The 55,998-nt window shown below is 59.3% G+C and carries 55 protein-coding genes and 4 pseudogenes (1 of these 59 cut by a window edge); 37 read left to right on the top strand and 22 right to left on the bottom strand.

The window, feature by feature from the left end:
- The 8 genes from QF039_RS13480 to QF039_RS13445 form a co-directional block, all read left to right on the top strand.
- A protein-coding gene (locus QF039_RS13480; protein ID WP_307518791.1) for an MFS transporter crosses the window boundary here: on the top strand, positions 1-469 show its end. The gene continues 716 nt to the left of window position 1, outside the view; 469 of the gene's 1,185 nt are visible here — the last part of the coding sequence; the start codon falls outside the window, past its left edge; its stop codon occupies positions 467-469.
- Between the two features lie 30 nt (positions 470-499).
- Positions 500-1,516: a polysaccharide deacetylase family protein gene (locus QF039_RS13475; protein ID WP_177021733.1), complete on the top strand. Its 1,017-nt coding sequence runs from the start codon at positions 500-502 to the stop codon at positions 1,514-1,516.
- A gap of 34 nt (positions 1,517-1,550) precedes the next feature.
- Complete coding sequence (locus QF039_RS13470; RefSeq protein WP_177036680.1) at positions 1,551-2,081, top strand: ester cyclase; 531 nt, start codon at positions 1,551-1,553, stop codon at positions 2,079-2,081.
- Between the two features lie 16 nt (positions 2,082-2,097).
- Positions 2,098-2,508 carry a VOC family protein gene (locus QF039_RS13465; protein ID WP_177021731.1) on the top strand — a complete coding sequence of 137 codons (411 nt, stop codon included), beginning with the start codon at positions 2,098-2,100 and terminating at the stop codon, positions 2,506-2,508.
- Positions 2,509-2,696: 188 nt separating this feature from the next.
- The gene (locus QF039_RS13460) at positions 2,697-3,683 is read left to right on the top strand and encodes a sugar ABC transporter substrate-binding protein (RefSeq protein ID WP_003210861.1); all 987 of its coding nucleotides are present in this window, start codon (positions 2,697-2,699) and stop codon (positions 3,681-3,683) included.
- Positions 3,683-5,218 carry a sugar ABC transporter ATP-binding protein gene (locus QF039_RS13455; RefSeq protein WP_307518786.1) on the top strand — a complete coding sequence of 512 codons (1,536 nt, stop codon included), beginning with the start codon at positions 3,683-3,685 and terminating at the stop codon, positions 5,216-5,218. Before QF039_RS13460 ends, QF039_RS13455 begins: the two co-directional genes overlap by 1 nt.
- On the top strand, positions 5,205-6,197 hold the full coding sequence (locus tag QF039_RS13450) for an ABC transporter permease (RefSeq protein ID WP_307518784.1): 993 nt from the start codon (positions 5,205-5,207) through the stop codon (positions 6,195-6,197). Before QF039_RS13455 ends, QF039_RS13450 begins: the two co-directional genes overlap by 14 nt.
- Complete coding sequence (locus tag QF039_RS13445) at positions 6,194-7,168, top strand: ABC transporter permease (protein ID WP_307518782.1); 975 nt, start codon at positions 6,194-6,196, stop codon at positions 7,166-7,168. The genes QF039_RS13450 and QF039_RS13445 overlap by 4 nt, the downstream gene beginning before the upstream one ends.
- 30 nt (positions 7,169-7,198) lie before the next feature.
- Here the strand turns inward: QF039_RS13445 and QF039_RS13440 are convergent, their stop codons facing one another.
- From QF039_RS13440 to QF039_RS13425, 4 genes are read right to left on the bottom strand one after another with little or no spacing between them, the layout of a single operon-like run.
- Positions 7,199-8,050: a DUF1989 domain-containing protein gene (locus QF039_RS13440; protein ID WP_307518779.1), complete on the bottom strand. Its 852-nt coding sequence runs from the start codon at positions 8,048-8,050 to the stop codon at positions 7,199-7,201.
- Between the two features lie 14 nt (positions 8,051-8,064).
- Positions 8,065-8,730, bottom strand: coding sequence for a GntR family transcriptional regulator (locus QF039_RS13435; protein ID WP_003210850.1), 666 nt, complete (start codon positions 8,728-8,730; stop codon positions 8,065-8,067).
- 17 nt (positions 8,731-8,747) lie between these two features.
- Complete coding sequence (locus QF039_RS13430; RefSeq protein WP_102369136.1) at positions 8,748-10,256, bottom strand: amino acid ABC transporter permease/ATP-binding protein; 1,509 nt, start codon at positions 10,254-10,256, stop codon at positions 8,748-8,750.
- Positions 10,257-10,272: 16 nt separating this feature from the next.
- Positions 10,273-11,118 (bottom strand): ABC transporter substrate-binding protein, encoded by an 846-nt coding sequence (locus QF039_RS13425; protein WP_177047988.1) that lies wholly within the window; start codon positions 11,116-11,118, stop codon positions 10,273-10,275.
- A gap of 263 nt (positions 11,119-11,381) precedes the next feature.
- Between QF039_RS13425 and QF039_RS13420 the strand changes: the two genes are divergently transcribed.
- The 8 genes from QF039_RS13420 to QF039_RS13385 all read left to right on the top strand — a co-directional run bounded on the left by QF039_RS13420 (position 11,382) and on the right by QF039_RS13385 (position 20,280).
- Positions 11,382-12,782: a DHA2 family efflux MFS transporter permease subunit gene (locus QF039_RS13420; protein WP_307518774.1), complete on the top strand. Its 1,401-nt coding sequence runs from the start codon at positions 11,382-11,384 to the stop codon at positions 12,780-12,782.
- Positions 12,783-12,900: 118 nt separating this feature from the next.
- Positions 12,901-13,860: an AraC family transcriptional regulator gene (locus tag QF039_RS13415; protein ID WP_008433834.1), complete on the top strand. Its 960-nt coding sequence runs from the start codon at positions 12,901-12,903 to the stop codon at positions 13,858-13,860.
- Between the two features lie 85 nt (positions 13,861-13,945).
- Positions 13,946-15,322 (top strand): Rieske 2Fe-2S domain-containing protein, encoded by a 1,377-nt coding sequence (locus QF039_RS13410; protein ID WP_003210841.1) that lies wholly within the window; start codon positions 13,946-13,948, stop codon positions 15,320-15,322.
- Entirely contained in the window at positions 15,319-15,807 is a 489-nt protein-coding gene (gene benB, locus QF039_RS13405) for a benzoate 1,2-dioxygenase small subunit (protein WP_307518771.1), read from the top strand. Before QF039_RS13410 ends, benB begins: the two co-directional genes overlap by 4 nt.
- Positions 15,808-15,817: 10 nt before the next feature.
- Complete coding sequence (benC, locus tag QF039_RS13400) at positions 15,818-16,840, top strand: benzoate 1,2-dioxygenase electron transfer component BenC (protein ID WP_008433832.1); 1,023 nt, start codon at positions 15,818-15,820, stop codon at positions 16,838-16,840.
- A 10-nt stretch (positions 16,841-16,850) separates the two neighbouring features.
- Complete coding sequence (locus QF039_RS13395) at positions 16,851-17,612, top strand: 1,6-dihydroxycyclohexa-2,4-diene-1-carboxylate dehydrogenase (protein ID WP_307518768.1); 762 nt, start codon at positions 16,851-16,853, stop codon at positions 17,610-17,612.
- A gap of 55 nt (positions 17,613-17,667) precedes the next feature.
- Complete coding sequence (locus tag QF039_RS13390) at positions 17,668-19,002, top strand: MFS transporter (protein WP_008433830.1); 1,335 nt, start codon at positions 17,668-17,670, stop codon at positions 19,000-19,002.
- A 30-nt stretch (positions 19,003-19,032) separates the two neighbouring features.
- Positions 19,033-20,280 (top strand): OprD family porin, encoded by a 1,248-nt coding sequence (locus tag QF039_RS13385; protein ID WP_177122972.1) that lies wholly within the window; start codon positions 19,033-19,035, stop codon positions 20,278-20,280.
- Here the strand turns inward: QF039_RS13385 and QF039_RS13380 are convergent.
- Positions 20,277-20,495 carry a DUF2790 domain-containing protein gene (locus tag QF039_RS13380; protein ID WP_003210829.1) on the bottom strand — a complete coding sequence of 73 codons (219 nt, stop codon included), beginning with the start codon at positions 20,493-20,495 and terminating at the stop codon, positions 20,277-20,279. The two genes, QF039_RS13385 and QF039_RS13380, sit on opposite strands and share 4 nt — an antisense overlap.
- Positions 20,496-20,605: 110 nt before the next feature.
- Here QF039_RS13380 and QF039_RS13375 point away from each other — a divergent pair, with 110 nt between their 5' ends.
- Entirely contained in the window at positions 20,606-21,523 is a 918-nt protein-coding gene (locus QF039_RS13375; protein WP_307518763.1) for a LysR family transcriptional regulator, read from the top strand.
- Positions 21,524-21,525: 2 nt separating this feature from the next.
- Here the strand turns inward: QF039_RS13375 and QF039_RS13370 are convergent, their stop codons facing one another.
- A complete protein-coding gene (locus tag QF039_RS13370) occupies positions 21,526-22,320 on the bottom strand; it encodes a helix-turn-helix domain-containing protein (RefSeq protein ID WP_003217152.1) in 795 nt (264 codons plus the stop codon).
- Between the two features lie 127 nt (positions 22,321-22,447).
- On the opposite strand from QF039_RS13370, the gene QF039_RS33735 reads away from it, so the two are divergent.
- Genes QF039_RS33735 through QF039_RS13350 form a run of 4 tightly spaced genes read left to right on the top strand, consistent with a single transcriptional unit; the run spans position 22,448 to position 25,629 of the window.
- Positions 22,448-22,636, top strand: coding sequence for a DUF1656 domain-containing protein (locus QF039_RS33735; protein WP_032899212.1), 189 nt, complete (start codon positions 22,448-22,450; stop codon positions 22,634-22,636).
- Positions 22,637-22,646: 10 nt separating this feature from the next.
- On the top strand, positions 22,647-23,555 hold the full coding sequence (locus QF039_RS13360; RefSeq protein WP_177020820.1) for an HlyD family secretion protein: 909 nt from the start codon (positions 22,647-22,649) through the stop codon (positions 23,553-23,555).
- Positions 23,555-25,423, top strand: a complete 1,869-nt coding sequence (locus QF039_RS13355; RefSeq protein WP_307518758.1) for an FUSC family protein — start codon at positions 23,555-23,557, stop codon at positions 25,421-25,423. Before QF039_RS13360 ends, QF039_RS13355 begins: the two co-directional genes overlap by 1 nt.
- A gap of 20 nt (positions 25,424-25,443) precedes the next feature.
- Positions 25,444-25,629 (top strand): hypothetical protein, encoded by a 186-nt coding sequence (locus QF039_RS13350; RefSeq protein WP_102369127.1) that lies wholly within the window; start codon positions 25,444-25,446, stop codon positions 25,627-25,629.
- Positions 25,630-26,250: 621 nt separating this feature from the next.
- On the opposite strand, the pseudogene QF039_RS13345 reads toward QF039_RS13350, so the two are convergent.
- The 3 genes and pseudogenes from QF039_RS13345 to QF039_RS13335 all read right to left on the bottom strand — a co-directional run bounded on the left by QF039_RS13345 (position 26,251) and on the right by QF039_RS13335 (position 29,402).
- A pseudogene (locus tag QF039_RS13345) lies at positions 26,251-26,646 on the bottom strand (type II toxin-antitoxin system RelE/ParE family toxin).
- 2 nt (positions 26,647-26,648) lie between these two features.
- Complete coding sequence (locus tag QF039_RS13340; RefSeq protein WP_307522969.1) at positions 26,649-26,939, bottom strand: type II toxin-antitoxin system ParD family antitoxin; 291 nt, start codon at positions 26,937-26,939, stop codon at positions 26,649-26,651.
- A gap of 2,160 nt (positions 26,940-29,099) precedes the next feature.
- On the bottom strand, positions 29,100-29,402 hold the full coding sequence (locus tag QF039_RS13335; protein WP_307518755.1) for a DUF6555 family protein: 303 nt from the start codon (positions 29,400-29,402) through the stop codon (positions 29,100-29,102).
- Positions 29,403-30,180: 778 nt separating this feature from the next.
- Between QF039_RS13335 and QF039_RS13330 the strand changes: the two genes are divergently transcribed.
- Positions 30,181-30,864 (top strand): SOS response-associated peptidase family protein, encoded by a 684-nt coding sequence (locus QF039_RS13330; RefSeq protein ID WP_307518753.1) that lies wholly within the window; start codon positions 30,181-30,183, stop codon positions 30,862-30,864.
- Between the two features lie 44 nt (positions 30,865-30,908).
- Positions 30,909-31,118 (top strand): hypothetical protein, encoded by a 210-nt coding sequence (locus tag QF039_RS13325; protein WP_307518751.1) that lies wholly within the window; start codon positions 30,909-30,911, stop codon positions 31,116-31,118.
- Positions 31,119-31,309: 191 nt separating this feature from the next.
- Here QF039_RS13325 and QF039_RS13320 read toward each other — a convergent pair whose 3' ends face one another.
- Together QF039_RS13320 and QF039_RS13315 are read right to left on the bottom strand one after the other, a co-directional pair.
- Positions 31,310-31,861, bottom strand: coding sequence for a DUF4142 domain-containing protein (locus QF039_RS13320; RefSeq protein WP_307518749.1), 552 nt, complete (start codon positions 31,859-31,861; stop codon positions 31,310-31,312).
- A 33-nt stretch (positions 31,862-31,894) separates the two neighbouring features.
- Positions 31,895-32,260, bottom strand: a complete 366-nt coding sequence (locus QF039_RS13315) for a hypothetical protein (protein WP_307518746.1) — start codon at positions 32,258-32,260, stop codon at positions 31,895-31,897.
- A gap of 71 nt (positions 32,261-32,331) precedes the next feature.
- Here QF039_RS13315 and QF039_RS13310 point away from each other — a divergent pair, with 71 nt between their 5' ends.
- Positions 32,332-32,574, top strand: coding sequence for a hypothetical protein (locus tag QF039_RS13310; RefSeq protein WP_307518744.1), 243 nt, complete (start codon positions 32,332-32,334; stop codon positions 32,572-32,574).
- Positions 32,575-32,732: 158 nt separating this feature from the next.
- Complete coding sequence (locus tag QF039_RS13305; RefSeq protein WP_307518741.1) at positions 32,733-33,662, top strand: ZIP family metal transporter; 930 nt, start codon at positions 32,733-32,735, stop codon at positions 33,660-33,662.
- A gap of 186 nt (positions 33,663-33,848) precedes the next feature.
- Here QF039_RS13305 and galE read toward each other — a convergent pair whose 3' ends face one another.
- Complete coding sequence (gene galE, locus QF039_RS13300; protein WP_307518739.1) at positions 33,849-34,874, bottom strand: UDP-glucose 4-epimerase GalE; 1,026 nt, start codon at positions 34,872-34,874, stop codon at positions 33,849-33,851.
- A 307-nt stretch (positions 34,875-35,181) separates the two neighbouring features.
- Between galE and QF039_RS13295 the strand changes: the two genes are divergently transcribed.
- The 8 genes from QF039_RS13295 (at position 35,182) to mqo (ending at position 44,208) form a co-directional block, all read left to right on the top strand.
- Positions 35,182-36,348: a glycosyltransferase family 1 protein gene (locus tag QF039_RS13295; RefSeq protein ID WP_307518737.1), complete on the top strand. Its 1,167-nt coding sequence runs from the start codon at positions 35,182-35,184 to the stop codon at positions 36,346-36,348.
- The gene (glf, locus tag QF039_RS13290; protein ID WP_307518735.1) at positions 36,336-37,529 is read left to right on the top strand and encodes a UDP-galactopyranose mutase; all 1,194 of its coding nucleotides are present in this window, start codon (positions 36,336-36,338) and stop codon (positions 37,527-37,529) included. Before QF039_RS13295 ends, glf begins: the two co-directional genes overlap by 13 nt.
- Positions 37,526-38,728: a beta-glucosidase gene (locus QF039_RS13285; RefSeq protein WP_307518732.1), complete on the top strand. Its 1,203-nt coding sequence runs from the start codon at positions 37,526-37,528 to the stop codon at positions 38,726-38,728. The genes glf and QF039_RS13285 overlap by 4 nt, the downstream gene beginning before the upstream one ends.
- A complete protein-coding gene (locus tag QF039_RS13280; RefSeq protein WP_307518730.1) occupies positions 38,725-40,485 on the top strand; it encodes an ABC transporter ATP-binding protein in 1,761 nt (586 codons plus the stop codon). Before QF039_RS13285 ends, QF039_RS13280 begins: the two co-directional genes overlap by 4 nt.
- 154 nt (positions 40,486-40,639) lie before the next feature.
- Positions 40,640-41,056, top strand: a complete 417-nt coding sequence (locus QF039_RS13275; protein WP_307518728.1) for an HPF/RaiA family ribosome-associated protein — start codon at positions 40,640-40,642, stop codon at positions 41,054-41,056.
- Positions 41,057-41,067: 11 nt separating this feature from the next.
- The gene (locus tag QF039_RS13270) at positions 41,068-42,108 is read left to right on the top strand and encodes a hypothetical protein (protein ID WP_307518726.1); all 1,041 of its coding nucleotides are present in this window, start codon (positions 41,068-41,070) and stop codon (positions 42,106-42,108) included.
- Between the two features lie 136 nt (positions 42,109-42,244).
- Complete coding sequence (locus tag QF039_RS13265) at positions 42,245-42,538, top strand: hypothetical protein (RefSeq protein WP_307518724.1); 294 nt, start codon at positions 42,245-42,247, stop codon at positions 42,536-42,538.
- A 26-nt stretch (positions 42,539-42,564) separates the two neighbouring features.
- The gene (mqo, locus tag QF039_RS13260) at positions 42,565-44,208 is read left to right on the top strand and encodes a malate dehydrogenase (quinone) (protein WP_307518722.1); all 1,644 of its coding nucleotides are present in this window, start codon (positions 42,565-42,567) and stop codon (positions 44,206-44,208) included.
- A gap of 218 nt (positions 44,209-44,426) precedes the next feature.
- On the opposite strand, the gene QF039_RS13255 is transcribed toward mqo, so the two are convergent.
- The 8 genes and pseudogenes from QF039_RS13255 to QF039_RS13220 all read right to left on the bottom strand — a co-directional run bounded on the left by QF039_RS13255 (position 44,427) and on the right by QF039_RS13220 (position 47,922).
- Complete coding sequence (locus tag QF039_RS13255; RefSeq protein ID WP_307518720.1) at positions 44,427-44,597, bottom strand: hypothetical protein; 171 nt, start codon at positions 44,595-44,597, stop codon at positions 44,427-44,429.
- 41 nt (positions 44,598-44,638) lie between these two features.
- On the bottom strand, positions 44,639-45,049 hold the full coding sequence (locus tag QF039_RS13250) for a thiol-disulfide oxidoreductase DCC family protein (protein WP_307518718.1): 411 nt from the start codon (positions 45,047-45,049) through the stop codon (positions 44,639-44,641).
- Positions 45,046-45,285, bottom strand: a complete 240-nt coding sequence (locus QF039_RS13245; protein ID WP_307518716.1) for a DUF2934 domain-containing protein — start codon at positions 45,283-45,285, stop codon at positions 45,046-45,048. The genes QF039_RS13250 and QF039_RS13245 overlap by 4 nt, the downstream gene beginning before the upstream one ends.
- A 29-nt stretch (positions 45,286-45,314) precedes the next feature.
- A complete protein-coding gene (locus QF039_RS13240; RefSeq protein WP_373461992.1) occupies positions 45,315-45,866 on the bottom strand; it encodes an ATP-dependent Clp protease proteolytic subunit in 552 nt (183 codons plus the stop codon).
- Between the two features lie 336 nt (positions 45,867-46,202).
- A pseudogene (locus tag QF039_RS13235) lies at positions 46,203-46,371 on the bottom strand (general stress protein); the annotation flags it as partial.
- Positions 46,372-46,922: 551 nt separating this feature from the next.
- Positions 46,923-47,258, bottom strand: a complete 336-nt coding sequence (locus QF039_RS13230) for a hypothetical protein (protein WP_307518715.1) — start codon at positions 47,256-47,258, stop codon at positions 46,923-46,925.
- 127 nt (positions 47,259-47,385) lie between these two features.
- Positions 47,386-47,640 (bottom strand): metallothionein family protein, encoded by a 255-nt coding sequence (locus QF039_RS13225; protein WP_307518713.1) that lies wholly within the window; start codon positions 47,638-47,640, stop codon positions 47,386-47,388.
- Positions 47,641-47,748: 108 nt separating this feature from the next.
- On the bottom strand, positions 47,749-47,922 hold the full coding sequence (locus QF039_RS13220; protein ID WP_307518711.1) for a general stress protein: 174 nt from the start codon (positions 47,920-47,922) through the stop codon (positions 47,749-47,751).
- Positions 47,923-48,362: 440 nt separating this feature from the next.
- Here QF039_RS13220 and QF039_RS13215 point away from each other — a divergent pair.
- Positions 48,363-49,116: pseudogene (locus QF039_RS13215) on the top strand (transposase); the annotation flags it as partial.
- A gap of 1,447 nt (positions 49,117-50,563) precedes the next feature.
- Here the strand turns inward: QF039_RS13215 and QF039_RS13210 are convergent.
- Entirely contained in the window at positions 50,564-51,073 is a 510-nt protein-coding gene (locus tag QF039_RS13210) for a DUF4142 domain-containing protein (RefSeq protein WP_307518709.1), read from the bottom strand.
- Positions 51,074-52,578: 1,505 nt separating this feature from the next.
- Between QF039_RS13210 and QF039_RS13205 the strand changes: the two genes are divergently transcribed.
- The 3 genes and pseudogenes from QF039_RS13205 (at position 52,579) to QF039_RS33730 (ending at position 54,479) form a co-directional block, all read left to right on the top strand.
- Positions 52,579-52,839, top strand: coding sequence for a DUF1652 domain-containing protein (locus QF039_RS13205; RefSeq protein ID WP_307518707.1), 261 nt, complete (start codon positions 52,579-52,581; stop codon positions 52,837-52,839).
- Between the two features lie 145 nt (positions 52,840-52,984).
- Positions 52,985-53,962 (top strand): annotated as a pseudogene (locus QF039_RS13200) (IS5 family transposase).
- 328 nt (positions 53,963-54,290) lie between these two features.
- On the top strand, positions 54,291-54,479 hold the full coding sequence (locus QF039_RS33730; RefSeq protein WP_373461991.1) for a DUF2188 domain-containing protein: 189 nt from the start codon (positions 54,291-54,293) through the stop codon (positions 54,477-54,479).
- Between the two features lie 92 nt (positions 54,480-54,571).
- Here QF039_RS33730 and QF039_RS13195 read toward each other — a convergent pair whose 3' ends face one another.
- Positions 54,572-54,895: a helix-turn-helix domain-containing protein gene (locus QF039_RS13195; protein ID WP_307518706.1), complete on the bottom strand. Its 324-nt coding sequence runs from the start codon at positions 54,893-54,895 to the stop codon at positions 54,572-54,574.
- Between the last annotated feature and the right edge of the window lie 1,103 nt (positions 54,896-55,998).

Raw genomic sequence — 55,998 nt, 5'->3', positions numbered from 1 at the left:
TGATTCGACGATGCTGACCGCTGTGCTGGTCGTGGTCGGCATTGGCCTGGTAGTCGGCAACAGTCTCGGGGCGCGTACCGCAGACGCCAACTTGCGCTTTTCGCTGATGTTCTGGCCGGCGGCGATGATCGTGACACTGATCGCCGCAGGCCTTGTGGCGCCCTACAAGTGGCCGTTCCTGGTGACCGTGTTCCTCTTCGGTATCGCCTCGTTCGCCAACGTGCCATCCATGCAAATGCGCGTGATGAAGCACGGCGGCAAGGCCCCGGAGCTGGCTGCCACGGCGAATATCTCGGCCTTCAACCTGGCCAACGCCCTGGGCGGCATCATCGGCGGCATCGTGGTGGACAGCCACTGGGGCGCGGCGGCGATTCCGTTTGCGGCTGCGGCGATTCCATTGCTCGGTGTGCTGTTCATTGTTTCCCAGGAAGGCGCGGGTAAAGCCACCCGGCCTGCAGCGATTGCCTGACCCCCTGAATTCAGTATGAGGTGAACCAACATGGACAAAACCGATAACCCGCATCGTCGTACTTTCCTCGCCCAGGCCGGCGCAGGTGCTGCTGTTCTGGCCGCAGGATCGCTGCTCGGCCCGGCCGCTGCCAAAGCTGCGGTGACAGGGCCGGGCAACGCTGCCCCCGCGGCGACTGCCGGCAAGGCAATCGGGCGTTTCTGGCCAGGGGACACCCGGCTGGTAGTGTCCATTTCCATGCAATTCGAGGCAGGCGGCCAACCGCTCAAGGGCACTGACAGTCCGTTTCCCCACGTGGATTTTCCCGACAGTGTTCCAGAGGATGTGGCCACCAATACCTGGTTTGCCTATGGCTACCGTGAAGGTATTCCGCGGATGCTTGATCTCTGGGACCGGCATGGGGTGAAAGTCACCTGCCACATGATCGGCGACGCCGTAAAGCGCAACCCGGCGCTGGCCCGGGAGATCGTCGCCCGTGGGCACGAAGCCTCGGGGCATGGCCCGCACTGGAGCTCGCAATTTGCCATGAGCCGCGATGAAGAGCGCACTTTCCTGCGCCAGGCCGCGAGCATGTTGCAGGACGTCACCGGCCAGCCGGTCACCGGCTACAACTGCAACTGGCTGCGGCGCGGGCCCAATACCTTGTCGTTGTTGCAGGAGCTGGGCTACGTCTATCACATTGATGATGTGAGTCGTGATGAGCCGTTTATCGAGCAGGTCAATGGCAAGGACTTTGTCGTGGTCCCGTATACCCTGCGCAACAACGACATCGTCTTGATTGAGGGGCGCAATTACTCGCCCTCGAAATTCCTTCAACAGGTCAAGCTGGAGTTCGACCAGCTCTACCTGGAAGCCGGGAGCCGACGCCGCATGATGGCGATCAGTGCCCACGACCGCATCAGCGGTACGCCGCAAATGGTCAGGGTCTGGGACGAGTTTCTGCGGTACGCCAACAGCCATCCCGGCGTGGCGTTCATGCGCAAGGACGCCATCGCTCAATACACCTTGAAAAGCCCCCTCAGCCTCAGGGAAAGCGAAACCATCTGAGTTCGTTCTCTTCGACTTTAAAGGATGTGCCCTTATGCAACGTTCCATTCCCCTTATCGCCGCCGGATTCCTGGCCCTGACCCTCTCCGGCGTGGCGTTTGCCACCACCGAACTGGTGACGCCGGGTGTCCTGGTGGTGGACAAGAGCCTGACCGCCGCGCAACTGAAGATCATGGAAACTGTCGCCCGGCGTTACGACACTTTCTGGAATACCGGTGACGAGAGCCTGGCCCGTGAAGCGCTGGCGCTCAACTTCATCGATAAAACACCGCCCGCCGGGCGCAAACAAGGGCCGGAGGGACCGCTGCTGGCCTCCCGTGCGTTTCGCGGCGCGGTGCCGGACCTGAGCTGTGAAGTAGAGCAAATGATCATTGCCGGCGACCGCGTGGTGGCACATTTGCATTTTCGCGGGCACTTCACCGGTTCCTTTGGTCAGATCAAGGGCACTGGGCAGGTCGTAGACTTTATTGCCACCGACATTTACCAGATCGGCAAGGGCAAGATCGTCGCCAACTGGCACATCGAAGACAACCTGACGCTGATGAAGCAGTTGGGTGCGCGCTGACGGGAGGGCTCTGCACATGACCGTTCACTACCTTGATCACTTCACGCTCCGCACGGAGCATGTCGACGCGACGGTGAGTTTCTATCGTGACGCCCTCGGCCTGGAGGAGGGCTGGCGCCCGGCGTTTCCTTTTCCGGGCAGTTGGCTTTATTCAGCAGGTCGCCCGCTGCTGCATATCGCCAGCCTGCAGGGCAGCGCCGCGCAGCTTGAAACGTATCTTGGGGTGCGTGCTGCCGGCGACGGCTCAAGTGCGCTCGATCACATTGCATTGCGCTGCAATGACCTTGAAACTCACCGGCAACGCCTGCACACGCTAGGGCTGCCTTTTACCGAGCGGGTGGTGCCGGAGCTGTTCGAGCACCAATTGTTTGTCGAAGACCCCAACGGGATCAGGGTCGAGCTGATCTTTGCTTACCCGGCGGCCTGAGGTGGCTGGCCGGATTTCCCGGCCAACTGTTGGCTGGGCAACAGCAGTCGGACAGTTGTGGTTTGGGCGGGACAGCGCAACGTCATCCAATGTTTTCATCTGCTTGATTTTATTCGAAATAATTTATGGCATGGGCTCTGCAATGCACACAGGTGAACCCTTTCACCCGTTGCTCAGCGGAGCCCTGTATGCCTTGCACCTTTTTCTCGCGTTCACGTTACATCTTGCTCGGCGCAGCGTTGTTGCTGGGCCACGCCGCCGTGTCCCAGGCCGCCGAGGGCGATGACGCGGTGCCGTCCCTGGCCGGCAAGCGCATTGCCGTGAGCATGACCGGCACCAGCCACTACTTCGATATCAAGGCCTTCCAGGCCCAGGTCGATGAGATCAAGCGCCTCGGCGGCACGCCGATCACCCTGGATGCAGGGCGCAACGACAAGAACCTGGTGACCCAACTGCAAACCGTGGTCACCCAGAAACCCGATGCGGTGATCCAGACCCTCGGCACCCTGAGCGTGATCGACCCGTGGCTCAAGCGCATCAGCAAGGCCGGCATCCCGCTGTTCACCATCGACGCGCCGTCGCAGTACAGCCTCAACAACACCACCTCGGATAACGTCGCCACCGGCAAGGCCCTGGCCGATCAGTTGATCAAGGATGCCGGCGGCAAGGGCAAGATCCTGGTGTTCAACGGCTTCTACGGCGTGCCGGTGTGCGCGATTCGCTACGACCAGTTGAAGCTGGCGCTCAAGGATCACCCGCAACTGGAAATCATCGAGCCGGAGCTGCGGGATGTGATCCCCAACACCGTGCAGGATGCCTATTCCCAGGTGTCCGCGTTGCTCAACAAGTACCCGGCCGGCAGTGTCTCGGCGATCTGGGCGGCGTGGGACATCCCGCAACTGGGGGCAAGCAAGGCGTTGATCGACGCCAAGCGCACCGAGATCAAGACCTACGGCGTGGACGGTACGCCGGAGGTGCTGGAGCTGCTCGGCCAGGCCAACTCGCCGGTGGGCGCGGTAGTCGCCCAGCAACCGGCGCTGATCGGCAAGACTGCCGTGCAGAACGTGGCCCGCTACCTGGCCGGGCAGCGTGACCTGCCCAAGGAAACCCATGTGCCGACGCTGCTGACCACCGCCGCCAACCTGGCGCAGGTCCAGCAACTGCGGGGTGATTGATGGCCGCGTTGCACTTGCAGCACCTGCGCAAACGCTTCGGCGCCACCCTGGCGCTGGAGGATGCGAGCCTGAAGGTCGAGCGCGGCACCATTCACGGCCTGGTGGGCGAGAACGGTGCCGGCAAGTCGACCTTGATCAAGGTCCTGGCGGGGATCCACAAAGCGGACTCGGGGCAGGTGAGCATTGACGACCAGCCGTATGCCGCACTGTCGCCGCGCCAGGTGGACGCGCTGGGCGTGCAGTTCATCCATCAGGAGCGGCTGTTGCCGGCGAGTTTTACCGTGGGCGAGGCGTTGTTTTTCGGCCATGAATTACGCCGGGGTCCGTTTGTCGACCGGCGCCGGCAGCAGCGCGAGGCAGAACGTTTGCTGGCGGAATATTTTGAGCTGCAACTGCCCGCCGACGCGTTGGTAGGCGAGCTGAACAGCGCCGAGCGCCAGGTGCTGCAAATCACCCGGGCGTTGATTCGCAAGCCGAAGATCCTGGTGTTCGACGAGCCCAGCGTGGCGCTGGTCAAGCGCGAAGTCGACCAGCTGCTGCGGATCGTCAAGCGCCTGCGGGACCAGGGTTTGTCGATTCTCTACATCTCCCATTACCTGCAGGAAATCGACAGCCTGTGCGATGAAGTGACGGTGTTGCGCAATGGTCGAGATGTGGCCGTGGTTGAGCCACGGCACACCTCCAGCGCGCAGATTGCGCGGTTGATGGTCAACCGCGAGGTCCAGGAGATGTACCCCAAGGCGCAGGTCGAGCTCGGCGAACCATTGCTGCAGGTGCGTGGGCTGAACCTGGCCCGGCGCTATCGGCAGATCGACCTGGAATTGCGTCGGGGCGAGATCGTCGGCCTCACCGGGCTGGTCGGGTCGGGCGCCAAGGACCTGCTCAAGACCCTGTTCGGTGTGGTGCGCGCCGACAGCGGCAGCATTCATCTGGAGGGGCGTTTGTTGCGCCTGCGTTCACCCGGAGAAGCCATTGCCCAAGGGATTGCACTGGTGCCGGAAGAACGCCGCAGCCAGGGGATTTCACCGCTGCTGTCGGTGCTGGAAAACCTCACGCTCGCCGGGCTTGGGCGTTTCAGTCGCTGGGGGTTACTGAGCCAGCGTAAGGAGCAGGCCGAAAGCCTGCGGCTGATCGACGAGTTGGCGATCAAGACGCCGGGCCCGCAGGCTGCCGTCAGCCAGCTCAGCGGCGGCAACCAGCAGAAAGTCGCTCTGGGCAAATGGCTGAGTCGCCGTTCGGCGGTGTACTTGTTGGACGAGCCGTGCGTAGGTGTGGACGTCGGCGCCAAGGTCGAGATTTATCGCGTGATCGGGCGGCTGGTGGAAGAGGGCGCAGCGGTGCTGGTGCTGTCTTCGGATTTGCCCGAGCTGTTGGGGATCTGCGACCGCATCCTGGTGTTGCATCGCGGCGAAATAGCCGGGGAGTTCCATGCCGGTGAGGCGGACAGTGATCAACTGTTGGCGTGTGCCACGGGTGCGGTGCAGTCCACAGTGGCTGTGCAGGTGAAACAGGAGGTGGCGCATGTCCCTGCTTGAAGCTGCTACTCCTGGCTTGTCCCAACGGTTATGGGTACTGCTGTTGCGGCGCGGCTCGGTGGGCGTATTCCTCGCGATTTTGCTGGGCTTTGCCGTCGCCGCGCCGAACTTCTTTTCAGTCGGCAATATCGCGAATGTGTTCAGCCAGTCGGCGATCCTCGGCGTACTTGCCTTCGGCCTGACCTGCGTGATTATCGGCGGCGGCTCCAACGTGGTGGCCGGCGGGCTTGATCTGTCGCTGGCAGCCAATTTGGGCTTGTGCGCGGCGGTGTTCAGTCGACTCAACAACGCAGGCCTCGACCTGTGGGCAAGCCTGCTGCTGACCTTGGGTTGCGGCCTGGCGGTGGGCCTGCTCAATGGCCTGGCCGTGGTGGTGCTGCGCTTGCCACCGTTGCTCGCAACGCTGGCAAGCATGAATGTACTGGCCGGGTTGGAGCTGGTTTTGACTGAAAATACTGTGGTGCCGACGGACTCACCGTTGCTTGACCTGCTCAGCGGCGGCGCATGGCTGGGCGTGCCGGCACTCGCCTGGGTGTTGCTGGTGACGGCCTTTGTGGTGACGCTGCTGATCCAGCACACCGCCTATGGGCTGCGCCTGCATGCCGTCGGCGAGTACCCGCACGCCGCCGAGGCCGCCGGGATTCGAGTGCCGGCCTACGTACTCTCCAGTTATTTGCTGTCTGGGCTGTGTGCCGCGGTGGCGGCGTTGTGTTCAGCGGCATTTTTCAGCGGCAGCACCACCGGCTCCGGTGACATGCTGTTGTCGGTGGTCGCCATAGCCTTTCTTGGCGTGGTGTTTTCCCGGCGACTGGTGGCAAGCATCCCCGGCACCTTGCTCGCGACGCTGTTGATCGGCTTTTTGATCAACGGGTTTCAGTTGCTCAACGTATCGAGCTTCTGGGTCAACGGTGTCCAGGGCGTGCTGATTCTGCTGGTGGTCGCCGCTTCCAGCGCATTGAACCGGGGAGAACATTCATGAGTCAGGTATCCATCCTGCAAGCCCATGGCGGCTGGCGTTCGCTGTTGCCCCTGACGTTGCCGCTGGTGTTCGTGGCCATCGTGGTGGTGTTTGCCTGGCAGGCCCCGGGGTTTCTCAGTGGCGGCAACCTGAAAAGCCTGGTGCTGAATAACTTCGTGCTGCTGGCGATTGTTGCGATCGGCATGACCTATGCGGTGGCGGCCGGTGGCATCGATCTGTCGGTAGGCACCGCGCTGGATTTCGCCAGCTTCAGCTTCGTGGTGTTGCTTAACGCCGGGCACGAGCTGGGTGTGGCGATTGCCGGTGCGTTGGCCGCCGGGCTGCTGGTAGGGCTGTTCAATGCCGGCTTGATCGCGGGGCTGCGGATCAGCCCGTTCCTGGCCACCCTCGGCACCTTGTTTATCGGCACCAGTGCCCAGCAACTGCTCTCGGACGGCGGCCAGCCAATTTATATCGCCCAGGGTTTCAAGCCGGAACTGGCGAGCTTCAGCCCGTTGGGCGTGCCCTTGCCGCTGTTGATCGTGCTGGTATTGGCCGTGGTCTACGGCCTGTTGCTGGCTCGAGGACGCCTGGGGCGCGAACTGCTGGCCCAGGGTACCCAGCCGCTGCTGGCGTATTACTCGGGGTTGTCGGTGCGGCGCATCGTCACCACCACGGTGCTGGCGGCGGCGCTGGCGTGCGCGGTGGCGGGGATCCTGCTGAGTTCGACGGTGAGCGCCTACGTGCCGCTGTCGGGCAATGCGTTCCTGCTGAATGCGATTGGTGCGGTGTTTATCGGCACCACATTGAACCGCCAGGGCCGGGCGAATATTCCGGGCACGTTGCTGGGGGTGCTGTTCATCAACGTCATCGCCAATGGCTTGCTGTTGATCGGCTGGAACTTCTACTGGCAGCAGGTGGCAACCGGCGTGCTGATTTTTATCGTGCTGGCCTTCAGTTTTGTCAGCCGCAGGATTGCGCAGAACACCTGAGGCGCGGCGCCCCAGGTGTGGGTCTGCCCTTTACTTTTCCCAGTCGGCCTTGGCAATCAACAGGCCATGGTTGCCGTTATAGGTGGCGCGCTCGGGTTGTTTCCAGCCCTCCAGCAGCGCGTCGTCGAGGCGGTAGATTTCCACCCCCAGCGGACGGCAGACCTTCAACGGGTCTTCCGCATCCGGGCCCCACATCGGCAGCGACAGGTCGCCACCGGGGCAGGTGGAGAGGGCACACAGCAGGTCGATTTCGGCGAAGAACTCCAGATAGTCGCCCTGCTTGGCCGGGCAGGCTTTCATGAAGTACATGTCGTCGTGATTGAGGCCGGTGCACTGGAAAATGTTCAGCACGTCGTGCACGTCGAACTCGGTCAGGCCATGGGGCAGCACGGCGCGGGTCAGGTTGGAGTGGCAGTGGTGGTGGAAGTCTTCGCCGGTGAGCATCTTGTTCACGTAAGGGTCGCAGCGCGTGCCCAGCAAGTCGTGCAGGCGCCCGCCGTGTTCGTCGATGCCATAGTCGGCCAGGCTGTCGTCGGTGATGGTGACCATCGGCCGCAAAAACGGCAGGTTCGACCACAGGCGGTCGTAGGTGGTGACGTGCGCGCCTTGCAGCTGGCGGGTGCGTGCCGCCCACATGCGTTCGCGGGGGTCGTTGGCGCTCCACACGTTGAAGTCGCCAACCTGCGGGCCAACCGGCGTGGTCACGCGGAACACATGGCCTGCCGGTACTTTCCAGGCGCGGCCGGTGCGGATCGGCACTTCGAATTGCTCGATCAGGGTGCGGCCGTCCCGGGACTCGCGCACGCGGTCATAGAAGGCTTTGTCGACCTGCAAGGCAGCGCCTTTGCTGACTTGGTAGGCCGCTGGGTAGTCCTTGTACATGGTGGGTCCTCGCTTCAGGGTTTTGGAATGCTGCTCAGGATGTCCAGCAGCAGCGATTCGGAGTCATTGAGGTAGCTGGCCAGGGCTTCGCCGGCGGCTTGCTTGTGGCCGTCAACCAGCAAGTCGTGAATCTGCCGGTCGCGCTCCAGCCAGGGCTTCTGGAAGGTTTCCTCGCTGGGCGCGTTGGAAAACACCAGGCGCATCTGGGCTGCAATATGGGTAAAAAACTCGTCCAGCAACGGGCTGCGCATCAGCCCGACAATATGTTGATGAAAGCGCAGGCTGTGGGTGCCGAAGGCTTGCCAGTTCTCGCGGTCCTGGGCCAGTTGCGCAGCCTCGATGGACTCCAGCATCAGGTCGGACTGGTATTCGCGCAGCGGCTTGCTGGCGGCGATGGCCTGCAGCTCCAGGGTGCGTCGCACCTTGAAGATGTCACGCACTTCCTCTACCCCCAGGCGGCGCACGATCACGCCTTTGTTGCGCACGTAGCTGGTCAGGCCTTCGCGGCCCAGGTGGTGCAAGGCTTCACGCACCGTGTTGCGCGAGGCGTTGTAGGCGTTCACCAGTTCGCTTTCCACCAGCGGCATGCCGGGCAGCAGGCGGCCACCGATGATGTCTTCGCGCAGTTCGATGGCAACCTGGTCGGCCAGCGACAGGCTGGGTTCCTTGGCTTGGCTCACGTCGGGGCTCCTTGGGCTCACGCCAGTTGGACGTCTTTGAGGAACTTGGTCATGCGTTCACTGCGTTGCTCGAGCATGTCACGCGGTGCGGCGTCCTGGATAATCTCGCCGCCTTCCATGAACACCACACGATCGGAAAGCTTGAACGCGAAGTTCATTTCATGGGTGACGATGACCATGGTCATGCCCTCGCGAGCCAATTCCTCGATTACCGCCAGTACGTCGCCCACCAGTTCCGGGTCGAGGGCTGAGGTGGGTTCATCGAACAGCATCACCGAAGGCCGCATCGCCAGGGCGCGGGCAATCGCCACCCGTTGCTGTTGGCCGCCGGATAGCTGGTGCGGGTATTTGCCGGCGTGCTCCAGCATGCCGACCTTGCGCAACAGGGCCAGGCTCAACAGGCGCAGTTCTTCGCCGCTACCATGGGCATGGTAGACCGGCGCGAGCATCACGTTCTCAAGGGCGGTTTTATGCGGGAACAGGTTGAACCCCTGGAACACCATGCCGACATGCACGATGCCGCGCATATGCACCTTGTGCCCCAGCGCGCCTTGCGGCTCCTGGCTGCCACGCAGGAACGGCTGGCCTTGCAGGGTGATTTCGCCACGGTCGAGGCTCTCGAGGCCGTTCATGGTACGAATCAGCGTAGTCTTGCCCGAGCCTGACGGGCCGATGATCGACACCACCTCGCCCCAGCGCACATTCAGTTCGACGCCCTTGAGCACTTCCAGCTCGCCATAGGCCTTGCGCACCCCGCGAGCCTGCAAGGCAAACTCACCGGGCTCGGCCTGGCCGGGGGCACGACGCGTCGCCACTTGGTCGAGCACGGCGGGGGCGATGGCCTTGGGTTTGCGCCGGGTCACGTCCAGGTGGTTCTCCAGCACCCGCAACAGCCAACTGAACACCGTCACGATGAACACGTAATAGAACGCCACGGCCAGCATGGTCTCCATCACCAGGAAGTTCTGGGTGTAGAGTTGTTGGCCCACCAGCAGGATTTCCGAAAGCGAAATCACCGACACCAGCGAGGTGAGTTTGACGATGGTGATGTATTCGTTGGCCAGTGTGGGCAACGCAACCCGCAGCGCCTGCGGCACCACAATCAAGCGCTGCACGCCGCGATAACCCACGCCCAGCGCCTTGCCGGCTTCGCGCTGCCCCTTGACCACCGCCAGCAGGCCGCCCCGATGGATCTCGGCGATGTAGGCCGCCTCACTCAGCACCAGGGCGATCAGGCCCGCGGAGTAGGGGTTGGACAACACCACGCTGGTGGACGGAAACACCTGCGGCAGGTTGTAGACGAAGATCAACAGCACCAGCAACGGCAGGCTGCGGAAGAACCAGATGTAGACGCCAGCGGAGTCCCGCAGCCAGCGGCGCTCGGACTGCCGCGCCAGGGCCAGGAAAAACCCCAGCACAATGCCCAGCAGCCAGGTTTCCAGGCTCAGTTCGACCACGGTGCCGACGGCTCGCCAGAAGTCGCCGTTCCATAACAAGCCCAGGGTGTAGTGCCAATCGAATTGCATAAAGGTGCTCCGCGTTTCAGTTACCCAGTGCCGCACTGATCTCGGCGGCGTTCGGCTCGGCCAGGTTGTAGCGCGCCAGCAGCTTGCCGTAGCTGCCGTCCTGCCTGATCTGGCTCAGGGCGCCGGTCAGCGCCTGGAGCAGTGCCGGGTTTTCCTTGCGCACGGCCAGGCCGACCACCACCGGGTAGATCAACTCGCTGGAGCTGATCACGGTTTTGCCTTGCAGTTTTTCCACGGTGATCTTGGCGACCGCCGCGTCTTCCATCTGCACGTCCACCGCCTGGGCGAGCAGGGCCTGGGCGGCTTCCGGGGACGTCGGGAACTCACGCGACTCGATCGCCGGCTTGCCCGCAGGGAGGCAGTAGTCCGCCGAAACCTTGTTCAGCTTTGGCACCCACGACGCGCCCTTGATCGACCCGACGCGCTTGCCGCACAGGTCTTCCGGGCGCTGGGGCTTGAAGTCGCCGGTGCTGAGCACCATCAGCGAAGAACCGGTCTTCAGGTAGCTGAGGAAATCCACCTGTTTGGCGCGCTCGGGGGTGACGTACAGCGCCGAGGCCACCACGTCGAAACGCCGGGCGTTGACGCCGAGGATCAGGTTGGCGAAACGGGTGTCGAGAAAACGTGGTTTGAGCCCCAGTTGCTTGCCCATCAGTTGCATGAACTCCGGGTCGAAACCGGCCGGGGTCTTTTGCTCAAGGTAGGTGTAAGGCGGGTAGGTGAGGTCGGAGCCGATGGACAGCTCGCCCGGTTTCAGGGTGCCCTTGATTTCGGCAGCCGACAGCAGCGGCGTCACGCACGCCAGGGTGATCGCTAGCGCCAATGTGCGCAGGGTGTTCTTGCCCGTCAGACCTTTTTGCATGTTCGTCGCCTCGGTTGCTGGATGCAGAGAGATTTGGATTGTTCAACAATCCTGCATTAGCTAATAAGCGGTTATCGTGCCAACTAATGACTTTTCCAGGTTTTTGATGGGTTTTGACGCGTGAGACAGCCATTTTTTGTAAGCGCGCACCCCAATTCGGGGCAATTCGTTACCGGGCGCCACGTTGTGAGGCAGGCATTTCGCGGACCATAAAGGACGCACTTATTGATAAAGTGCCGGTTCGAAACCATGAGTGAACAGCAATGACGTCGACCTCCCAACGCCGCTCAACCCTGATTGCCTTGTTGGTCGCCGTCACCTTCTTCATGGAGAACCTCGATGCCACCGTGATCGCGACCGCGTTGCCGGACATCGCCAAAACCTTCGGCGTGGGCGCGGTGGACGTGAACATCGGTATGAGCGCCTACATGCTCGCCGTCGCGGTGTTCATTCCGATCAGCGGCTGGCTGGCCGACCGCTTTGGCTCGCGGCGGGTATTCGGTTGGGCAATCGTGCTGTTCAGCCTGTCGTCACTGCTGTGCGGGTGGAGCGACAGCCTGCAGACCTTCGTCGCCGCGCGCGTGTTGCAGGGCATCAGCGGCGCGATGATGGTGCCGGTGGGGCGCCTGGCGGTGCTGCGGGCTACCGAGAAAAAAGACCTGGTGCGGGCGATTTCATTCATCACCTGGCCCGGCCTGGTGGCGCCGATACTCGGGCCGCCGGTGGGCGGGTTTATCGTTACCCACGCGTCCTGGCCGTGGATTTTCTACCTCAACCTGCCGCTGGGCCTGCTGGCGCTGATCGCCACGCTGGTACTGATCCCCAAACACGACGAGGTCACGTCCCGCTCATTCGATTTCAGCGGCTTCCTGCTGGTGGGTGTCGCCAGCGCGGCGCTGTTGTACGGCGTGGAACTGCTCGGGCAAAGCCGTGGCAGCTTGTTGCAGGGCCTGTTACTCAGCGCTGCAGGCGTGATGCTCGGTGCCTTTGCCTGGCGCCATATGCGCCGGCATGCCCAACCATTGCTGGCGCTGGGTGTGGTGAGTGTGCGCACGTTCAGTGTGTGCCTGTGCGGCGGGTCGATTTTCCGGGTGGCCATCAGCACCTTGCCGTTCCTGCTGCCGTTGATGTTTCAACTGGCGTTCGGCCTTTCTGCATTCGATGCGGGGTTGCTGGTGCTCGCGGTATTTGCCGGCAACCTGGCAATGAAGCCGTTCACCACGGCGGTGATGCAGCGCTGGGGCTTTCGCTCGGTGCTGATGATCAACGGCATCCTTGGCGTGCTCGCGATTGCGGCCTGTGCGCTGCTGGACGAGCGCATGAGCTGGACGCTGATCCTGTTCATTCTGTTCGTGGGTGGCCTGTCACGCTCCATGCAGTTCACCTTGTTCAACACCCTGGGGTTCGCCGATATACCCAAGGCGCAGATGAGCGACGCCTCAACCTTGTTCAGCATGTTCTTCCAGCTGAGCATGGCCATGGGCGTGGCGATTGGCGCGCTGTTGTTACGTTTTGCCATGAATTTTCACGGCAATACCGGGCAGGCCGCCACCGCCGATTTCCAGTTGACGTTTCTTCTAGTGGCGGTGATCGCCGGCGTGGCGCTGCTGGATAACCTGCGGCTGCCGCTCCAGGCCGGCGAGTCGGTTTTGCAGCGAAAGTGAACCCACGATACCTCCGGGGTATGAAGCAACACCTATTGAATATTGGACGGTTCAAGTCCCCCGCATCACTCTGCGGTGACGTACACACGCAGGGCCCATAACAATAAAAGGCGCAACCATGACCGTGCTATTGAGTGAGCGCAGCCAGATTTTCGACCGTGCAGATGCCTATGCCGTGTCCGACTACGTCAACCAGCATGTCGGCAGCCACTGCATTCGCCTGCCGCCCAAGGGCCGCCCGCAGGCAAGCATCAGCCACCGGACCTTTTCCAGCCTGGACCTGTGCCGCATCAGCTACGGCGCGCCGGTGCGGGTGACCTCGGTGGCGCTGGAAACCATCTACCACCTGCAGATCCTGCTGCACGGCCACTGCCGCTCGAGCTCCCGTGGCGAAGAGCAGGTGTTGGGCCCCGGCGAAGTGCTGCTGATCAACCCGGATGACCCGGTAGACCTGACCTATTCCGCCGACTGCGAAAAATTCATCGTCAAGGTGCCCGTGCGCCTGCTGGAAAACGCCTGCCTTGAGCAGCACTGGACGTTGCCGCAGCCGGGCATCCGTTTTGCGGCGCCGCGCCACGCACTTGCCGAAATGGGTGGGTTCCTGCAATTGCTGGGGCTGATCTGCCATGAGGCCGAAAACGCCGCCGAACCCGAAGTGCAGGGCCTGTACGAGCGCATTGTGGCGAACAAGCTGTTGGCGCTGCTGGCCAGCAACGTCCTGCGGGTGATTCCGCGACCGGATCAGGGTGGGGGCTTTGAAGCCGTGCGTCAGTTCATCGAGGAGCACCTGGCCGACGACATCAGCGTCGAACAACTGATGGCCATCGCCAGGGTCAGCGAGCGTTCGTTGTATACCTTGTTTGAACGCCAGGTCGGCCTGTCACCCCGTGACTACATGCGCCAGCGCAAGCTGGAGCGGGTGCACGCCATGCTGCAACTGGCCACGGCGCGCAGCGTGACGGAGGTGGCGCTGGATCATGGGTTTGTGCATTTGGGGCGGTTCTCCGAGGCCTATCGCAAACGCTTTGGCGAGCTGCCTTCGCAAACGTGGAAGCGCCGGCTCGCGCCAGGCGGATAACGAATTGCAGTCAGCGGATATTGAGGGGTAGGGCAAGCACATAAGGTGGGGGGGCCTGATACAAGAACAACCGAGGGCCTACCCCATGATCAGCACATTCGACCGACTCGCCCGACAATTGCGCGACTCCGTCCAGGAAGATCCCGCCACCGGGGTGTTCCGCTGCCGCCGCGACATCTTCACCGACCCCGACCTGTTTGCCCTGGAAATGAAGCACATTTTCGAAGGCGGTTGGGTCTACCTGGCGCACGAAAGCCAGGTGCCGGAGATCAACGACTACTTCACCACCTGGATCGGCCGCCAGCCCGTGGTCATCACCCGCGACAAACACGGCACGCTGCACGGCCTGGTCAACGCCTGCGCCCACCGTGGCGCCATGCTCTGCCGCCGTAAGCAAGGCAACAAAGGCTCGTTTACCTGCCCGTTCCACGGCTGGACCTTCAGCAACGCCGGCAAGCTGCTCAAAGTGAAGGACGCCAAGACCGGCGCCTACCCCGACAGCTTCGACTGTGACGGCTCCCACGACTTGAAACGCCTTGGCCGCTTCGAAAACTATCGCGGCTTCCTGTTCGGCAGCCTCAGCGAGACGGTGCCGGAGCTGAGCGACTACCTGGGTGAGACCCGGGTGATCATCGACCAGATGGTCGACCAGGCCCCGCTGGGGCTGGAGGTGCTGCGGGGCAGTTCGTCATATGTGTATGACGGCAACTGGAAGCTGCAGATCGAAAACGGCGCCGACGGTTATCACGTCAGCTCCGTGCACTGGAACTACTCGGCGACCATGGGCCGGCGCAATTACGAAGCCGAAGGCACGCGCACCGTGGATGCCAATGGCTGGTCGAAAAGCCTGGGCGGCGTGTACGCCTACGAGCATGGCCATATCCTGCTGTGGACGCGCCTGCTCAACCCCGAAGTGCGTCCGGTGCATGCCCATCGCGAGGCGCTGGCCGAGCGCCTGGGCCAGGAACGCGCCGATTTTATCGTCGACCAAACCCGCAACCTGTGCCTCTACCCGAATGTGTACCTGATGGACCAGTTCTCCACGCAGATCCGCGTGGTACGGCCAATCGCGGTCGACAAGACCGAAGTCACGATCTATTGCATGGCGCCCAAGGGCGAAAGTGCCGAGGAACGCACCACGCGCATCCGCCAGTACGAAGATTTCTTCAACGTCAGCGGCATGGGTACACCGGACGATCTGGAAGAATTCCGCGCCTGCCAGACCGGCTACCAGGGCGCGACCACCTTGTGGAATGACCTCAGTCGCGGCGCCAAACAGTGGGTCGAAGGCCCTGACGAAAACGCCCGGGCCATGGGCATGAATCCGCAGCTCAGTGGCGTCAAGACCGAGGACGAAGGCCTGTTCGTGCGCCAGCACGCCCACTGGGCCCAGAGCCTGCAACGCGCTATCGAACGGGAGCAGCAAGGCTTGATCGCGACGGACAAGGAGGTGCTGGCATGAGTGCTTCCCGTGACCGCCTGCTGGACTTTCTGTACCGCGAAGCCCGCCTGCTGGATGACCGCCAGTGGGATGAGTGGCTCGAATGCTATTCACCCAAGGTCGAGTACTGGATGCCGGCCTGGGACGACCACGATACGCTGACCGAAGACCCCCAGAGCGAAATCTCGCTGATCTATTACCCCAGCCGCGACGGCCTGGAAGACCGGGTGTTCCGGATCAAGACCGAGCGCTCCAGCGCCAGCACCCCGGAGCCGCGCACCGCGCACCTGATCACCAACCTCGAAGTGCTGGCCGACGACGGGCAGCACGTGGAGTTGCGTTTCAACTGGCAAACCCTCAGCCATCGCTACAAGACCACGGATACGTACTTCGGTACCTCGTTCTATCGCCTCGACATCCGCGCCGAACAGCCGCTGATCATGCGCAAGAAGGTGGTGCTGAAAAACGACTACATCCATCAGGTCATTGATATCTACCACATCTGAGGACACGCCCATGACGTACTCCATTGCCCTGAACTTCGAGGACGGGGTAACCCGCTTCATCGACTGCAAGGTGGGTGAAAAGGTCCTCGACGCGGCCTTTCGCCAACGTATCAACCTGCCCATGGACTGCTCCGACGGTGTGTGCGGCACCTGCAAATGCCGCTGTGAAACCGGCGCCTATGATTTGGGCGACGACTACATCGAAGACGCCCTGAGCGAGGATGAAGCCGCTGAGCGCCAGGTGCTCACCTGCCAGATGGTGCCGCAGTCGGACTGCGTGATTGCCGTGCCGGTGCCGTCCGGTGCCTGCAAGACCGGCACCGCGCAATTTGCCGCGACGGTGGCGAGTATTACCCGGCATGCCGATGCAGCGTTGGAAGTCAGCTTCGAACTGGATCAGGCGCCGGTGTTCCTGCCGGGGCAATACGTGAATATTGGCGTGCCCGACAGTGGGCAGACCCGCGCGTATTCCTTCAGCAGTCGCCCCGGCGACAAACGCGCGAGCTTCCTGATCAAGCATGTGCCCGGCGGGTTGATGAGTGGCTGGCTGGAGCGTGCCCAGCCGGGCGACGCGGTGCCGATGACCGGGCCGCTGGGCAGTTTCTACCTGCGCGAAGTGGCGCGGCCACTGCTGTTGCTGGCAGGTGGTACGGGGCTGGCGCCGTTCCTGTCGATGCTTGAAGTGTTGGCCGAGCGCGAGGAAACCCGGCCGGTCACGCTGATCTACGGCGTGACGCGGGACCAGGACCTGGTGATGGTCGAGGCGCTGGAGGCGTTCGCCCAACGCCTGCCCAACTTCGGTTTTGTCACCTGCGTGGCCGACCCCCAGACCGCGCACCCCCGGCAGGGGTATGTCACCCAGCACATGGCCGCTGACGTGCTGAACGATGGCGACGTGGATGTGTACCTGTGCGGGCCGCCACCGATGGTCGACGCGGTACGCCAGCACTTCAAGAACCAGGGCGTCACTCCCGCCAGCTTCCACTACGAGAAGTTCACCCCCAACGCCATCGTCACCGGCGACGCCGCCTGAGGAATCCCCCATGACTCCACGTTTCAACACCCAGGTTGCGCTGGTGACAGGCGCCGCCCAGGGCATCGGCCGGCGGGTTGCCGAGCGTTTGCTGGAAGAGGGCGCCTGGCTGGTGGCCGTCGATCGCTCGGAACTCGTGCATGAATTGCAGCATGAGCGGGCGCTGATCCTCACCGCCGACCTGGAGCAGCATGCCGAATGTGCCCGTGTGATGGCCGCTGCCAAGGCACGGTTCGGGCGTATCGACATCCTGGTCAACAACGTCGGCGGGACCATCTGGGCCAAGCCCTTCGAGCACTACGCCGATAACGAAATCGAAGCCGAGGTGCGCCGCTCGCTGTTCCCGACCCTGTGGTGCTGCCATTGCGTGTTGCCCTACATGCTGGAGCAGGGCAGCGGTGCCATCGTCAATGTCTCGTCCGTGGCCACGCGCGGAGTGAATCGCGTGCCGTATGGTGCAGCCAAGGGCGGCGTCAACGCACTGACCGCGTGCCTGGCCGTGGAGACCGCCGGCAGCGGCATTCGGGTCAACGCCACCGCACCCGGTGGCACCGAGGCGCCACCGCGGCGGATCCCGCGCAACAGCCAGCCCCAGAGCGACCAGGAGCGCGTCTGGTACCAGCAGATCGTCGACCAGACCCTCGACAGCAGCCCGATGAAGCGCTACGGCAGCATCGACGAACAAGCCGGCGCGATTCTGTTTCTGGCCTCTGATGAGGCCTCCTACATCACGGGCGTCACCTTGCCGGTAGGAGGCGGCGACCTCGGCTGACCCAGCGCCGTACCTGCAGACACTGACTCACAACAACAATAATGAGAGCACTGCCATGCGTACCCATGACGTCAATTCGATTATCGATAATGCCCATTTCAATCGTTTCCACTGGCTGGTGGTCAGCCTGTGTGCTGTGCTGTTGATCTTTGACGGTTATGACTTGTTCATCTACGGCGTGGTCTTGCCGTCGATCATGAAGGAATGGGGACTATCGCCCCTGCAGGCCGGCGCTCTGGGCAGTTATGCGCTGTTCGGGATGATGTTCGGCGCGCTGGTCTTCGGCAGCCTGGCCGACAAGTTCGGTCGCCGCAAAGGCATCGCCATCTGCTTTGCCTTGTTCAGCGTCGCCACGGTGATTAACGGTTTTGCCAGCAACCCGACTGAGTTCGGAATCTGCCGGTTTATTGCCGGGCTCGGCTGTGGCGGCCTGATGCCCAATGCGGCCGCACTGATTACCGAATACGCACCGAAGAAAATGCGCAGCATCCTGATGGCGGTGATGTTTGGCGGGTACTCGCTGGGCGGCATGCTGTCGGCCGGCGTGGGGATTTTCATGCTGCCGCGTTTTGGCTGGTCGTCCATGTTCTTCGCCGCGGCGATCCCGCTGCTGCTGATGCCGTTGATTGTGTACTGGCTGCCTGAGTCCATCGGGTTCCTGATTCGCCAGGGCCGCAAGGAACAGGCGCGTGAGCTGCTCAAGCGCCTGTCGCCGCAGACCCGGATCGACCCGCAAGACCAACTGCTCGTCAGCGCCGGTAAAGGCAAGGGCGCTTCGGTGCTGGAGTTGTTCCGCCACGGCCTGGCCTTGAGGACGGCGGCGATCTGGGTCGCGTTTTTCTGCTGCCTGTTGATGGTCTACGCCCTGAGTTCCTGGCTGCCCAAACTGATGGCGGGTGCCGGTTACAGCCTGGGATCGAGCCTGTCGTTCCTGCTGGCGCTGAATTTTGGCGGCATCGCCGGGGCGCTTGTCGGTGGCTGGCTGTGTGACCGGCTTAACCTGGTGAAGGTGGTGATCGGTTTCTTTATCGCCGCGCTGCTCTCCATCAGCCTGCTGGGTATCAAGAGCCCGATGCCGGTCCTGTACCTGCTGATCTTTTTTGCCGGCGCCACCACCATCGGCACGCAAATCCTGCTGTACGCCGGCGCCGCACAACTCTATGGCTTGAACATTCGAGCCACCGGCCTGGGCTGGGCTTCCGGTATCGGTCGTACCGGCGCCATCGTCGGCCCGCTGCTGGGCGGCGCGCTGATGGGGATTGAACTGCCGCTGCACCTGAACTTCATGGCCTTTGCCATCCCCGGGGCCATCGCCGTGCTGGCAATGACGGCGTATGCGCTGAATGAACGTCGGGGCCGGCAGGAGGTGATCGCCGCCCCGGCGCAGTAACTGTCGATAACAATAACTAAGAGCAACGACATGAACACACAACGTATCTGGCTATCCCTGTTGGGCGTGCCCCTTGCGGCGACGGCGGCCGAGGGCGGGTTTTTCGAGGACTCCACCGCCACCTTGCAGGCGCGCAACTATTACTTCAGCCGCGATTTCTCGGACATCGTCGGCGCCAACAAGCAATCAAAGGCAGAGGAGTGGGGCCAGGGTTTTATCCTGACCTATAAATCCGGCTACACGCCGGGGCCCGTGGGCTTTGGCCTGGATGCCCTGGGCACCCTCGGCCTCAAGCTCGACAGCAGCCCGGACCGCACCAATACCGGCCTGCTCCCGGTCAAGGGCGACGGCAGCGCCCCGAATGATTACAGCCGTTTGGGCCTGACCTTCAAGGCCAGGTTTTCCAGGACCGAATTGAAGGTCGGCGAACTGCAACCGAACCTGCCGGTGCTGGCCTTCAGCGATATCCGCTTGCTGCCGCCGAGCTATCAGGGCGTGAGTGTCAGCTCCGGCGAAATCGCCGGCCTTGCGCTACAGGCCGGGCACTTGACCACCACCCGCCTGCGCAACGAAGCCGGCGACGAGAAAATGATCGCCATGCTCGGCCATGTGCCGCAACGCGGCGCTGAAAGTGATGGGTTCAACTACGTCGGCGGCGACTACGCCTTCAACACCAACCGCACCAGCGTCAGCTACTGGCATGGCCAACTCAAGGACATCTACCGCCAGGACTTTGTCGGCCTCAAGCACAGCCAGCCAATGGGTGAGTGGACGCTCGGCGCCAACCTCGGCTACTACGATGCCCGGGAAGACGGCGACAAACTGCTTGGCAAGATCGACAACCAGGCTTTTTTCTCGCTGCTGTCGGCCAAGCATGGCGGCCATATCTTCTACGTCGGTTATCAAGCCATGTATGGCGACAGTGCCTTCCCGCGGGTCTTCGCCAACATCACGCCGCTGGGCAACGAAGTACCCACCTACGAGTTTGCCTACACCGACGAGCGCTCCTGGCAAGTGCGGTACGACTATGACTTCGTGGCGCTGGGCATTCCGGGGCTGACCACCACCGTGCGTTATATCACCGGTAACAACGTGACCACCGGCGCGGGCTATGAAGGCAAGGATCGCGAGCGCGACCTGGATATCGGCTATGTGGTGCAAAGCGGCACATTGAGCGGCTTGGGCATTCGGGTGCGCAATGTCATGGCCCGTTCAAACTACCGCAGCGACATCGACGAGAACCGGCTGATCCTCAGTTACACCTGGAAGCTGCTTTAAACCCCGCCCTGGCACGTGCCCATGACCTGGTAGTGGACGGTATGGCTGGCGCCCTGGCTGTCGAGATACACCATGGTCGCCGGTTCTACCTGGCAACTGCCCGGCACGGGCGTGATTGAAACAACGTGTTGGATATCCAGCGCTTCATTGCTGCCGGCCGCCATGGCGCCGGCGGCGGTGAAAAACAGGAGCAGGCTGAGCCATTTGATATTCATGATGAGTTCCTCTGTGAGTAGGGTTCATTTTAGTGATTGCCGCAGCGGGATAAAGACAGGAACAGGTGAATGACTCGTACGTATCACGTAGCAATCGAGGGGCAATTTTGATGGATTTGCTCAATGGCATGCGGGTGTTTGCCCGGGTTGTCGACACTGGCAGCTTTGCCGCAGCGGCCGAGGCGCTGGACCTGTCCGGGGCACACGTATCACGGTTGATCTGCGAGCTGGAAAAACACCTGCAGACCCGCCTGTTGCAACGCACCACCCGACGCCTGGGCCTTACCGATTCGGGCGAGCGCTTTCTGTTGCGCTGTCGCGACATTCTTGAAGACGTCAGGGAGGCCACGGCAGAAGCCAGCGGCGCGCACCTCAACCCGCGCGGGCGATTGCGGGTGCATTGCATGAGCGGGTTGGGGGTGCTGATCACGCCGCTGATTGCCCGCTACAGCGAGCAATACCCGGACGTGTCCATTGAGTTGACCCTGTCCCAGCACAACCCGGACCCGCTTGAAGAGGGTCACGACGTGGTGATCTCCATCGCCCATTCGTTGCCGGATTCGGCGCTGGTCAGTCAGACGATTGGGCAGTTGTTCAGTGTGCCCTGTGCGGCACCGGGGTATCTGGCCCGGTACGGCGTGCCCGAGCATCCGCAGCAGTTGATGCAGCATCGACGGTTGCATCTGCAGGATTTCCAGGAGGATGCGTGGTTGTTCAAGGGGCAAGAGGGCGAGATTGCGATTTCGCCGGGTGACACCTTCAGGACCAATGTCGCGGATGCGATGGTCAAGGCGACGCAGGAAGGAATGGGCATCAGCTTGTTGCCGTTCTTCAGCGCCAACCCGGCGCTGCGCGAGGGCTCGTTGGTGCGGCTGTTGCCCGGATATCGGCTACGGGAGCGGAGCATTTTCGCGGTGTATCCATCAAGGCGCTTTCTGGATGCCAAGGTGCGGACGTGGGTCGGTTTTTTGCAGGCGCGATTGCCGGGGTTGTTGGCGGAGCAGTTGGCAGTGGTTGAGGCACCTTGAGGCTAGCGCGTTGCCGTACGGCGAATGTAGCGCGCCGGCGACGAGCCCAGTGTCTTGCGAAACATGCTGATGAACGAACTGACCGACTCGTACCCCAGCGCCTCGGCGGTTCGTTGCACCGACTCGCCTTCGGCCAGGCTCTGCAAGGCCACGATGATTTGCCATTGTTTGCGCCATTGGCCAAAAGTCAGGCCTGTTTCGCTCTTGACCAGGCGGGCCAGGGAGCGCTCGCTCATGGCCACCTGGCGTGCCCACTGGGCCATGGTGCAACGGTTTGACGGGTCCTGGGCCAGGCCGCGGGCGATGAAGCGCAACTGCGTAGCAGCGGGGAGCGGCAGGTACAACTGCTCCGAAGGAGCCAGTTCCAGTTGTTCAAGGAGCACGCTCGCCACGCGCGAATTGGCAGAGGCAGGCGGATAATCCTGGGGCTGGGCGCTCAGGTGCAGGATCAACGCCAGGACCAGCGGCGAAAGCACCAGCGTGCAGCATTTCTCCGGTAGCGCGGCGGCGCCGGGCTCGACAAACAGATAGCCGATCCTGCCGTTGGCGGTCACCCGGTTGCTGTGGGCGATACCGCCCGGAATCCACACGCCGAAGCCCGACGGCACCATCCACACGCCATCCTCTACGGTACACACGATACCGCCGTGATATGCCACCACCAGTTGGCCTTTGCGGTGGCTGTGCACGGGGAATTCGGTGTCGTTGCGCTGGCTGCCGAGCATCAACGCGACGGCGGGCTGATCAAAACTGTCCAGTTCGAATTGATCAACGCCCTGGAGCTTCATCTCGCCCATGTTGCACCGCCTCGATTGTCTGAAATTGATTATATCCTGGCAGCATACTCAATATCGGCACGACCTTGCAGTCCCTACCATCTTCATCAAGGCGATCAAGGTGATTGCCGACTGCGAGATTCAACCGATGCTCAGCGAAATCACGATTGCCCACCTCTACATTCCTCCGTTCTTGCTCTACGTCGGCGTTGCAGCCCTGGTGTACGGGCTACTGGAGCGGGCCCTGCGGCGCTGGCTGGATTGGGCCTGGCACCCCAGCCTGGCGCGTTTCTTTGTGTCGCTGATCGTGCTCTCGACCTTGGTTCTGAGCTTTTGAGGGCAGCGCGATGATCATCAAACACATCCTCAAGACCCTCGTCACCCTGGTGCTCGGGCTGGCCGCATTGCTGTTCTGCACGCAACTGTGGCGCGCCTATGAGTTGGCCCCCTGGACGCGGGACGGGCGTGTCAGCGCGCAAGTCATCCGTATTGCCCCCGAGGTGTCCGGCCAGGTCGAACACCTGCTGGTGGGCGACAACCAATGGGTCGCCAAGGGCGCGTTGCTGTACCAGATCGATCGCAGCAGCTACTTGCTTGCCCAGCAACAGCGCACGGCCGAGCTTGCCGAGGCGCGCAGTGTCTTCGAGCAGCGCAGTGCACAGCTCAAACGCCGCAACCAGCTCGGCGATGCGATTGCGCGGGAGGAAACCGACAACGCAGCCCGGGACCTGGCGGTGGCCAGGGCGCGCCTGGATGCGGCCCGCAGCCAACTGGCCCATGCGCGGCTGGATCTGGACCGCACGACGATTCGTTCGCCGGTCGACGGCTATGTGACCCAGTTGCGGCTGCAGCCGGGTGACTACGCGGCAGCGGGCGAGACCAATATCTTTGTGGTCGATAGCCATAGCTTCTGGGTCACCGGTTACTTCGAGGAGACCAAGCTGGCCGGTGTTCGGGTGGGGGCTGTGACGTCCATCAAGCTGATGGGTTTTTCACCGCTGCTCGAAGGGCATGTGGCGAGCATTGGTCGGGGCATTGCCGACGGTAACGAGCTGCGCAGTAACAGTGGTTTGCCCCAGGTGGCGCCTACGTTCAGCTGGATACGCCTGGCCCAGCGCGTGCCCGTGCGGATTGAACTGGACAAGGTGCCGCCCGGTGTGGAGTTGGCGGCGGGGATGACCGCCAGCATCGAGGTTGCCGAGGAGGGCACGGCGCCGCGCTGGAGGCTGGTGCAATGGCTTCAGGCGTTCATGTGATGCTCCGTGCACTGCGCATGCTGGGGGCATGGGAAGCTGCTACCTCGGGCTATGTGCTGCGTAGTCTTTTGGCGGCCTCATTGGCCCTGTGGCTGGGGTTCCAATTACACCTGGATTCGCCGTTCTCGGCCGCCTCAACCGTGTTGTTGCTGATCCATCCGCTGCAGGGGGCAGTGGTTGGCAAGGGCTTCCACCGGGCACTGGGCACCCTGGTGGGGTTGGCTGTGGCATTGGTCCTGACCAGCCTGTTCGCCCAGCAAATGCTGCTGTTTATCCTCGGGATCGGGATATGGCTGGGCCTTTGTGTCGGCGCCATGACCGTGTTTCGGCACTACCAGGCCACGGCGGCGGTGGTCGCCGGCTACACCGTGTGCCTGGCCCTGGGGCCCGCCATCGTCGCGCCGCAGCAAGGTTTCGAACATATCGTCGGACGGGGCACGGCCGTTGTTCTGGGGGTGTTGAGCCTGAGCCTGGTGGCCACATTATTCAGCCGCAAGACCGTCGAGCGCACACTGACCATGGCACTTCGCGACGTCTCGTCCCGCACCCTGCGGTTATTGGCCGTGCGGTTTGACGGTGGGCCGGCGCGTGCGCAGGACCCGCTGGCCATCGATATCAGCAAAGTGGACGACCTTCTCGGGATTGGTCGGGGCGAGTCGGTGCTGATCCGCGCCAGGCTGGCGACCCTGCAGGCAGGACTTGCGTATCTGCATGCCGTGGTGCTCGACGAATGCGCGATACCTTCGCACGCTGGAATCGGCGCACAGTTGCGCCAGCTGGCTGAAGCCATGCCCGGGTTTTGCGTGGCGGCCGATCGTGTCCGGGAGCTGCAAGCCAGCCTTGAACCAGGCGCGAGCCAGCGGCGTCTGAATGAACCATTGGCCGAACTGGCCAGCGCCTTGTCGAGTTTTGCCTGCCTTGAGCGCGCGCCCCTGCCGCCGGCCCGCGCCGTGGGGTTTCACCGACACTACGGCGCTGCACTGCGTAACGGTGTGCGAGCGTTGCTGGCCACGCTGGCGACCGGTGCTGTCTGGTACCTCACCGGCTGGGACCAGGGGCCAACCTTGCTGGCCGTACTGGGTCCGTTCTGCACCTTGCTGGCCACCAGCGCGGCGCCCGAGCAAGGCATTGCGAGCCTTGCCAGGGGAACCTTCTACGCAATCCTGGCAGCGGCGGGGTGCAAGTTCCTGCTGTTGCCGCACATCAGCGGGTTCGGGTTGCTCACGGTGGTGCTGGCTGCGTTCTGGGCGGTCGGGATTCATGCCACGACCCGGCCGCGCCATGCCCTGCAAGGCGTCGCCTACCTGATTACGTTCAACACCCTGGTCGGCACCGCCGGGACCGCCCAATACGACTTCGCTGACTTCGTGAATCAAGCCCTGGCCTGGATGGTGACGCTTGCTATCTGCCTGCTGGCCTTCCAGTTGCTGCCGGGGAAACCCGCCAGCCACGCCGACGTCCTGAGGACCGCGCTGCACAAGGACACACGCCGGTTACTGCGTCACGGGCACCGCATGGATCTTCTGAAGTGGCAGGCCACGCAACAGCACCGGATGGTTGCCCTGCAAGCGCTGTCGGGCGCCGATGAGGCCGGTGCCGTCTCGCTTCAACTGGGTCGACATTTAAGGTTGCTGCACCGCAAGACACGCGACCTGGAGCCTGATTCGTCAATCGCCAGGTGTGTGCAAGCGGGCGATCGGCGTATTGCCAGATATGCCTTCGATTCAGCGATCAGCGCGGCCCAGGCCCGGCGTACGTCGAGATCACTGTTCCGCCTTGGTGCCCTCGACCTGGCTGCTTGTTACCGGGATTTGGCGGGGTTGCTCGACCAATACCAGCGTGCCGATATCCGAACCAGTTTCAGCTAAAACAACGAAGGTGAGATGAAATGAAGCAACTCCTTATCTGGACGCTTTTCGGGATGATCGTGTCTGTGCCAATGGCGGTGCAGGCATCGGACGGGGCTGAGGCGCTGGCACGCTGGCAACAGCAATTCAAACAAGAGCAAAAAAAGCTCGCTGAGCACCGGGCGGCTGGCCGCGATTCAAGGCCCAAGGCAGATCCCCAGCGATGAGCCGGTTCCCGGTCGATTGCAATCTATTCGGAGCGAAGTGACGAGTTCGGTGTGATGCCCGGCAGTGCTGTTGCTTTATAGGCTGTCCGGGTCGCCGAAGAACATTTTGACTTGGCTCTAGAGCGGTAGTTACAGCCTGAAAAAACTAAATTGTGCCCCCAGTTTTGCCCCCATTCGCAGCGGGTGCGCGAGCGATCGCGAATGGCGATTTCTGACGCGGGCTTGGGTGGCCGTGGCTGGTATTCAATGCACCCTCGTATACCGGATGACCAACCCGCATCAGGCAAATCCTTGGTGGTTCGATGAATCGATAGCCTTAAGCGGAATTGTCTGGGCTGTCTTTCAGCACCTGTCCTGAAATTGGCATCGCCAGGTACTATGCTCTGCGCAATGTTGCAATGGCGCTGGTCATCAGGAGGATCGATCCGCGTGTTCATCGGCGGTTGGGGCGAATGCCGTCGTCTAGATACGCAATCGGCGTCAAAAGTGCGAGGCAAAGTTGAGTATCGTGTTTATGCTCGTGGATCTCGATAGTGCACTCGGGCCTAGAACCTTATGCTTCAATTGGCCGTCGAGTCGGCTAGTCGCGTGGAATTGAGGTTGAGATCTAGAGGGAGCGTCTCACCTTCGTTGTTCCTGGCCAGTTATGCCTGTGGTCTGGATCGCTGACCGGTCATCAGGCAAGTGCAACTGCACTTCCATGGCGTCATGGAGGAGTCGGACAACCTCGATCAGGTCGTCGTTTGCCATACGATAGAACACGATATGGCGTGGGCTACCGTCCCATGGGGGGCTGGCCCGCTGGCGTGCCTAGGTGAGGTGATAACTGCGAAGGCTCGGTGCAAGCTCACCGCGGTCGTAGCTGCCACTGGGATAACGCGTGCAGGCAAGAGCTTGACGCCGTGAGGATCAGCGCCTGGTAGCGCTGGCGTGCTCGATCGCCGGACTGCGTCTGGGAGAGCCTGAGGATGTCGACAATGTCGGCGCGCGCCGCGTTGGAATCCGATACCGCGGCATGCTCAGTGTTTCTCGCTCGCGAGGGGGGTCGCCTCCAGGCTCAAGCCCTCGAGGTAGTGCTCCAGATTTCCTTCGTTCAGTTCAGTGAAGCGCCCGTGTTCAATATCCATGAGGCCGATCTGGGTTGCCTGACGCAGGGCCTCAAGTTTGGCGGTGTCTTCGGCGACGCGCTGCTCCAATAGGCGCAAACCTTCTCGCATCACTTCGCTGGCATTCTGATAACGGCCGGACTGCACCAGGTCTTGGATAATCTGTTCCTGGTTAGGGGTGAGCACAACGTTTCGCGTAGCCATAATGAGCATCAGCTTTCGGTAAAAAGTTTCTTCCGGCCGTTGGCATATTATGCCATTTTGTTGTGAACACATTGTTTGAGATTTAATCTGACGGACTGTGTCATACGGGGCATTCTTTGCGTTGAACCGCGTAAATGCGTGGTCAGCCAGGAAACGGCGATAGCCACGCATTATGGGAAGGAAAATGATTAACGCAGCGAGGCGCAAAAGGTACGGATCGCCTCGCACGCCCGGCTCAATGAAACGTCATCCAAGGCGTAGGCGATAGAAAAGGAACGGCGTTGTTTGGTCATCTGACACCTCGATCTGGCGAGCATTCTCGCGTAAACGGGTGTCCGGTTCATTAGACCACAACAGATGAGCGCAAGGTTTTCTGTCCCAATTTTCCCGCGCAGTAATTTCGGCGATGGAGGGCACGGATGGACATAGTGGGCGGCTCGTCAGGGAGTCTTAAGCTTTTGCTGCGGGGGTAGCTGATGCGGCTACACTACGGCATTGAGGCGAATCATGACGGGGTGCCGGGCATCTTTCATTGATTTTCTGGTCGCTGGTCCGGGTTGTCTGGACCACATACATGCTGCTCATTTTGAGGGTCGACACCCAGCGAGAACGCCGCATCATGCTTTTACGGCACTGCGCCCATTTCTGGCCGAGGCTGTGTAAAGACATTTTTGAACAGCAGCTGCGAACGAAAACCGTCCGGACATTGCGGCCCTACGCAAACTGCAGAACCGTTGACTGAGCCAGCGCTTGCAGATCTTCCATTGCCGCGCAGACATCCAAATGACGGACGCGTTTTGACACACTATTGATAGATTTCTATGGGGGAAACAGAGGGGACCGTCTGGGTGACTTTCCTGATTCGCCTTGAGCATCGGCTAGAGGACCGTCTCGAGAACACCATCTCTTCGAGAGTTTATCGGACTAGCCTTAATGTTGGATCTCCATGGCACCTGCACCGGTTGATGTTGACTATCGTGAACTGATCAGATTCCGAACTCGTCACGTCGACTGAAAGCGCGTTAGTAGCGGTAATTGAACACGAGATTTGACAGTTCGGTAGGCGGCTGGCGAGGACCGTTTCGATTTCCAGTTTGCTTAGGGTGTCCATGCCTGTCCGTCCAATTCAAATGCGTGAATGTAGGTCCTCAGGACAGGGTGCAATGTGGCCTATAGCTCCTTGAATGCCACTCCCGCCTAGTTAAGCGAATCGATAAAACGGAGGACAGGAGCGCCCCGGCGGTATCTGAGTACTTGCTGTACTGCCACACGACAGAAATCAAATCAAGTCGAATCATTTCACGTAGCCCGAACAGAATTTCATTCTGATCGCCAATCAGACTCGTTGAATCGACACTGATGTCGGCATATAACTGGCTCGGAAGCGCGCGTATCAGTAACACTCCGGCACGCTGACGGCTGGCGAGCGGGCTACGTAACAAAGGACAGAAACAACGAGCCTGGCGCTGGTTCGGGCAAGCATGATTCAGATCAGAAATTAGTGGCGCTTATTCTTATGCTCTTGTTTGTTGTTGCCCTTGTGTTTTTTGCCGTCGGAACGATGGTCGCTATCCTTCACCGCCAAATTACGAAATCGCAAACCTTAATCTTAAAAGAGAAAATCGGGGTTTGTGGTTTTGGCCTCCGAAAAATAGCCCCATGGGACCACCATGGGACTGGCGCCCTGCTTTGGTGCGAAAAGCGCAACTGCAGAGCCACGTGAAATTCGCTATTGCGTGTGACCGCGCTAGGCAAAGTGGCCTCACTTTGTATGATGACCGGACTGCTAATGTTAGCTGGCTAACTAATATGATTAATAGTGGCAATTGAACAGCAAGTAAGCGCTTGTTTGAATTTTCATTAATTTTTGATTGAACAAATGCGGTTTACGATCGACGCTATATGTCATATCATAATCAGGGATGAGCCACTATGTTCGATATTCATGCCAATCACAGGTGCGTTAAATGCAATGCACCGTTCGAGCCAGTCGAACACGAAGCGACCTAAATGGTTCAGTCTGCGTCTGAACGGCGTTGTCCAAAGTGCCGACAGAAGTATTCAGCCCAGCTTATGAAGGATGCACTTAGCTACAACGTTGAAAGGTTATGCACCTTGGTCGATAACCGGAAAGATAGAGTCTCCAATAGCTAATAGCCATCACTCTTTGCACGGGTCGGGTTCCATCTCGCTCATTTCGGGTGGGGGCGGTACATAGGGCTGTGCGATAAAGGGGATGCTGCCTGATGGACGCCACCTCACGTTTGTAAGGCCGTAGCGCTCACCCATCGGCTTGCTGATTCGTTTTATTTTCTCTTTCCGAAACCTGGGGATGATTCCTATCCCTACGTCGCACGCTGCCCAGTGCCAAGCTTCCGCGTTGTTCATGAACTCCGCTCTTATGATGAAAGATTTAGGTACGTCATGGATTTCGTATTCGATGATATATAAAGAATTTTTCATATCGCTTCTCCCTGAACTTTTTTGTTACTTCTTCAGAAAGAAGGTTCAGAATTTTTGAGTTGTACAAGCTAGTTTGAGCTGTACAACTACCGTCTCGCTTGTTATTTGCCGTTCGTCGACATCGACAAATAAAAACCAAACTGACTCTGGTTCCTTTGGCTCTCAATACTGAGCCTGTTCGCTCAATCAGTCTCAAGGTATTACTCCTGTTTTGCCCGCATTAAGTGCGGGTTTTTTTTAGGCTTTTATATGATGACTGAATCGTATGAGGTTAACGGCGGGTATCCATCAAGCCAATGCTCCCATCCCTATATCGGAAAGGGCTACTACCTGGGGTTGAGCCCTGATGTCTACGTATGCATGCGCTGCGGAGAACAGCGTAGGCCCGAAGACTGGGAAGCGTTTCGAACGCCGGCGCATGCCCCCTGCGGGATTACTCAACCTATCGGACGCAACGGAATCCCGCGGCTAACGACGCGAAGTATTTCTGATATCGACGCTTATGTTCAAAAGGCTCCACATAGAGCAGACCTGCGGGCCTTTTTTGCGGTCTTGGAAGCCACACGACTCAAGCAATTGATCGATGGTTTTCGAACTTAGATCAGCTCGGCTTCAAGTTACTGCAGGTGGCTCGGGACGGCTAAGCACCGCTGATCGGCTTGCGCCGTGCGCCGATCGAACTGGGAGGAATTGACTTGGCTCGAACCCTATAAGCCACTTAAAAATAGCGGCATCGGGTCTCCAGCGCGCCGCGCGCCTTAACTGCCAGGTACTTGAAATGTGTGAACTCATCGCTCAACTGTCCGCCCCCGACCTCTACCTTCAATGCTTTCTAGAGGGCGCTTCCATCGATCAAAACGAAGCTGAAGCAGACACACAGGCGCAGCGCTTGCTCCCCGATCTGCGCGACCATAACCACATTATCCGACCGAATCATCTCGTCACAGCCTTGGTTAAAAAAGGCGAACAACTGCAGAGCGCCCAGGTGCGCTGGGGATGGTCGCCGTTCTGGAGCATGGGCATCCGTCCGCCGTTGACGCATTTGCCGCTTGAGATCGTAATGCGATCCAAGGTCTTCGCACGCATGCGTGACGGTGGGCGAGCGTTGGTGGCCGCAGACGGTTGGTTCGATTTCGCGCAGGACGCCGACGTATCGCAACTCGCCAGCCCTCGCTTCACTTACGTACGCCCACGCACTGCGGGGCCAGTTTACCTGGCAGCGCTGGCGCAAATCAGCGACTCGGCCAATGGCTGCAACGGCCTCGTATTGGTGACCCGTGGTGGTGGCGGTACAGCGGGGCCGTTGCAACTGCTCGTGCTCGACAGTGAGCGTGCATCGCGTTGGCTGGACCCGGGGTTGGATTGGCAACAGGCGCTGGCGCTGGCGTCAGACAGCCTTGGTGATCCACAGGCATTCGAGCAAATCAGTGTGCGCCAGCGTGCGCTTCCCCAGCATCGCTGAGCTCGGGTTGCGTAGTTGCATAACGACGGGTGTGGAGAAAAAGCATGAACATTCCAGAGCATTTCGAATTTCATTATGTAGAAAACAACGTCAAGAAAAGCGTGACGCTGTTGACGAGCATGTTGTTCAAACATCACCGATGCTGCTCTGGGCGTGAACCAGCGTGCAGCTCGGGAAAGACAGGCCGTCTGGAGTCGCAACAGCGACTCGAAGTGTTTGCCGAAGCGGCTAATCACACGACAGATTGCAGGTAAATAAAACCTAACCCATTTCCCGTGGAAGCTGCCCACGCTCCAGCGTGGCAGCGATAGTGGTGCATCAGGCTAGCGATAGGCTGGCATGACCGCCGCGTTCGCAGCCTCGCTGGCGCGCGACGCCTCCCACAGGTGTTCGGCGTCGAAGCGTTAAGCTGCGACTCACCCAACTGATCGGCTACTGAACGTGCTTATCTCTTATGCAGCTGCTCATTGTCCAGGCGGTCTAAAGCGCCGGCGGAAGGTTTGAGCTTGGCCTGAAGGCGTTGGGCCGATTCCTGCTGTTTGAGCAGGTCAGGCAGCGCTCCCTCAGCAAACGTTTTGAGCTGAGGGTTCTGTGACGACATCGCCTCCTTTTTGAACAGGAACACATGCTTTTTCAGAATTTGCACCTGGTCATCCATGTAGTGGCGATCAAACGCCGCGTCCTCTGATTGCAGGTGGATACGCTTGGCCTTACCGACCAGCGAAGGTTCGGTGGGAACCGCCATGCGTTCTTGCTTGGCCACCGCTTCGAGCCGGCTGTAGAGCGTAGCACTCTGACTGAGCGCCTGGTTTGCAAACGCTTTGACATCAACCTGCTGGCTTTTGCCCAGGGCAATTTTCGCGCTTTCATTCTGGAAAATGCAGTGTTGGGCCGCTTCTTCCACGAAGGCATCCAGCGTGACCGCGTAGCTGATGGACGAAACGCTTTGAATGCTCAAGCACAGGGCCAACAAGCATCTTTTTGGCAGTGAATTCATCGTGAGCTCCTTGCAGCGAATGGATGGCAGTCCTCAGGGTTGTTGATAATGCCCGGGGGCGCCGCTGTTATCATCGTGCCGGGTGCGTTTTTGCACCTGAACGTCACTCAGGGCAGCCTCCTTGAGTTCTGGAAATTGCTGTTTAAGCAGCGCCTGCGCCTCGTCCGGCAGGAGGGTGTCATGTGCATGTTCCAGCGTGCGGCTTTGCGGCTGGTTATCGAGGATGAAACTGACGAGGTAGTGTTTTTTATCAAACATGAGCGTGTCCTCTTTAACTGTACTGGGGGGCTTACGCGTCGAGTTAATGCGTGCCTGTGCAGATGACGTTGATGCACAGCCGATGTTCCAGCGAATGTGCTCAGTGGTCATGCCTGCCAGACCAGCTGGTTGGGCCGCCATGTAAACCCTGCTGAACTTGGTAAATACGCAAGCACTCTGAAGCTCATGGACGCCCCTGAAGGAATACGACCATGAGCCGCCGCTCGACCGAGCAAATAGAAACGATCTTCCAGCAGTTGGACACGCTGCGAACCGCCGTCAGTGCGCTTCAATGTATCGAGGAGCGTCACCCCGGTTCTCTGCGGGGAGGCCAGACAGTGGACGACGCAGGTGCACGGGACTTGTCCTTCAAACGGCTCAACGAGGCTATAACGGATATGCAGGAAGTGCTGATAACACTTGCCGAAGCAGCGGGGGACATTGCCAAGCTCTGATGTCGTGCAGCTGTTCAGCGCGTCAAGCGGCTGCCGCTCGTCGTGCCGGCCGCAAATTTTTCAAATTTCGCCACGTCTCACCCTTCAGATAGCTGTGCGAGCCGCGTAAATAAAGCGCGCCTTGTCCAACTCATGGATCCTACTGACAGGATAGGTTGATGTCCGATTCTTTATCGTCAACACCTACACCGCCGCGCAGCTGGCTGCGGCGTGTATCGAACCAAGGGTGGTCGGCCGTCGTGTTCTGGCTGGTCATCGCAGTACTGACTGTGCTGCTGCTGGCCACCGGCTACAGTGCAATTGTCGGGTCAAGCCAGACAACTCTGCGCTACGCAGTGCTCGGCGGGCTCAGCGGCTTTGCAGCGACGGCCGCTGGCGCCATGGTCGCGGTTGTCCTGCGTGATATCTCCACGCGTACACAGGACACCCTGTTGGGATTCGCCGCGGGAATGATGCTGGCCGCGAGCTCGTTTTCGCTGATCCTGCCGGGTATCGAAGCCGCCCAGGAAATCAGCGGCAACAAGTTGCTCGCCGCGTGCATCGTCGTCGCCGGCTTGGGCCTGGGCGTCGCGCTGATGATCGGCCTGGATCGCTATGTACCCCATGAGCACGCGGAGATAGGCCGTAAGGGACCGCTCACCGCACGCTTCAATCGGGTGTGGCTGTTTGTCCTGGCGATCACCTTGCATAACCTGCCCGAAGGCATGGCGATCGGTGTGAGCTTCGCCCGCGGCGACCTGTCGGTGGGCATGCCGCTGACCACGGCTATCGCTATCCAAGACATACCCGAAGGGCTGGCGGTGGCGTTGGCGTTACGGGTTATCGGGGTGCCTGCCTTGAAGGCCCTGTTGATCGCGATCGGGTCGGGGTTGATGGAACCATTGGGGGCGGTTATCGGCCTGGGAATATCGAGTGGATTTGTCTTGGGCTATCCCATCGCGCTCGGCCTTGCTGCCGGTGCGATGCTGTTTGTGGTCTCGCATGAGGTCATCCCCGAGACCCACCGCAATGGGCACGAAACCCCGGCCACGCTGGGCTTGATGCTTGGGTTTGCGGTGATGATGTTCCTCGATACCGCCCTGGGTTGAGTGCCTGAGCGGGTGGGTGACGCCATTCGTCGCAACGAATGAAAGAAAAATAAACCGTCAGCCTTGTTTCAACTTCTTAATACGGAGTCTGTTCACTCACGCAGTCTCTCAGTAACAATTCCTGTTTTGCCCGTACTGTGTGCGGGCTTTTTTTTGTTTTTTTCGCGGCTCCAGCGCGAGAGGACGTCAGTTAGCCTTGCGAACCTCGTCGCGTTTATGCTGGTTGCACTGCCAGCGCCATGCATCGGCAAGCATTTTCTCCAGCCCGTGACGGGCTTGCCAGCCGAGCTCTTCGATGGACTTTTGCGGGTCGGCCCAGCAGCAGGCGATATCGCCAGGGCGCCGCGCTTCGACGTTCAGCGGGATCGGGATGCCGGACACTTTCTCGAACGCCTTGACCACGTCCAGTACCGAATAGCCACGCCCCGTGCCCAGATTCCACAGGCTCACGCCGCGCCGATCCCGCAGTGCGTCGAGCGCGCGGATATGCCCCAACGCCAGGTCCTCGACATGGATGTAATCGCGAACGCCGGTGCCGTCCGGGGTAGGGTAGTCGTTGCCGAACACCGCCAATGCGCGGCGCTCGCCAAGGGCTACCTGAAGCAGATACGGCAGTAGATTGTTCGGGGTGCTGGTCGGCGCCTCGCCCAGCAAACCTGAAGCATGGGCACCAATCGGGTTGAAGTAGCGCAGCAAGCCTATCGACCAACGCGGGTCGGAGCTGGCCACGCTTTTCATCACGTTTTCACACATCAACTTCGACATGCCGTACGGGTTGGTAGGCTGCCCGGTGGCGCACGACTCGTTGATCGGCATGCAGGTGCAGTCGCCGTACACGGTGGCCGATGAGCTGAACACCAGCCGGAATATTCCCGCCTGCGCCATGGCTTGGCAGAGCACCACACTGCCGCCGACATTGGTGTTGTAGTAGCGCAGCGGCTCGCGCACGCTTTCACCCACGGCTTTCAACCCGGCGCAATGCACGACGGCATCGATAGGGTAGTCGCGCAATACCGAGTCGAGCAGACGCCGGTTTCGAACATCACCAAAAATGAAGCCCGGCCGCTTGCCGGCCAACACGCTTATTCGGTCGATTGCCGAGCGCTGGCTGTTGCACAAGTTATCCAGGATCAAAACCTCTTCGCCTCGAACCATACACTCCAGTGCGACATGCGCACCGATGTATCCCGTACCGCCTGTAATCAAGATCATGCGCTTGCCCTCACTCGTTCCGGCACCTGGACGCCGTTTCCCTGGTTTCGTCAGCGCCGTCGTGGCGGCTGACTCTTCAAGGTAGGGGGCGCTTTTTACGAGGAGTTCAAACCTGTCGACCGACCGGTATGTGCATTTCATCGGCTCTGCCCGACCTTCTTTTGAACGCCCGATGATTGCCATGCTTCCAACCATCAAGAGCCATACGGCCCAACCAGGGGTCGCTGTGTACTTGCTGGATCGACACGTTATGGCCGGGTGGCTCGGAGTACGGGCCGTCATCTTCTCGCTTGATAAGGACGTTGATATGAACCTTGCAGAACAGCCCGAACAGTTTTCGGTGAGTGGGCAAAGCCTGGTTGAAGCCCCTAGCCACACCCGTCCCACCTTGGTGTGCCTGTCGCATTTGCGTTGGGGGTTTGTCTACCAGCGACCACAACATGTGATGTCGCGCCTGGCGAAAGACTACAACGTGATTTTTTTTGAAGAGCCGGTTTTGTCCGATGGCGATTCGTCCTGGCTTGAAATCTCGCGCCCGTCCGCGGGGATTCAGGTCGCGGTTGCGCACCTGCCAGAGGGCTTGAGTGCCGAAGCGATGGTCCAAGCGCAGCGAAGCCTGCTGGACGAGCATCTTGCACAGGTGCTGCAGGGTGATCTGCTGCTCTGGTACTTCACGCCCATGAGCCTGGCGTTCACCGATCACCTGGAGGCGCAGGTCACCGTGTTCGACTGCATGGATGAGTTGTCTGCGTTCATGGGGGCGCCGGCACAACTGGTCGAGAGAGAGCGGTTGCTCATGGCCAAGGCCGATGTGGTCTTCACCGGTGGCGTGAGTCTTTGGGAGGTCAAACAACAACGGCACAGCAATGCGCACCCGGTGCCGAGCAGTGTCGACATCGCGCATTTTGCCCAGGCACGTGGAGCCCTGGCAGACCCTGCAGAGCAGGCGGCAATAGCGCGCCCACGCCTGGGCTTTTTCGGCGTGATTGATGAGCGCTTCGATATCGAACTGGTTGATCAGATGGCGGCGTTGCGCGGCGACTGGCAGATCGTGCTGATCGGGCCGGTGGTCAAGATTGACCCGCAAACGCTGCCGCGCCGACCCAACATCCATTATCTCGGTGCCCGGCAATACGCCGACTTGCCGGCCTACCTCAGCGGCTGGGACGTGGCCCTGATGCCTTTCGCGCTCAATGCGTCGACACGGTTTATCAGCCCCACCAAAACACCGGAGTACCTGGCGGGCGGTTGTCCCGTGGTGTCCACCCCGATTCACGATGTCATCAGTGGCTACGGCCAGAGCGGTGCCGTATTTATCGCTGACACGGCCCAGGCCTTCGTAGCCGCTGTCGAAAACGCGCTGAACCTCAAAGGCTCGCCCGACTTCCTGGCCCGGGCCGATGCGGCCCTCGAAGGCAAGTCCTGGGACGCCACCTGCCGTTTCATGAAGGAGCAGATCGAATGCCTGAGATAAGCCTTGAGACCGCCAGATCCGGCCCGACCTGCCAACCCGAGCGCAGAGTCTACGACTACTTGATCGTCGGTGCCGGGTTTGCCGGCAGCGTCATGGCAGAGCGGCTTGCCGAAGGCTTGGGCCGAAACGTGCTGTTGATCGATCGACGCGAACATATCGCCGGCAATGCATACGATCACTACGATGCAGCCGGGGTACTGGTGCACCGCTACGGGCCCCACATTTTCCATACCAATGCCCAGCGCATCGTCGACTACTTGTCGCGTTTCACTCAGTGGCGACCGTATGAGCATCGGGTGCTGGCGAAGGTGGACGAGCAGTTGGTGCCGATTCCCATCAATCTCACGACCCTCAACACACTGTACGGTCTGTCGATGTCGACCGAGGAAGCCGAAGTGTTCCTGGCCGAGCGCGCCGAACCGGTTGCTACGCTGCGCACTTCTGAAGACGTGGTCGTGAATCAGATCGGCCGCACGTTGTATGAGAAGTTCTTTCGCGGCTACACCCGCAAGCAGTGGGGCCTGGACCCCTCGGAGCTGGACAAGTCGGTGACCTCGCGCATCCCGACCCGCACCAACAGCGATGACCGTTATTTCACCGACACCTTCCAGGTGATGCCCCGTGATGGCTATACGCGGATGTTCGAAAAAATGCTCGATCACCCTCGCATCGATCTGCTGCTGAACACCGACTTCAAGGACGTGCGCAACACGGTGCAATTCAAGCACGTCATCTACTGCGGCCCGATCGATGAGTATTTCGATTTCCAACTTGGCCGCCTGCCGTATCGCTCGTTGTGCTTCGAACACGAGACGCTCGAGCAGGAACGCTATCAGCCGGTGGCGGTGGTCAATTATCCCGACCCGGACGTGCCTTATACCCGCATCACCGAATACAAACACCTCACCGGTCAAACGCATGCTTTTACCAGCATCAGCCGTGAGTTCCCGTGTGACGAGGGCGACCCGTATTACCCGGTACCTCGACCTGAAAACGGCGAGTTGTACAAGCGCTACAAAGCACTCGCACAGCAGACGCCCGATGTGACTTTCCTCGGGCGGTTGGGTACCTATAAGTATTACAACATGGACCAGGTGGTCGGCCAGGCATTGGCGCTCTACCGCGATATTGAAGCGGCGAGCAGCGAGTTCGCGGTGGAAGCGGGGCTCGATGCCTCATGACCGTCCAGCCGCAGGATAGCCCACTCAACCCTTTTGAGCGTGGCCATGCCACGCTCTTCAACAGCTTCGTGATGGCGGGCTACGAATGTTCCAGCCATCGCCGCAACGACGGCCGGCGCTTGGATTTGCTGGCTGACACCGGGCACGCGCGCTGGGCGCAGAGGGATTACCGGCAACTGGCAGGCCTGAATGTAGGCTGCGCCCGCGACGGCCTGCGCTGGCACCTGATCGAACGCAGCCCGGGACGTTATGACTGGAGCAGCGTTCTTGGAATGCTCAGGGCCGCGCGCGATCAGCAGGTGCAAGTGATATGGGACCTGTGTCACTACGGCTATCCGGATGGCCTGGACATCTGGCAACCGGCGTTTGTCGAGCGCTTCGCGCGGTTCGCTGGCGCGGTGGCCAGGTTGATGACGGAAGAAGGGATCAGTGTTCCGTTCTACTCGCCGGTCAACGAAATATCGTTCTGGAGCTGGGCCGGCGGCGACGCCGGTTATTTCAACCCGAGCGCCCGTGGACGTGGGCAAGAGCTCAAACATCAGTTGGTGCGCGCAAGCATCGCCGCCATCGAGGCAATTCGTGAGCATGCGCCCGCCGCGCGTTTCGTGCAGTGCGACCCTTTGATTCATGTGGTGCCGGCCTCGCAGCGCAGCGAGGACATTGAAGACGCCGAACGCTACCGCCTGGCCCAGTTCGAAGCCCTGGATTTGCTCACCGGGCGTCAGTGGCCAGGCCTGGGAGGGCAGGCGCACTACCTGGATATCATCGGCGCCAATTTCTACCCGCACAACCAGTGGTATTTCCACGGCGGGCGCATAGCGCGGGGCGAGCCTGATTATCGCCCGCTGGCCGGTATGCTCAAAGAATTGCACCAACGCTATCAGCGGCCGCTGCTGATCTCCGAAACCGGTGCCGAAGACCAGGAACGTGTGCCTTGGCTGAACTATGTGCTGGAACAGGCATTGCTGGCGCTCGAACGTGGGGTACCCGTGCAAGGCCTCTGTTGGTATCCCTTTCTGGATTACCCCGGCTGGGATGACGGACGTTATTGCCCCACCGGCGTCTTCGGCTATCCGGACGGAGAGGGCGAGCGCGCAGCCTTTCACCCGTTGCATCAGCAGCTCAAAGCGGTGCCTGAGCGTTTGCGGGCACGTTTTGCCGAACCTGAGGGGCGGCAAACGCAGAGGCAATCCCCATGATTTTCCAGCACCTGCGCGAGGAGCCTTTACCGGCGACACCCAGCCGTTTTTTCTGGCGTTACGTCAGGGTACGTCCGGTGCATTTTGGCGCCATGTTTTCGCTGGTGATCGGCGCGGCCTGTTGTGCCGTGGCGGTGCAGTACGGCATGAAGCTGCTGGTGGATGCCATGGCGGGCGACTCGCAGGCGGACCAGGTGTGGCATGCGTTCAGCCTGTTCATAGGGTTGATCGTACTGGAGAACGTATTGTGGCGACTGGGCGGTTGGGTCGGCTGCTACACCGTGGTCGGCAGTTGCGCCGACCTGCGCGTTGACCTGTTCCACCACCTGACCGGGCACCCGATGCGCTATTTCAACCGGCACTTCGCCGGTGCGCTGGCCAATCGCGTGTCCGCGGCAGCGGCGGCGGCCAACACCGTGTACGGCGGCCTGGCCTGGCGCATCGTTCCGCCGTGTGTGGATTTTCTGGGCGCCGTGGTGGTGCTGTTTGCCGTACGCAGCTCCATGGCGCTGGCATTGATCGTGTGTGTATTGGTGGTGGCTGCGTTGATCACGGTGGTCGGCGTGCGTGGCAGAAACCGGCACATCGCCTTTGCCTCGCAATCTGCGCGAGTCGGCGGCGAGATCGTCGACCTGGTCTCGAACGTGTGGACGATCAAGGCGTTTGCCGGACGCGAGCGCGAGCGCACGAGGCTGGAGCGTGAGATAGGCATCGAGGCCGGTGCCCATCGGCGCAGTTGGATCTACCTGGAGAAGGCGCGGGTGCTGCACGACCTGTGCCTGTCGATCATGGCCGGCTCGATGCTGGGCTGGGCCATCCTGCTGTGGCGTGAGGGTCAGGTGACGGCAGGCGATGTGGTGATGGTCAGCGCGTTGACGTTTCGGATTTTGCATGGCTCGCGTGATCTGGCTCTCGCGCTGGTGGAAGCCAGCCAGCAGATGGGCGTCATTGCCGAAACACTGAGCATCATCGCCCAGCCCCATGAACTGAGCGATACGCCTGAGGAGCTGGCGCCGACTCGGGGCAGCATCGAAATGCGCAATGTCAGCTATGCCCATCCCGGTGGACGACAGGTATTCAAATACTTTGATCTGCAGATCCCGGCCGGCCAGAGTGTCGGGATTGCTGGCACCTCGGGCTCGGGGAAATCCACGCTGCTCAGCCTGCTGCAGCGCTTGGATGATGTGCAGGGCGGCGCAATCCTGATTGATGAGCGTGACATCCGCTCGGTCAGCCAGGACAGCCTGCGGCGGCAAATCGCCGTGGTGCCCCAAGAGCCGGCTTTGTTCAATCGCAGCATTTTGGAAAACATCGGTTACGGCCAACCGCACGCCACTGAGCAACAAATCATGGAGGCGGCCCGCCAAGCCTTCTGCGATGAGTTCATACAGGCGCTGCCCACCGGTTATCAGACCCTGGTGGGTGAGCGCGGGGTGACGCTGTCCGGCGGTCAGCGACAACGCCTGGGGCTGGCACGAGCCTTTCTGAAAAACGCACCCATTCTGATCCTGGACGAGGCGACGTCGGCACTCGATTCGGATTCCGAGGCCATCATCCAACGCGCGTTGATGAACCTGATGCGCGGCAGAACCGTGCTGGCGGTGGCCCACCGGCTCTCGACCATTGCCAGCTTCGACCGGGTGCTGGTGCTGGAGCAGGGCGATGTGGTGCAAGACGGACCCCCCGATGAACTGCGCAAGCGTCCTGGACGTTTTCGCATGCTGTGGCAGATGCAGGGCATGATTTACGAGCGCTGAGGGCTGTGGTGATGGCGGGTGTTCGCACCCATTGCACCGTTGATCTACCTGCGCCGTTTGCCGAACGAACTGCGGCGAACTGGCCCGGCTCGAACCTAAGTAGCCCTTGGGAACCGGGCGAGCCTTACTTTCCAGTACAGAGGAGCGACAGACCATGTTGGTACAGGTAGACAGTAATCACATTGAAGGCGGTGCTGAACTTCAGGAATGGGTCGGCAGCACGGTGGTGGACGAGTTGGAGCACTACAGTTCATTGCTGACGCGCCACGTGGGCGATGTCAACGCGCAGAAAGCCGGACCACAGGACAAACGCTGCCAGATCGAGGTACGCCCCAAAGGTCACACTTCGCTGTCGGTGACGCATCAAGCCGAAAGCCTGGAACTGGCGGTGGCCGGTGCGGCGCGGAAAATCCACCACGCCCTCGAGCATTTGTTGGGGCGTTTGTCTCCCAAAGTGGAGTCCACTGCGCATCTCACGGCGCCGCCGGTCCAGGAAGAATCGGGCACACAGATCGACGCCTTGCTCGAAGACGATTTTCCGGCCAAGCAGGGGCAGTTGGCGAACCGCTGAGGAGAATGCCCATGGTTCACGTCCAAACCTTCACGCGCCAGACACTGGGCACGCTCCTGGCCTTGGCGGATCGCACCCACCTGAGTATCTACATGCCGGCCCAGCAAGCGTTCCCGGAACGTACGCAAAAACCCATTCGCTTGAAAAACCTGATCAAGACACTGGAGGGCCGGCTGGCCGAGTCGCCCCGGGCCCAGACGCTGCTCGCGCCGTTTCATGATCTGGTGGCTGATACAGCGTTCTGGTACACCTGCCCGCCTGGGATAGCGATCTTTGGTGGCGATGAACATTTTCTGGTGGTGGGCTTGCATCAGCCGATGCAAGAGATCGCCGTCGTCAATCGCCATCCTTACCTGCGGCCCTTGTTGCGTCAGGCGCCGGCGACCGAACGCTACCAGGCGCTTTGCCTTACCCGTGACAGCGTGCGGATGTACGAAGGGTCGGCACAAGGGTTACTGGAAGTGGAGTTACCGCAGGCGGTGCCGAGCTCCCAGGCCGATGCGCTGGGTGATGAACTGAGCCCCCGCGACCAGCAAGGGCACCCTGACGGCTTCAGTGGTGCGGGCAAGCGCGGTGACCCGATGAAGCATGAGTCCGGCGGCGGCGGTAAGCAGGACGAAGTAAATTTGGACCGTGAGCGATTTTTCCGGGCCGTCGACAAGGCAATCACCCAGCACTGCTCGCGCGCCTGCGAACTGCCTTTGGTGCTGGTAGCACTCCAAGAGAATCAAGCAGTCTTCAGGGCGGTCAGCCATAACCCGTTTCTGGTGGCGGACGGTGTGCGTACGGACCCTTCCACGCTGTCGGCGACCGAGCTTGCGCAAGCCTGCACCGCTGTGATCGGCAAACGCCGTGAGGATGCGCTGAATGCGGCGTTTGATCGCTTTGGCGGGGCGGGGGGCAGCGGCTGCATGCTTCGCAAGTGTCTGAGATCGAACGGGCGGCGCAAGAAGGGCGGGTGGCACTGTTGCTGGTCGCGGCGGATAACACCGTCGATACGGCGCCGCATAGTGATGCGGCAGGCGCTGACGATGTGGCGCTGGACGAGCTGATCCTGTCGGTTATCCGCCAGGGTGGCGAGGTGGTGGTCGTGCCGGCCGAGCGTTCGATGCCCGCCGAAACCCGCGCGGCGGCTGTACTGCGTTACTGAGCGCTGAACAGGCGTTCTGACTGAGCAGGAGTATGACAATGGAAACAAGCCAAAAAGCGATGGAAATCCGGGCGTGGCACCTGCTGCTCGAAGACGATGCTTACCGCCTAGACTGTCCGGACGACTTCTACCAGACTCTTATCAGCCGCGCCGATGAGCTGGTGCTGCGCGAAGTCATCAACCTGGAGGAGTGGCAGCGGCTCAAGAACGCCGCCGACGCGGTCCGTGCACAGACGCTGCAGAGTCTTACGGTGCTGCAACGGGATCGCGTCGACACCGTGGCGATTGACCTGTGCATCAATGCAGAGGAGTCGACGGCGCTTTCGAAATAAACCGACCGTAGTGTTCTGGAGGCAACATGAACAACCCTCGATTCAAAACTGCACTGGCCGCTCTGACCCTGTCGCTCGGCATTTCCCAGGCGTACGCCGCAGACACCAAGCGCGTCGATGTGATGTTGGTGGGCGGTGGGATCATGAGTTCAACACTCGCGGTCTGGCTCAGTGAATTGGAGCCGGGTTGGTCGATGGAAATGGTCGAGCGACTGGACCAGGTCGCCGAAGAAAGCTCCAACGGCTGGAACAATGCCGGCACCGGGCACTCGGCGCTTGCCGAGCTGAACTACACGCCGGAAAAAGACGGCAAAATCGATATCACCAAGGCGGTTGAAATCAACGAAGCGTTCCAGATCACCCGGCAGTTTCTGGCCTGGCAGGTGAAAAACGGCGTGCTAACCAACCCGCGCTCTTTCATCAATTCCACGCCGCACATGAGCTTTGTGTGGGGTGACGATAACATCCGCTTCCTGAAAAAACGCTATGAGGCCCTGCAAGCCAGCCCACTGTTCCGCCCGATGCAATATTCGGAAGATCCGGAGCAGATCAAGCGGTGGGTGCCGCTGATGATGGAGGGCCGCGATCCGGCGCAAAAGCTCGCCGCGACCTGGACGCCGATTGGCACCGACGTCAACTTCGGCGAGATCACCCGCCAGTTTGTCAGCCACTTGCAAACCCGCGAAAATTTCAGCCTCAAGCTGTCCACCGAAGTGCGCGATATCACGCGCAACGAGGATGGTTCCTGGCACGTTGAGTACAAGAACCTCAAGGACGGCACTACCGCGGCCACCGATGCGAAGTTCTTGTTTATCGGTGCCGGTGGCGCGGCGTTGCCGTTGCTGCAGAAGTCCGGCATCGAGGAGGCAAAAGACTACGCTGGGTTCCCGGTCGGCGGCTCTTTCCTGGTGACGGAAAATCCGGCAGTGGCCGAACGGCATATGGCCAAGGCCTACGGCATTGCCGCGACGGGCGCGCCGCCGATGTCGGTGCCGCACCTGGACACCCGTGTGCTGGACGGCAAACGGATGATTCTGTTCGGCCCGTTCGCCACGTTTTCCACCAAGTTCCTCAAGGAGGGCTCATATTTCGATCTGGCCGCCAGCATGACGCTGCACAACGTCTGGCCGATGGTGCGCGTGGGCGTGCGCGAGTTTGATCTGGTGGAGTATCTGGCTGGCCAACTGATGCAGTCCCACGATGATCGTTTCGAGGCACTGAGAACCTATTTCCCCAATGCCAACAAGGATGAGTGGCGCTTGTGGCAGGCCGGGCAACGCGTGCAGATTATCAAGAAGGACGAGGATAAGGGCGGTGTGCTCAAATTGGGCACCGAAGTGGTGGCCTCGAAGGACGGCAGCATTGCCGGGTTGCTGGGCGCCTCGCCGGGTGCTTCCACGGCGGCACCGATCATGCTCGACCTGATGCAAAAGGTGTTCAAGGACAAATTGGCGACGGCGGCGTGGCAGGACAAATTGCGTCAGATCGTTCCCAGCTACGGCACGCACTTGAATGAGCATCCCGACCGGGTCATGGAGGAGTGGCGCTACACCAGTGAAGTGCTGCAACTGGCGCCACCGCCGGAGATCGATCGTCAGCCCGGCGCGAAACCCGCTATCGATCCCATCAAACGGCCGCATCTGGATACTGATCCGGATCTCAATCCCTGACAGGTGGCGGCTGCCTTCGAGCGGCCGCACACCGGGCTACAGGCGCATCAGCCGCACGCCGATTTGCCCGTACCTAGTACGGGCTTTGTCATGAGGGCAGGGTCATGAAACAGCGAGGTAATTACAAGCGGACGTCAAGCCGGTGTGACCACGTTTAGAGCAGCGGCGCAGGCTGAGCTCCGGAAGGTTCGAGGGACCACGTGAAGATAGGCTGCGGCTCACGCGGTCGTTTCGGGGGTGGCGTCCGCGCCCTGCAGGGCCTCTTTCAGTTCTTGTACATAGCGCGCCAAGATGTGTATCGACCCTGCCATGTTGGCGGGATCGAACGGGATTTTTCCGCTGGCAATGAGGACCATCGCCAACTCCCAAGCCCTTGCTGTTGTGTCCATCACCTTATCTCCTGCTTGATGCAACGTCGTTATCCAGTCCGTTAGCCATGCAAAAAACGCTGTGCATGATCGGCGGGCGGTACCTGACACGCCTCGTAGCGGCCAAACAGCCGGTAACGATTCAGTGCGATTCTGTCGTAGAGCCAATCCCGGAAGGAGCCGGGAACCAGCCGCGCCAGTGTCAGCCAGCGCCAGTACCAAGGCAGGCGATCTGCTATCTGGAACATGGCTTCGGAGCGCACATAAAACTGACCGTCCGCAATCAAGACAATCGTGTTGAATTCGTGTTGCGGTAAGCCTGCCCATGCCAGTAGTGCTTGGCCCTGATCGGACTGCACCGTGGCGAGTTTGATACGGCGTGACACGTCGTGATTGATGATAAACCGTGCCCAGCCGTTGCAGAGTTTGCAGGTGCCATCGAAGAGTACGACCGCGTCGGCGGGCGTCTTCATGCCTTTGATCTTTTACTGCGCACCTTCTTTTGCGTTGCTGAAGACGCAGCCTCCATTGGTGCCAGATCCAACCCAGGTGGGCTGACGCTGCTCTCAATCGAGCCAGGCAGGCCATCCGTGTCGGACGGCTGCAACTCATCCCTGGCCTGTATCCAATGCGCAAAATCCTGGCCGTCGGGTTTACCTTGTTGTTCCCAGATACGGTAAGCGGTTTGTCGAATCGTTTGTTCGTCCATGTCTGTCTCCACAGTGAATGGGTGGCCGGCTAGGAATGAATGAACGCGCAGATATGCTCGGCCTGGATTCCGGGGAACTCAACGGCATGAATAAGGCCGGTGGCCACCGCCTGATGCGGGTCAAGAATGCGTGGCGCGGCGATCAAGTATTTTTCGGTGTCGAGTTTTTCACGCCCCTGCGCGGTGCGCTCCTCGACAATGCGCGCGTAGAGTTGCAAGTCATAGTCGAGGCTCATGGCGTATTCGGACATGCGCGAGTGGTCGACGGCCCCCTGCACATGCCAGTGAAAGGGATGAAACAGAAACTTGCTGTGCTCGCACGCCGTTCTGCGTTCACCCGCCAGGAAGATGATGTTACCCATGGATTCCACAGTGCCCAGGTTGTGGGTATGCACTGGAATCGGCAGGGCCATTAAAAAGTTGTACATGGTGAAGCCATAACTGCATTCACCGCCCATGGTCGCGATGTTAACGATCAACCCGGTAGCGTTCTGTTGGACGGCCAACGAGGTCTTTTCGATAAGTTGGCTGCAGGTCGACGCATTGACCGGGCCGGTGAAGTTGATGATATGTAAAGGCATAAAGCGCCTCTGGCAGTGTGAACAGTTGTTCAGGGTTTATCGCTGTAAGTTAATGCCTTATCGAAATAACACATACCTGCAATAAAATTTGTTCAGGTAATGCGCTCGCACACCGCTGGCGTACGCGTGACCCGGACAGTTGCCTCTGCATACTCGCTGGTTTCCATGCGCTCATAACAGTTAGGGGGTTTAGGCGATGAGAAGGAAGCACCGGCCGATCGCGTGTTGCTGATGGATGTGCGGTTGAGTTCTTGGCGTTGGGGTTCAATGGCAGCACGCATGGCATCTTCCTCTGGCTTGACTGAGGGGGCGGCAGGGCCGTCCCCGTTGGCTATATCATGATTTGCGACCGCCACCATGGCTGTTCTGGCCACCTTTGCGACCCGCTTCCGAGGCTTTTTCGCGGTCGTTGGCAATGTTTCCGCCCGATGATTGACCGCCTTTTTTCCCCGGCCTCAGAGGCCTTCTCACGATCATTGGCGAAGTTTCCAGGGTTCTTGTTACCTGTTGTCATGGCCGTTCTCCACAGTGAGTTTTCATTTCGCCGGTTCCACGTTTAGCGCAGCGAACATCTATTCCGATAAGCGCCCCCGGCATTCGTTTTGAGAAAATTCTGAAACGCCGATGAACGGTCTTAATTCGATAAAAACTTATACAAAGTCGTGAGGAAATGCTGGCTTGTATAATTTCTAAGGCGGAATGCTACTGAACTAATAGCCATTTTGTCGCTTCGCTTAGGGCGGGGCAGTGCCATTAAACAATAATGAACCCTGCTGCTGTATCGCTTACCTAAGTATTCACAATCCGGAGGTGCTCTATCTTTTGGATAGGACTGCCCGTCATCCTGGTGCTGGTCGATGTGTGGGTCACCAATAGGCGAGGGCGAGACGCCGTGGATGTCAAGTGACAACAACGGCCAGGCGGTGCTGCACCCAGGGGCGTTTCGTGTGTTCGGCTAACAGGAATAGGCATGGGGGTTTTATGCCACACCTGCCCATCATCGGCGTGACGGCTTGTTCATGGTAGATCGGTCAGCACGCGGTTCAAATTAATGACTCAAAATATTCCCAGGCCATCGTCACCGCGGCCAAGGGGCTGCCGCTGATCCTGCCGGTACTCGCGCAAATGCCTGACCCCGCGGTCGAGGGCAGCTTGGCTTTTGCCGTAGGAATCCAATGGCATCCTGAATGGCATGTCACTGCCAATGCTGACTACCGGACCATTTTCGAGGTATTCGGCGATGCCTGCCGAAAACGCGCAGCGCAACGTGCAGCCGCCGCGCAAGCGCTTTAACCGTGGCTCGTTGGGAATAGGGACGGCGAAAAATCGAACGGGTTGCGCGCTGTCAGCATCCATTTTGCGGCTGGCCGCGTTGTTCTCTGCGATGCTCACCGCCGGCTCTTACGCCGAACGCACGCGCATGCGGGCGCGGGCCTGCTCCTGCTCAGCCAGCAGGGCTTCGAGACGTGGTGCGGCGCTGCGCTGTTGGCACCGGTCGCAGCGTCGCGTTGAGCGACGCTTATGGCGAGATCGGATCACTGGCAGGAAAGGTCTCTTCGATAGCTTCGTCGAGCTGGCTGTCGCTGACGGCGCGTTCGCCCACGCTGACGCCGGATTCGCAGTTGCAGTCAGCGGCCGGGCAAGGTTGCCCTTGCGGGTGCCGGTCAGCACACGCCTGGCTGCAATAGTTTTTTCCGTCCCGTTGATGGTAGTCGGACGCCTTGCATTTACAGGTGGCGCAAGCGCATTGACCGGGCTGCGGAATACTTGACATGGTATCTCCTGAATCAGTGTGATGTAGCGACGCACGTCTGGAAAGTCGCCTTGATGGCCTTGCGTCAAAGCAGCAGGGGAGCATTGATCCCCTGCCTCATCGCGGCGTTTATTTACGCCCGCCGCCATGGCTGTTTTGGCCACCTTTTTTTCCGGCTTCGGATGCTTTTTCGCGGTCATTGGCAAAGTTGCCACCGGACGCCTGTCCGCCTTTTTTCCCGGCTTCTGAAGCCTTTTCACGATCGTTGGCAAAGTTACCCGGGTTTTTATTACCTGTACTCATGATAATTCTCCAGTCACTAAGTTAGCGCTTCGTTAGTTGTCCGTTTACGCAGCGGACATCTACTCCGATATGCGCTTGCGAAAAAGTGTTTGACGAATTTTCGACTAGCGCGACGAACGGTAGAAAGTGCGGGTAACCTTATACAAGTTCAGTGTTTGTGCGCCGCTTCGTATAAGTTTTTTTGGGCGGGTTAGATATCACCAACCGCTCTGCGCCGCCGCTTCGCTTGGCATGCAGGGTTCGACCGCTGGTCGTGTTGCAAAGAGTTCTTTTGAAATTTTTCGCCGGCGGGTTGCTTCACATAAAGGTGGGCGCGTGTTCAGTTCCGGGCGCCGCCCCTTCCATAGCCTGAGGAGATTTGTTCATGTTTCTACATAACAAGCGACTTCAATACACCGTACGCGTGGCCGAGCCCAACCCGGGTCTGGGCTGAACAGGCCATGCAGTTGCTGTCCCAGGTCGGCTCCATGGGTCAGAAAATCTATCGCCTCCAAACGGTCAATGAGCAACTCGCTCATGAGATCGCCATCCTCAAACGGCACAAGTTTGCTAAGCGCAGCGAGCAGCTGAGTCCCGACCAAGGCAGCTTGCTCGATGACCTGCCCGACACTGATATCGCGGCCATCGAAGCCGAGTTGAGGGTGGTCAATCCGCCCCTTGCACCAACCGAGCCACGTCAGAAGCCCAAGCGTGCGCGCTGCCGCTGCAGTTTCCACGCACGGTGGTCCGCCACGAGCCTGGGAGCACCCGGTGCGCCTGCGGCTGCCAACTTCAGCGAGTCGGCGAGGACATCGGCGAGAACCTCGATAACACACCTGGCGTGTTCACAATCGAGCAACATGTGCGTGGAAAGTGGGCCTGCCGCCGGTGCCTAACACTGATCCAGGCACCGGTTCCGGCGCAGATAATCGACAAGCGTCTCCCGACCGCAGGCCTGCTGGCGCATGCGATGGTGGCGAAGTTCGCTGACCACTTGCCGCTGTACCGGCAGGAGAAAATCTTTGGCCGCGCCGGGCTGGTGATCGCTCGCTCTACGCTGGCGCAGTGGGTTGGACAACCGGCGTACAGCTTCAGCCTTTGCTCGATGCGCTGCGCGAAGCGGTACTGGCCGAGGGTGTAATCCACGCCGATGAAACCCCGGTGCAGATGCTCGCGCCGCGTGAGAAGAAAACCCGCCGTGCGTATGTCTGGGCCAAGCACACCGTTTTCGGCACTCGATAAGCGACGCCGATAGCGCTGTCGAAGGAGTTCCTAGCGGGGACATTTCGAGACCGTTGGGGGGCGTGTCACTGATGCGAAAAAAAGCTGTGCCCGCTTTTTAAGCAAGTATCGGTGGGCTAAGTACTTTAAAAAAGCCCGCCAACGAAAAGAGCGCCATGAAGTGTTCTGAATACATGAACATAGACCATCGTGCAGCACCCGTGGAGCGGCACAACTAAAGCCTGGCGCTGGGCGTATTTGCGTATTAGCTTCAGGGCATCTTCTTTCGTTATGAAAGTAAAGCTGACGGGGGTAGTATTGATACTTGAGAGGGATCTAGCCTGAATTCCAACTGTTCAGGCTCTCCGGTATATCTGCTGTCGTGCAAATATTTCTTTAGCCCCAACCACCATCGAAATGCCAAGAATCTTCCGATCATATTGCAGCTTGGCCCTCGTGGAGTCAGGTCGAGCGGCTTTAATTCTTGACTGCTTAGCAGTAATGTACACTCGATGGCAGCCAAATTGATCAGATGGCGAGATTTCTATGCATTTCACGGTATCGCTGATGGCGAGATGTTTTTCTTAGCTATCGCGACGAACTCCTATCAGGTACTCGGACAACACTGGGGCAGACAGGACCACAGCACCCTTTATCGTTTGGATCCGCTCAACGAGCACCTGGGAGACGGTTTTATATCCTAAGGGGAGGGTCTTTTAGCGTCACAGGGCAGCCGGAAAAGCTAGCCCCCTTCAGACCTGATCGATGCGCTACTACTGTCAGCAGCCATTTATCTCGAAAGGGTTTTGTAGACTGCGACGGCTAACTTTTTCCCGAGTCCACCAGACACCCGCCGCACCTCATTCATCATCAGTGGGTAGGCTTTCTCCTCGACAAAAGACTTAAGTTGAGCAGATCCGGTGTCAACCCAATAAAATGGACGGAATCTTCGCATCCATAAACCGTAGACAATACGAGCAGATAGTCCAAAACCCGCTTCATGAAAAGTTGGTCAGAAGTTGGGGCTCTTGCTAAAGCGTTAACTTTTTCATGTCTTGATTATAATCATGCGTCCATTTCACTCATTACTGGCTTTCGTCGTCGATCTGCCCTCATTTTGCGTTTTCCCGCTCAACCCTTCACTTCTTCGATTCAACAGCATTTCCCTCGGACCCTCGGCTTCCTGGAACCTTTCAAACCCATGCAGATGTGGTTTCACGCGCGTAAAGAGGAGCGGCCGGGCAGAGCGCCTCGACACTTAGCCCGGACTCCCTTTTTCTACACATCCTGCAAGGCTGGTGCCCCCCACGGCGGCTTAAGATTCGGCAAGGAGATGTACCAATACTCCAAATAGAGCTATTTCACATCTGCGCGTTTTTCATTGCATTGAAAATGCGGCCTCATGTTAAACAGAGTGAGGCCCTGAGAGGCTTCCGAATTATCAGTTCGCGTCTCCGCCGTGAGTTCTGGACAGCGTCTTAGCATGCTCCAAATGGGCCTTCAGTGTAGGAAGTGTTTCTTTAGCAAACGCTTTAATTTCAGCATCCCTGCCCTCAGAGGCTTCTTTCTCAAAGAGTGCAATTGTGGCTTCATGCGCTTTCACCTGATTGTTGGCATAGGCTTGATCGAAGGACTTGGCACTGCGCAATTCCAAAATCATCGTCTTAGCCTTATCCACAAGCTCCGCACTGTCCGAAACCTTAAGATTTTTGGCGTCCGCTATGGATTTAAGCTTCGCGTTCGCTGCCGTATGATCCTTGACCATCATGTCCGCAAAGCTCTTCACATCGGCGGCACTGCCTTTTTCCTCGGCGAGCTTGCCAGCCTCGACTTCGGCGACCCCTTTGGCAGAGGCGTCGTCTACAAAACTGTCATCTTTTGCTGCGAATGCACCTTGAGTCGCCAAGCTGACAAGTAGGGTGAGCGTGCAAGTTTGTAGTATGTTTGCCATGTTAATACCCTCTTCATGTCTTGATGGGCAGTAGCGCCCATAACCTTGAGAGCGATTGCTTCGAATTACGTTCAACGTTTTTTATGACGGGGAAAATATGTCCTCGCTATGGGACGCGGTCCACGTCATGAAATTAAGATTCGGGGTGATAGTGGTAAAGCCGCAGGCACCCCTAACGTTGGCTCTGGCTAGTGGTTTCACATGGATAAGCTCTTATTGATGTCACATGCTTGTGGTGATGTGGCATCACATTTGCGCTTTGGTCCGTCGCGATCATTCCGTGGCCTGGTGCCAGAACCTGAACTGTTCGAGCGCATGGGCCATAGCCGGCATTAAGTTGCTGCTTTATCAGGATCGACGCTTGGACTGAATTCTCAACGAACTTCGTGTCCACCGACACGACACGACTTCCTCCTTGTTAGCACTGGATTTTTCCTGGGTCGCGTACCAATCGTGTACCGGGGATAGCCAGGAAATTAGAAACTAGCAACTGAACTAAAGCTTGCGCCATCCCATCGATAACCTGAACCAACCCGCCACTCATGGATATGGCCCCTTCCGTCCGCTCAATTACGGGCCGACGCGCAGTATCCGCCTCGACTTCTTAACAGAGGCCCCCGGCCGCTGAGCGATGGTCGAATGACGCTTCAGAGCGAGCTGGTTGAGTGGAGCATTCCATTCATAGCCAAGCCTGAACTCGTAGTCGCAACCGTGCGTCTCTTGCTAACAACTAGGAGGAATTTCTCATGTATGAAGACAGAAAGGCACATGCGTTGGCGGCCTGGCACCAGTTGCTGGAGCACCCGCAGACTCAAATGAGTGCGCCTGGGCGATATGACGAGTTACTACGCCTTGCAGAGGAGTATTGCGAAGAAAGGTTCATTTCTCGTGAAGATCGCAGACGGATGATTGAGAAGGCCACTGGGAGTTATCGGCGATCAGTAGAAGGCTTAGGCGAGGGCACCTAGCGTGATGTCTGTATCGCCCACGGGTTTCGTAGCTATCTCTTTTTTCGCCTTGAGCTGGGGCAATTTTAGGAGGTGCCATGAGCAATCCGCGTTACCCGAAGAATTCACAATCCAAGCGGTCAATCAAGTGACCGAGAAGGAGCTGCCTCTCGCTGATGTATCGCTCCGTCTTGGTGTGTTGACGCATAGTCTCTACGCCTAGGTAAATCGCTACAGCGAACCTCAAGAATCACCGCGTAGGGCTCATCGACACTTCTGGCTGCGCCGTCCTGCGCTGGTGCCATACGAAATCTCAATCCAGCTTCCACGCTTCGTGTCTGGTCAACGTTGCTTGATAAGATTAGGCGTTTAGCCCGAACATGAATACCAAGACGGAGTCCGCGAGCTTTTCCGGTGAGGGCTCAGACTGCCTGATCAGCTTTAAAGGCTCATTGAAAAAATGAACATGAAGTGCAAACGCCTTGACTAAATTGATAGTGCTTAGCCGCAGGAATAGCTAAGACCGCGCGGCTGAGGTAGGTCATCAAATGGAGGTGTATGATGATTTCTTTTCTAGAACTGAAACACATTTTGGAAATGGCTTTTTCCCCCACTCGTTGTGTCTGCGACATAGACACCAATCGGACGTTGACCATTCGACTGATCGATCCTACGACGCAACAAGTCCAACTGACGCTAAGCGGCATAGACGCCGGGTCCTTGACTTCTAGTAGAGCAATTGCGAGGTTGGTTGGCGAGATTAAAGATGAGGCTAGCTTACAAGCAAGCCCTCCTGTGAAGCGCACCCAGCGAAAGTGACATGAGTGAGGGACAGATTGCCTTATCCTGATTGAAAGGTGGCTCTGGCCAGAAGACAAGCGGAGCTACAAAATCTAAGGGAATTCTGAAAAAGACTTCCTGATTTGGCAAAATCCCCGTACACCAATCGCCAAGCCTCTCGATGTTGAAGCAAATGACCTTCGCCGACGCCGAGTACGCCGGTAAGCGTAAGCACACCCGCAAGGAACTGTTCCTGGTCGAGATGAATCTGGTCGTGCCCTGGAAGGGTTTATTGCCCTGAGCGAACCCCATTATCCGACAGGCGAAGGCGGTCGTCCCGCGTATCCGTTGATGGCGATGCTGCGGGTTCATCTCATGCAGAACTAGTTTGGTTACAGTGTTCCGGCGATGGAAGAGGCGCTGTACGATACGACGATATTGCGCCAGATTTCCGGCCTGAGCCTGGAGCGAATCCCGGACGAAACCACCATTCTCAACTTCCGTCGCCTGCTGGAAAAACACGAGTTGGGCACCGGCGTTCTTGGCGTGATCACTGGCTGTCTGGGCGACAGTGGCTTGTCACTGCGACAAGGCACCATCGCCGATGCCGCGTCGATTCAAGCGCCCACTTCGACCGAAAATAAGGACAGTTAACGCGACTCAGAAAAGCACCAAACGAAAAAGGGCAACCAGTGTTACTTTGATGTCAAAGCGCAAATTGGTGTCGACGATGATTCGGGGATGGTGCACAGCGTCGTGGTCACTGCAGCCAACGTCGCAGACGTGACCCAAGTCGACAACCTGCTGCACGGCGCGGAGAACCTGGTCTGCGCTGATGCAGGCTATACCGGTGTCGAGAAGCGCGAAGAGCACACGGGACGCCACGTCATCTGCCAGGTTGCAGCCCGGAGCAGCACCCACAACAAACACCGAAAACGCAGCGTATTGTACAAAGCGATACGCAAGATCAAGAAAGCCAAGGCTCAGGTTCGCTCCAAGGCTGAAAGTTCATTTCGGTGATCAAGCGTCAGTTTGGTTATACCAAAGTGCGCTTTCGAGGCTTGGTAAAAACACCGCTTAGATGGTGACGCTGTTCGCCCTGTCGAACCTGTGTATGGCGCATCGACATTTGCTCTCTGGCGCAGGAAGGGTGCATCCTTAATGGGTAGCAAAAAAGCATGAAATACGAGGCAGATTTGATCAATTTTGAACGGCTGCCGTTTTTTGAAAGCGCTGATGGCCAGTAGCCGAAAAATAGCCGTCTACTTCGGACAATGCCTAAGGGCCACAACCGTGCGCTACCTCTTGACAGTCTAGTGAATACCACTAGGCTGTAGATCGACAGCTTCTGTCTGATCACCGCCAATCAGAGATTCGTCCCTCTCAGTCGAGTCACCTCTTGTTTGTCAAAGCATGCGTTCTCATCAAGGGCCGGGTGTGTATCAGCACGCATCAACTACGCTTACAACTCCGATAGGACGGGCCAGTTCATGAATTCGTATAGAATAATGAAAAGCAAAATAGGTTGGGCACTGTTCAAGAATGGATCAGTTAAACCAAGCGCAGAGGCTCCCACGAAAGAGGGCTTGGTAAAGGTGACCGCTTCACTCATAGCTGGAAAAGCCGCGTCCGTAAAAGTGCACAACGAAAATGGCTCTTTCCAAGAGTTGAGATTCTAGAGCGTCAGAAAGTTACAGATTTAGCGGGCACGGATCAAGCCACGCCCCGTTTGATCGGCTGGCTTGGAGTGTAGGAGATAATCAACAGAGTGCTATCGCTTCTTTGTGAGGCAATTCATTAGATCGAGCAGGGCCCTACTTTCTAGCTTGGAAAGCATCGCGAACTGCTCTTGGAAGTTTAATTCGGCGATCCGCTCAACGCTGAGCTGAGGAGCAGCCCGCTGTCCGGTTACCACGTAAAGTATGTCGACACCAAGACCTGCCAGTCGCGCAAGGTATATGGCGTTAGGGCTTCGCTTGCCCCGCTCATACTTACCTTGAGCATTTGCCAGAACTCCTCCAGCAAGGGCGAAGCTACGTTGCGTCATTTCTAAACGAGTACGCTCCTCTCTCAGTCGACTGCCGATCTCGATCATGTATTGCTTCTCCTGGAACAACGTTAACAGATGCAAATGAGTGTCTACGTTAAATAATAGTATCCTGTTGGGCGGGAGAAAAAGTGAGTTGATGAGGTGGCTAGAGGGACACTTGAGGGGCGAATACTTGACCGAGCCAGTAAGGCGATCGAACAATTATTTTGACGGGGTAACGCTTTAGGGTATCGCACCGCGCCTTGGGAGAGGGATTTTTTCCGCCGAGGTCAACAGGGATCCCATAGGGCCGGCAATTCTTCCGTTCTTGAATTCACCTGTGATATTTTTAGTTCAAGAGGGCCACACGACCCGAGTAAGTTACCGCCTAGGTCGCCAGTGAGTGACGTTGACGGGCGGGCGTCAATCTCCGAGAGCTGAGGTATCAACTCTTGAGAAGGGATGAATCATTCTGAATGAGCATGGTTTTGTCTGCCTAGTCTGTCCAGCGTAGAGCCTCATATCCGGTGCATTCATTCTCACCCGAGCGAATAAATGCGCCGCATATGAGCCTAGGCGCCGCCGTACGAATTATCAAGATTGGCTTAAACCATAAATGCGCGACCCATCAGAATCATGTGACGAACACAAATGCACGCATTGATGTCCTTCACCCTGTACGCCTTGAGTCATTGCGCCGAGAAAATCGCCTCGAAAACACCATTTCTTCAAGGATTTCTCTGGCGAGTCTATTGATGCCTGCGTCGCCGTGGTACGTAGCTCGGTCGATATTAACGGCTGTGAATTGATCCCCTTCCGGTCCTGCCACATCTATCGAAAGCGTGTTGTCGGCGCTGATCGAACAGAAAATTTTACAGTTTGGCAGACGACTAGCGAGGACCGTCTCAATCTCGTTCCGGGTTAACGTATCCATACGTCCTCCGAATTCCAGTGCATGAACTCCGAAGCTTAGACACTCTGGTGGAGTTGTAAATGGTGTCAATGTGGTCTGTTTTGTGACGGACGTTCGCTCGGGAACCGCAAGGCTGGCGGCGATCTGATCGTAAGTCTTTGAGCCGCTCTGATATTTTAGACGGAGGTTGCCCAATCGGTAGGGCGCTTGATGGCAGCGAAGTTGCTGGATTTTTCAATTTATGACTTGGCCGTCG

Source organism: Pseudomonas sp. W2I6 (genome assembly GCF_030815935.1).
Taxonomy (GTDB): Bacteria; Pseudomonadota; Gammaproteobacteria; order Pseudomonadales; family Pseudomonadaceae; genus Aquipseudomonas.
The sequence above is the reverse complement of the archived record's forward strand: the minus strand, read 5'-3'. Positions and strand labels throughout refer to the sequence as shown.

Excerpts from the sequence above, each read along its gene's own strand:
- QF039_RS13420 (WP_307518774.1), top strand. The coding sequence starts at position 11,382 with ATGACGTCGACCTCCCAACGCCGCTCAACCCTGATTGCCTTGTTGGTC.
- QF039_RS13445 (WP_307518782.1), top strand. The coding sequence starts at position 6,194 with ATGAGTCAGGTATCCATCCTGCAAGCCCATGGCGGCTGGCGTTCGCTG.
- QF039_RS13225 (WP_307518713.1), bottom strand. The coding sequence starts at position 47,640 with ATGTCAAGTATTCCGCAGCCCGGTCAATGCGCTTGCGCCACCTGTAAA.
- QF039_RS13255 (WP_307518720.1), bottom strand. The coding sequence starts at position 44,597 with ATGGACACAACAGCAAGGGCTTGGGAGTTGGCGATGGTCCTCATTGCC.
- QF039_RS13270 (WP_307518726.1), top strand. The coding sequence starts at position 41,068 with ATGGTTCACGTCCAAACCTTCACGCGCCAGACACTGGGCACGCTCCTG.
- QF039_RS13410 (WP_003210841.1), top strand. The coding sequence starts at position 13,946 with ATGATCAGCACATTCGACCGACTCGCCCGACAATTGCGCGACTCCGTC.
- QF039_RS13465 (WP_177021731.1), top strand. The coding sequence starts at position 2,098 with ATGACCGTTCACTACCTTGATCACTTCACGCTCCGCACGGAGCATGTC.
- QF039_RS33730 (WP_373461991.1), top strand. The coding sequence starts at position 54,291 with ATGAATTCGTATAGAATAATGAAAAGCAAAATAGGTTGGGCACTGTTC.
- QF039_RS13295 (WP_307518737.1), top strand. The coding sequence starts at position 35,182 with ATGAACCTTGCAGAACAGCCCGAACAGTTTTCGGTGAGTGGGCAAAGC.
- QF039_RS13240 (WP_373461992.1), bottom strand. The coding sequence starts at position 45,866 with ATGCCTTTACATATCATCAACTTCACCGGCCCGGTCAATGCGTCGACC.
- QF039_RS13360 (WP_177020820.1), top strand. The coding sequence starts at position 22,647 with ATGATCATCAAACACATCCTCAAGACCCTCGTCACCCTGGTGCTCGGG.
- QF039_RS13370 (WP_003217152.1), bottom strand. The coding sequence starts at position 22,320 with ATGGGCGAGATGAAGCTCCAGGGCGTTGATCAATTCGAACTGGACAGT.
- QF039_RS13280 (WP_307518730.1), top strand. The coding sequence starts at position 38,725 with ATGATTTTCCAGCACCTGCGCGAGGAGCCTTTACCGGCGACACCCAGC.
- QF039_RS13325 (WP_307518751.1), top strand. The coding sequence starts at position 30,909 with ATGAACATTCCAGAGCATTTCGAATTTCATTATGTAGAAAACAACGTC.
- benB (WP_307518771.1), top strand. The coding sequence starts at position 15,319 with ATGAGTGCTTCCCGTGACCGCCTGCTGGACTTTCTGTACCGCGAAGCC.
- QF039_RS13335 (WP_307518755.1), bottom strand. The coding sequence starts at position 29,402 with ATGAAAAATTCTTTATATATCATCGAATACGAAATCCATGACGTACCT.
- QF039_RS13425 (WP_177047988.1), bottom strand. The coding sequence starts at position 11,118 with ATGCAAAAAGGTCTGACGGGCAAGAACACCCTGCGCACATTGGCGCTA.
- QF039_RS13455 (WP_307518786.1), top strand. The coding sequence starts at position 3,683 with ATGGCCGCGTTGCACTTGCAGCACCTGCGCAAACGCTTCGGCGCCACC.
- QF039_RS13275 (WP_307518728.1), top strand. The coding sequence starts at position 40,640 with ATGTTGGTACAGGTAGACAGTAATCACATTGAAGGCGGTGCTGAACTT.
- QF039_RS13250 (WP_307518718.1), bottom strand. The coding sequence starts at position 45,049 with ATGAAGACGCCCGCCGACGCGGTCGTACTCTTCGATGGCACCTGCAAA.
- QF039_RS13205 (WP_307518707.1), top strand. The coding sequence starts at position 52,579 with ATGATGATTTCTTTTCTAGAACTGAAACACATTTTGGAAATGGCTTTT.
- QF039_RS13330 (WP_307518753.1), top strand. The coding sequence starts at position 30,181 with ATGTGTGAACTCATCGCTCAACTGTCCGCCCCCGACCTCTACCTTCAA.
- QF039_RS13380 (WP_003210829.1), bottom strand. The coding sequence starts at position 20,495 with ATGAATATCAAATGGCTCAGCCTGCTCCTGTTTTTCACCGCCGCCGGC.
- QF039_RS13350 (WP_102369127.1), top strand. The coding sequence starts at position 25,444 with ATGAAGCAACTCCTTATCTGGACGCTTTTCGGGATGATCGTGTCTGTG.
- QF039_RS13375 (WP_307518763.1), top strand. The coding sequence starts at position 20,606 with ATGGATTTGCTCAATGGCATGCGGGTGTTTGCCCGGGTTGTCGACACT.
- mqo (WP_307518722.1), top strand. The coding sequence starts at position 42,565 with ATGAACAACCCTCGATTCAAAACTGCACTGGCCGCTCTGACCCTGTCG.
- QF039_RS13210 (WP_307518709.1), bottom strand. The coding sequence starts at position 51,073 with ATGGCAAACATACTACAAACTTGCACGCTCACCCTACTTGTCAGCTTG.
- QF039_RS13340 (WP_307522969.1), bottom strand. The coding sequence starts at position 26,939 with ATGGCTACGCGAAACGTTGTGCTCACCCCTAACCAGGAACAGATTATC.
- QF039_RS13305 (WP_307518741.1), top strand. The coding sequence starts at position 32,733 with ATGTCCGATTCTTTATCGTCAACACCTACACCGCCGCGCAGCTGGCTG.
- QF039_RS13195 (WP_307518706.1), bottom strand. The coding sequence starts at position 54,895 with ATGATCGAGATCGGCAGTCGACTGAGAGAGGAGCGTACTCGTTTAGAA.
- QF039_RS13470 (WP_177036680.1), top strand. The coding sequence starts at position 1,551 with ATGCAACGTTCCATTCCCCTTATCGCCGCCGGATTCCTGGCCCTGACC.
- QF039_RS13475 (WP_177021733.1), top strand. The coding sequence starts at position 500 with ATGGACAAAACCGATAACCCGCATCGTCGTACTTTCCTCGCCCAGGCC.
- QF039_RS13415 (WP_008433834.1), top strand. The coding sequence starts at position 12,901 with ATGACCGTGCTATTGAGTGAGCGCAGCCAGATTTTCGACCGTGCAGAT.
- QF039_RS13390 (WP_008433830.1), top strand. The coding sequence starts at position 17,668 with ATGCGTACCCATGACGTCAATTCGATTATCGATAATGCCCATTTCAAT.
- glf (WP_307518735.1), top strand. The coding sequence starts at position 36,336 with ATGCCTGAGATAAGCCTTGAGACCGCCAGATCCGGCCCGACCTGCCAA.
- QF039_RS13430 (WP_102369136.1), bottom strand. The coding sequence starts at position 10,256 with ATGCAATTCGATTGGCACTACACCCTGGGCTTGTTATGGAACGGCGAC.
- QF039_RS13315 (WP_307518746.1), bottom strand. The coding sequence starts at position 32,260 with ATGGCGGCCCAACCAGCTGGTCTGGCAGGCATGACCACTGAGCACATT.
- QF039_RS13440 (WP_307518779.1), bottom strand. The coding sequence starts at position 8,050 with ATGTACAAGGACTACCCAGCGGCCTACCAAGTCAGCAAAGGCGCTGCC.
- galE (WP_307518739.1), bottom strand. The coding sequence starts at position 34,874 with ATGATCTTGATTACAGGCGGTACGGGATACATCGGTGCGCATGTCGCA.
- benC (WP_008433832.1), top strand. The coding sequence starts at position 15,818 with ATGACGTACTCCATTGCCCTGAACTTCGAGGACGGGGTAACCCGCTTC.
- QF039_RS13385 (WP_177122972.1), top strand. The coding sequence starts at position 19,033 with ATGAACACACAACGTATCTGGCTATCCCTGTTGGGCGTGCCCCTTGCG.
- QF039_RS13460 (WP_003210861.1), top strand. The coding sequence starts at position 2,697 with ATGCCTTGCACCTTTTTCTCGCGTTCACGTTACATCTTGCTCGGCGCA.
- QF039_RS13355 (WP_307518758.1), top strand. The coding sequence starts at position 23,555 with ATGCTCCGTGCACTGCGCATGCTGGGGGCATGGGAAGCTGCTACCTCG.
- QF039_RS13320 (WP_307518749.1), bottom strand. The coding sequence starts at position 31,861 with ATGAATTCACTGCCAAAAAGATGCTTGTTGGCCCTGTGCTTGAGCATT.
- QF039_RS13310 (WP_307518744.1), top strand. The coding sequence starts at position 32,332 with ATGAGCCGCCGCTCGACCGAGCAAATAGAAACGATCTTCCAGCAGTTG.
- QF039_RS13450 (WP_307518784.1), top strand. The coding sequence starts at position 5,205 with ATGTCCCTGCTTGAAGCTGCTACTCCTGGCTTGTCCCAACGGTTATGG.
- QF039_RS33735 (WP_032899212.1), top strand. The coding sequence starts at position 22,448 with ATGCTCAGCGAAATCACGATTGCCCACCTCTACATTCCTCCGTTCTTG.
- QF039_RS13245 (WP_307518716.1), bottom strand. The coding sequence starts at position 45,285 with ATGGACGAACAAACGATTCGACAAACCGCTTACCGTATCTGGGAACAA.
- QF039_RS13285 (WP_307518732.1), top strand. The coding sequence starts at position 37,526 with ATGACCGTCCAGCCGCAGGATAGCCCACTCAACCCTTTTGAGCGTGGC.
- QF039_RS13395 (WP_307518768.1), top strand. The coding sequence starts at position 16,851 with ATGACTCCACGTTTCAACACCCAGGTTGCGCTGGTGACAGGCGCCGCC.
- QF039_RS13265 (WP_307518724.1), top strand. The coding sequence starts at position 42,245 with ATGGAAACAAGCCAAAAAGCGATGGAAATCCGGGCGTGGCACCTGCTG.
- QF039_RS13220 (WP_307518711.1), bottom strand. The coding sequence starts at position 47,922 with ATGAGTACAGGTAATAAAAACCCGGGTAACTTTGCCAACGATCGTGAA.